50 protein-coding genes, 2 tRNA genes, 2 pseudogenes and 2 riboswitches (2 of these 56 running past the window's edge) are annotated in these 56891 nt (G+C 66.5%); of the genes and pseudogenes, 37 read left to right on the forward strand and 17 right to left on the reverse strand.

The features are described from left to right. The 4 genes from J2S97_RS11865 to J2S97_RS11880 form a co-directional block, all read left to right on the forward strand. Window positions 1-1521: the 3' portion of an FtsK/SpoIIIE domain-containing protein gene (locus tag J2S97_RS11865; RefSeq protein ID WP_307049609.1), read on the forward strand. Its footprint begins 2961 nt before the window's first position; only the last 1521 of its 4482 coding nucleotides appear in the window; its start codon lies off the left edge, out of view; it ends in the stop codon at window positions 1519-1521. A 135-nt stretch (window positions 1522-1656) separates the two neighbouring features. Next, the gene (locus J2S97_RS11870; RefSeq protein WP_104172623.1) at window positions 1657-1920 is read left to right on the forward strand and encodes a hypothetical protein; all 264 of its coding nucleotides are present in this window, start codon (window positions 1657-1659) and stop codon (window positions 1918-1920) included. A 208-nt stretch (window positions 1921-2128) separates the two neighbouring features. Further along, window positions 2129-4393 carry an NAD-dependent DNA ligase LigA gene (gene ligA, locus J2S97_RS11875; RefSeq protein WP_307049994.1) on the forward strand — a complete coding sequence of 755 codons (2265 nt, stop codon included), beginning with the start codon at window positions 2129-2131 and terminating at the stop codon, window positions 4391-4393. Further along, the gene (locus tag J2S97_RS11880; protein ID WP_307049616.1) at window positions 4390-5202 is read left to right on the forward strand and encodes an inositol monophosphatase family protein; all 813 of its coding nucleotides are present in this window, start codon (window positions 4390-4392) and stop codon (window positions 5200-5202) included. Before ligA ends, J2S97_RS11880 begins: the two co-directional genes overlap by 4 nt. A gap of 24 nt (window positions 5203-5226) precedes the next feature. Here J2S97_RS11880 and J2S97_RS11885 read toward each other — a convergent pair whose 3' ends face one another. Further along, window positions 5227-6582 carry an LLM class flavin-dependent oxidoreductase gene (locus J2S97_RS11885; RefSeq protein WP_307049618.1) on the reverse strand — a complete coding sequence of 452 codons (1356 nt, stop codon included), beginning with the start codon at window positions 6580-6582 and terminating at the stop codon, window positions 5227-5229. A 297-nt stretch (window positions 6583-6879) separates the two neighbouring features. Between J2S97_RS11885 and J2S97_RS11890 the strand changes: the two genes are divergently transcribed. Together J2S97_RS11890 and J2S97_RS11895 are read left to right on the forward strand one after the other, a co-directional pair. Further along, complete coding sequence (locus J2S97_RS11890) at window positions 6880-7383, forward strand: GNAT family N-acetyltransferase (RefSeq protein ID WP_307049619.1); 504 nt, start codon at window positions 6880-6882, stop codon at window positions 7381-7383. A gap of 46 nt (window positions 7384-7429) precedes the next feature. Then, on the forward strand, window positions 7430-7813 hold the full coding sequence (locus J2S97_RS11895) for a RidA family protein (RefSeq protein ID WP_307049621.1): 384 nt from the start codon (window positions 7430-7432) through the stop codon (window positions 7811-7813). Here J2S97_RS11895 and J2S97_RS11900 read toward each other — a convergent pair. Both J2S97_RS11900 and J2S97_RS11905 read right to left on the reverse strand, forming a co-directional pair. Continuing rightward, window positions 7810-8472: a response regulator gene (locus J2S97_RS11900; protein ID WP_307049623.1), complete on the reverse strand. Its 663-nt coding sequence runs from the start codon at window positions 8470-8472 to the stop codon at window positions 7810-7812. The genes J2S97_RS11895 and J2S97_RS11900 overlap by 4 nt on opposite strands. Beyond that, a complete protein-coding gene (locus tag J2S97_RS11905; protein ID WP_307049625.1) occupies window positions 8465-10243 on the reverse strand; it encodes a sensor histidine kinase in 1779 nt (592 codons plus the stop codon). The genes J2S97_RS11900 and J2S97_RS11905 overlap by 8 nt, the downstream gene beginning before the upstream one ends. A gap of 222 nt (window positions 10244-10465) precedes the next feature. Between J2S97_RS11905 and J2S97_RS11910 the strand changes: the two genes are divergently transcribed. From J2S97_RS11910 to gatB, 4 genes are all read left to right on the forward strand, one after another. After that, the gene (locus J2S97_RS11910) at window positions 10466-11947 is read left to right on the forward strand and encodes a CitMHS family transporter (RefSeq protein ID WP_307049627.1); all 1482 of its coding nucleotides are present in this window, start codon (window positions 10466-10468) and stop codon (window positions 11945-11947) included. Between the two features lie 129 nt (window positions 11948-12076). Further along, complete coding sequence (gatC, locus tag J2S97_RS11915; protein ID WP_028272567.1) at window positions 12077-12373, forward strand: Asp-tRNA(Asn)/Glu-tRNA(Gln) amidotransferase subunit GatC; 297 nt, start codon at window positions 12077-12079, stop codon at window positions 12371-12373. 3 nt (window positions 12374-12376) lie between these two features. Next, window positions 12377-13999 (forward strand): Asp-tRNA(Asn)/Glu-tRNA(Gln) amidotransferase subunit GatA, encoded by a 1623-nt coding sequence (gene gatA / locus J2S97_RS11920; RefSeq protein WP_307049630.1) that lies wholly within the window; start codon window positions 12377-12379, stop codon window positions 13997-13999. Continuing rightward, the gene (gene gatB, locus J2S97_RS11925; protein WP_307049632.1) at window positions 13999-15504 is read left to right on the forward strand and encodes an Asp-tRNA(Asn)/Glu-tRNA(Gln) amidotransferase subunit GatB; all 1506 of its coding nucleotides are present in this window, start codon (window positions 13999-14001) and stop codon (window positions 15502-15504) included. The genes gatA and gatB overlap by 1 nt, the downstream gene beginning before the upstream one ends. 80 nt (window positions 15505-15584) lie before the next feature. Here the strand turns inward: gatB and J2S97_RS11930 are convergent, their stop codons facing one another. Continuing rightward, window positions 15585-16493 (reverse strand): LysR family transcriptional regulator, encoded by a 909-nt coding sequence (locus J2S97_RS11930; RefSeq protein ID WP_307049634.1) that lies wholly within the window; start codon window positions 16491-16493, stop codon window positions 15585-15587. A 157-nt stretch (window positions 16494-16650) separates the two neighbouring features. Between J2S97_RS11930 and tdh the strand changes: the two genes are divergently transcribed. The 4 genes from tdh to hutI all read left to right on the forward strand — a co-directional run bounded on the left by tdh (window position 16651) and on the right by hutI (window position 21393). Next, entirely contained in the window at window positions 16651-17697 is a 1047-nt protein-coding gene (gene tdh, locus J2S97_RS11935; protein WP_307049636.1) for an L-threonine 3-dehydrogenase, read from the forward strand. Between the two features lie 105 nt (window positions 17698-17802). Then, window positions 17803-19011: a glycine C-acetyltransferase gene (locus J2S97_RS11940; RefSeq protein WP_307049638.1), complete on the forward strand. Its 1209-nt coding sequence runs from the start codon at window positions 17803-17805 to the stop codon at window positions 19009-19011. A gap of 40 nt (window positions 19012-19051) precedes the next feature. Beyond that, window positions 19052-20179 carry an NAD(P)/FAD-dependent oxidoreductase gene (locus J2S97_RS11945; protein WP_307049640.1) on the forward strand — a complete coding sequence of 376 codons (1128 nt, stop codon included), beginning with the start codon at window positions 19052-19054 and terminating at the stop codon, window positions 20177-20179. A gap of 11 nt (window positions 20180-20190) precedes the next feature. Then, window positions 20191-21393 carry an imidazolonepropionase gene (hutI, locus tag J2S97_RS11950; RefSeq protein ID WP_307049642.1) on the forward strand — a complete coding sequence of 401 codons (1203 nt, stop codon included), beginning with the start codon at window positions 20191-20193 and terminating at the stop codon, window positions 21391-21393. A 7-nt stretch (window positions 21394-21400) separates the two neighbouring features. On the opposite strand, the gene J2S97_RS11955 is transcribed toward hutI, so the two are convergent. Further along, on the reverse strand, window positions 21401-22081 hold the full coding sequence (locus J2S97_RS11955) for a histidine phosphatase family protein (RefSeq protein WP_307049644.1): 681 nt from the start codon (window positions 22079-22081) through the stop codon (window positions 21401-21403). A gap of 94 nt (window positions 22082-22175) precedes the next feature. On the opposite strand from J2S97_RS11955, the gene J2S97_RS11960 reads away from it, so the two are divergent. Continuing rightward, on the forward strand, window positions 22176-22943 hold the full coding sequence (locus J2S97_RS11960; RefSeq protein ID WP_307049646.1) for a CPBP family intramembrane glutamic endopeptidase: 768 nt from the start codon (window positions 22176-22178) through the stop codon (window positions 22941-22943). A 144-nt stretch (window positions 22944-23087) separates the two neighbouring features. On the opposite strand, the gene J2S97_RS11965 is transcribed toward J2S97_RS11960, so the two are convergent. Then, complete coding sequence (locus J2S97_RS11965; protein WP_307049648.1) at window positions 23088-23726, reverse strand: VOC family protein; 639 nt, start codon at window positions 23724-23726, stop codon at window positions 23088-23090. Between the two features lie 160 nt (window positions 23727-23886). Further along, window positions 23887-24002, forward strand: a riboswitch (SAM riboswitch). Between the two features lie 64 nt (window positions 24003-24066). On the opposite strand from J2S97_RS11965, the pseudogene J2S97_RS11970 reads away from it, so the two are divergent. The 4 genes and pseudogenes from J2S97_RS11970 to J2S97_RS11985 all read left to right on the forward strand — a co-directional run bounded on the left by J2S97_RS11970 (window position 24067) and on the right by J2S97_RS11985 (window position 29517). After that, window positions 24067-25383, forward strand: a pseudogene (locus J2S97_RS11970) (bifunctional o-acetylhomoserine/o-acetylserine sulfhydrylase). A 137-nt stretch (window positions 25384-25520) separates the two neighbouring features. Then, a riboswitch (SAM riboswitch) is annotated at window positions 25521-25636 on the forward strand. Window positions 25637-25648: 12 nt separating this feature from the next. Further along, window positions 25649-26836 (forward strand): homoserine O-acetyltransferase MetX, encoded by a 1188-nt coding sequence (gene metX, locus J2S97_RS11975; RefSeq protein ID WP_307049649.1) that lies wholly within the window; start codon window positions 25649-25651, stop codon window positions 26834-26836. Window positions 26837-27009: 173 nt separating this feature from the next. Next, window positions 27010-28392 carry an MFS transporter gene (locus tag J2S97_RS11980; protein ID WP_307049651.1) on the forward strand — a complete coding sequence of 461 codons (1383 nt, stop codon included), beginning with the start codon at window positions 27010-27012 and terminating at the stop codon, window positions 28390-28392. A 6-nt stretch (window positions 28393-28398) separates the two neighbouring features. Next, window positions 28399-29517, forward strand: a complete 1119-nt coding sequence (locus J2S97_RS11985) for a zinc-dependent alcohol dehydrogenase family protein (RefSeq protein WP_307049653.1) — start codon at window positions 28399-28401, stop codon at window positions 29515-29517. Window positions 29518-29592: 75 nt separating this feature from the next. Here J2S97_RS11985 and J2S97_RS11990 read toward each other — a convergent pair whose 3' ends face one another. After that, window positions 29593-30498, reverse strand: coding sequence for a LysR family transcriptional regulator (locus tag J2S97_RS11990; protein ID WP_307049655.1), 906 nt, complete (start codon window positions 30496-30498; stop codon window positions 29593-29595). Between the two features lie 142 nt (window positions 30499-30640). Here J2S97_RS11990 and mmsB point away from each other — a divergent pair, with 142 nt between their 5' ends. The 3 genes and pseudogenes from mmsB (at window position 30641) to J2S97_RS12005 (ending at window position 34048) form a co-directional block, all read left to right on the forward strand. Then, a complete protein-coding gene (mmsB, locus tag J2S97_RS11995; protein WP_307049657.1) occupies window positions 30641-31543 on the forward strand; it encodes a 3-hydroxyisobutyrate dehydrogenase in 903 nt (300 codons plus the stop codon). A 32-nt stretch (window positions 31544-31575) separates the two neighbouring features. After that, a complete protein-coding gene (locus J2S97_RS12000; protein WP_307049659.1) occupies window positions 31576-33060 on the forward strand; it encodes a CoA-acylating methylmalonate-semialdehyde dehydrogenase in 1485 nt (494 codons plus the stop codon). A 74-nt stretch (window positions 33061-33134) separates the two neighbouring features. After that, window positions 33135-34048, forward strand: a pseudogene (locus tag J2S97_RS12005) (hypothetical protein). A 38-nt stretch (window positions 34049-34086) separates the two neighbouring features. On the opposite strand, the gene J2S97_RS12010 reads toward J2S97_RS12005, so the two are convergent. The 3 genes from J2S97_RS12010 to J2S97_RS12020 form a co-directional block, all read right to left on the reverse strand. Then, the gene (locus tag J2S97_RS12010) at window positions 34087-34635 is read right to left on the reverse strand and encodes a hypothetical protein (RefSeq protein ID WP_307049996.1); all 549 of its coding nucleotides are present in this window, start codon (window positions 34633-34635) and stop codon (window positions 34087-34089) included. An 84-nt stretch (window positions 34636-34719) separates the two neighbouring features. After that, on the reverse strand, window positions 34720-35868 hold the full coding sequence (locus tag J2S97_RS12015) for a winged helix DNA-binding domain-containing protein (RefSeq protein WP_307049661.1): 1149 nt from the start codon (window positions 35866-35868) through the stop codon (window positions 34720-34722). A 7-nt stretch (window positions 35869-35875) separates the two neighbouring features. Continuing rightward, window positions 35876-36667 (reverse strand): SGNH/GDSL hydrolase family protein, encoded by a 792-nt coding sequence (locus J2S97_RS12020; protein WP_307049998.1) that lies wholly within the window; start codon window positions 36665-36667, stop codon window positions 35876-35878. Window positions 36668-36815: 148 nt separating this feature from the next. Between J2S97_RS12020 and J2S97_RS12025 the strand changes: the two genes are divergently transcribed. After that, window positions 36816-37466, forward strand: a complete 651-nt coding sequence (locus J2S97_RS12025; RefSeq protein ID WP_307049663.1) for an alpha/beta hydrolase — start codon at window positions 36816-36818, stop codon at window positions 37464-37466. Between the two features lies 1 nt (window position 37467). Here J2S97_RS12025 and J2S97_RS12030 read toward each other — a convergent pair whose 3' ends face one another. After that, window positions 37468-37704: an RNA-binding S4 domain-containing protein gene (locus J2S97_RS12030; RefSeq protein ID WP_307049665.1), complete on the reverse strand. Its 237-nt coding sequence runs from the start codon at window positions 37702-37704 to the stop codon at window positions 37468-37470. Window positions 37705-37737: 33 nt separating this feature from the next. Here J2S97_RS12030 and J2S97_RS12035 point away from each other — a divergent pair, with 33 nt between their 5' ends. The 3 genes from J2S97_RS12035 (at window position 37738) to J2S97_RS12045 (ending at window position 41261) form a co-directional block, all read left to right on the forward strand. Continuing rightward, window positions 37738-38742 (forward strand): DMT family transporter, encoded by a 1005-nt coding sequence (locus tag J2S97_RS12035; RefSeq protein WP_307049667.1) that lies wholly within the window; start codon window positions 37738-37740, stop codon window positions 38740-38742. Window positions 38743-38865: 123 nt separating this feature from the next. Continuing rightward, a complete protein-coding gene (locus J2S97_RS12040; RefSeq protein ID WP_307049670.1) occupies window positions 38866-40251 on the forward strand; it encodes a glycine--tRNA ligase in 1386 nt (461 codons plus the stop codon). 2 nt (window positions 40252-40253) lie between these two features. Then, window positions 40254-41261 (forward strand): GNAT family N-acetyltransferase, encoded by a 1008-nt coding sequence (locus J2S97_RS12045; RefSeq protein WP_307049672.1) that lies wholly within the window; start codon window positions 40254-40256, stop codon window positions 41259-41261. A gap of 71 nt (window positions 41262-41332) precedes the next feature. Here J2S97_RS12045 and J2S97_RS12050 read toward each other — a convergent pair whose 3' ends face one another. The 3 genes from J2S97_RS12050 to J2S97_RS12060 all read right to left on the reverse strand — a co-directional run bounded on the left by J2S97_RS12050 (window position 41333) and on the right by J2S97_RS12060 (window position 43739). Next, a complete protein-coding gene (locus tag J2S97_RS12050) occupies window positions 41333-42067 on the reverse strand; it encodes a TIGR00366 family protein (protein WP_307049674.1) in 735 nt (244 codons plus the stop codon). 125 nt (window positions 42068-42192) lie between these two features. Continuing rightward, on the reverse strand, window positions 42193-43005 hold the full coding sequence (locus J2S97_RS12055; RefSeq protein WP_307049676.1) for a DUF1295 domain-containing protein: 813 nt from the start codon (window positions 43003-43005) through the stop codon (window positions 42193-42195). A gap of 2 nt (window positions 43006-43007) precedes the next feature. Beyond that, complete coding sequence (locus tag J2S97_RS12060) at window positions 43008-43739, reverse strand: alpha/beta hydrolase (protein ID WP_307049678.1); 732 nt, start codon at window positions 43737-43739, stop codon at window positions 43008-43010. Window positions 43740-44021: 282 nt separating this feature from the next. Here J2S97_RS12060 and J2S97_RS12065 point away from each other — a divergent pair, with 282 nt between their 5' ends. From J2S97_RS12065 to J2S97_RS12095, 7 genes are all read left to right on the forward strand, one after another. Beyond that, window positions 44022-45395 (forward strand): FAD-binding oxidoreductase, encoded by a 1374-nt coding sequence (locus J2S97_RS12065; RefSeq protein ID WP_307049680.1) that lies wholly within the window; start codon window positions 44022-44024, stop codon window positions 45393-45395. 26 nt (window positions 45396-45421) lie between these two features. Then, window positions 45422-46978 (forward strand): YibE/F family protein, encoded by a 1557-nt coding sequence (locus J2S97_RS12070; protein ID WP_307049682.1) that lies wholly within the window; start codon window positions 45422-45424, stop codon window positions 46976-46978. 77 nt (window positions 46979-47055) lie between these two features. Next, window positions 47056-48237: a tRNA dihydrouridine synthase DusB gene (gene dusB, locus J2S97_RS12075; protein ID WP_307049684.1), complete on the forward strand. Its 1182-nt coding sequence runs from the start codon at window positions 47056-47058 to the stop codon at window positions 48235-48237. Further along, window positions 48230-49519: a deoxyguanosinetriphosphate triphosphohydrolase gene (locus J2S97_RS12080; protein ID WP_307049686.1), complete on the forward strand. Its 1290-nt coding sequence runs from the start codon at window positions 48230-48232 to the stop codon at window positions 49517-49519. Before dusB ends, J2S97_RS12080 begins: the two co-directional genes overlap by 8 nt. Window positions 49520-49592: 73 nt before the next feature. Next, window positions 49593-51512 (forward strand): DNA primase, encoded by a 1920-nt coding sequence (dnaG, locus tag J2S97_RS12085; RefSeq protein ID WP_307049688.1) that lies wholly within the window; start codon window positions 49593-49595, stop codon window positions 51510-51512. Between the two features lie 55 nt (window positions 51513-51567). Continuing rightward, window positions 51568-51640 (forward strand) — tRNA-Asn (locus J2S97_RS12090). 125 nt (window positions 51641-51765) lie between these two features. Then, window positions 51766-51838, forward strand: a tRNA-Asn gene (locus J2S97_RS12095). A 72-nt stretch (window positions 51839-51910) separates the two neighbouring features. Here J2S97_RS12095 and J2S97_RS12100 read toward each other — a convergent pair. The 3 genes from J2S97_RS12100 to J2S97_RS12110 are packed head-to-tail and all read right to left on the reverse strand — an operon-like array spanning window position 51911 to window position 53812. Then, on the reverse strand, window positions 51911-52318 hold the full coding sequence (locus J2S97_RS12100; RefSeq protein ID WP_307049689.1) for a hypothetical protein: 408 nt from the start codon (window positions 52316-52318) through the stop codon (window positions 51911-51913). 41 nt (window positions 52319-52359) lie between these two features. Beyond that, window positions 52360-52539 carry a hypothetical protein gene (locus J2S97_RS12105; RefSeq protein WP_307049691.1) on the reverse strand — a complete coding sequence of 60 codons (180 nt, stop codon included), beginning with the start codon at window positions 52537-52539 and terminating at the stop codon, window positions 52360-52362. Between the two features lie 49 nt (window positions 52540-52588). Further along, on the reverse strand, window positions 52589-53812 hold the full coding sequence (locus J2S97_RS12110) for a multidrug effflux MFS transporter (RefSeq protein WP_307049693.1): 1224 nt from the start codon (window positions 53810-53812) through the stop codon (window positions 52589-52591). Between the two features lie 184 nt (window positions 53813-53996). Between J2S97_RS12110 and J2S97_RS12115 the strand changes: the two genes are divergently transcribed. The 4 genes from J2S97_RS12115 to J2S97_RS12130 all read left to right on the forward strand — a co-directional run. Then, the gene (locus tag J2S97_RS12115; RefSeq protein WP_307049695.1) at window positions 53997-54854 is read left to right on the forward strand and encodes a phage holin family protein; all 858 of its coding nucleotides are present in this window, start codon (window positions 53997-53999) and stop codon (window positions 54852-54854) included. Between the two features lie 127 nt (window positions 54855-54981). Further along, entirely contained in the window at window positions 54982-55605 is a 624-nt protein-coding gene (locus J2S97_RS12120; protein WP_307049697.1) for a CDP-alcohol phosphatidyltransferase family protein, read from the forward strand. Then, window positions 55605-56510, forward strand: coding sequence for a DMT family transporter (locus tag J2S97_RS12125; RefSeq protein WP_307049699.1), 906 nt, complete (start codon window positions 55605-55607; stop codon window positions 56508-56510). Before J2S97_RS12120 ends, J2S97_RS12125 begins: the two co-directional genes overlap by 1 nt. Window positions 56511-56624: 114 nt before the next feature. Then, window positions 56625-56891: the 5' portion of a glycosyltransferase gene (locus J2S97_RS12130; protein WP_373460555.1), read on the forward strand. 924 nt of this gene lie beyond the right edge of the window; 267 of the gene's 1191 nt are visible here — the first part of the coding sequence; the start codon lies at window positions 56625-56627; the stop codon falls past the right edge of the window.

Below are 56891 nucleotides of genomic sequence, written 5' to 3' on the forward strand. Positions count from 1 at the left end.
AGGACGGACGAACGCCTCCTCCTGGGCGTGGCCGACGACCCGGCCCACCAGGACCAGCCCACCGTCTTCTACGAGCCGGACAAAGATGGCAACATGGCCATCTACGGAACCGGCGGATCGGGCAAGTCTGCCGCATTGCGCGGCATCGCCATCGCTGCGGCAATCACCCCGCGCGGAGGTCCGGTCCATGTCTACGGCATCGACTGCGGATCCTCCGGACTGAAGATGCTCGACGGACTGCCGCACGTGGGCGAGATCATCAACGGCGACGACGTCGAACGCGTGGGCAGGCTGCTGCGGTGGCTGCGCGACGTGGCCGACGACCGCGCCGCCCGCTATTCGGAAGTCCGGGCCTCCACCATCGTGGAATACCGCAAGCTGGCCAACGAACCGGACGAGAAGCGGATCTTCATCCTGGTGGACGGCATGTCCAGCTTCCGCGAAGCGTACGAATACAGCCGGCTGTCCGCGCTGTGGGACATCTTCCTGCAGCTGGCCACGGACGGACGGCCGTTGGGCATCCACCTCGTTGTCAGCGGTGACCGGACCAACTCCGTCCCCGCCTCGCTGCTGGCTTCCATCCAGCGGCGCCTGGTACTGCGGCTCTCCTCCGAGGACGACTACATTTCGCTGGATGTGCCGAAGGACGTCCTGAGCCAGTCGTCGCCCCCGGGCCGCGGCCTGCTGGGTGCACATGAGGTCCAGCTTGCCGTGCTTGGCGGCGACTCGAACCTGGCGCTGCAGGCCCGCGAAGTGCGCAAGCTCAGCGAGGCCATGCTGCGCCAGGGCATGGAGAAGGCACCGCAGATCGAACGGCTGCCCGAGCAGGTGGACCTCGACATCCTCCCGGCGGGAAGCCCGGACCTGCCGGTTATCGGTGTGGACGACGAAACACTCCAGCCGGCCGAGATCATGGCCAAGGGCCCGCTGCTCGTGGCCGGTCCGCCGGGCGCTGGCCGGACGGTAGCCCTGGTTACCATGGCCTACGCCCTGCGCCGGTCCAACCCCGGCACGGAACTGATCTACATCGGCTCCCGCCGGTCCGCCGTGGCGTCGCTGAAGGTATGGAACCGGTCACTCGTGGGTGCTGATGACGTCGAAGAGGCAATTGACGGGCTGGTGGACCACTCCTCGGAGAACCCCGGCAGGCTTGCCATTTTCATCGAGGGTCTCACCGAGTTCACGGACACCGGCGCCGAGTCCGGCATCGAGCGGCTTGTCACCACGTCCATCAAGTCCGATCAGTGGGTGGTGGGGGAGTCTGAGACCTCCACCTGGTCCTCCGCCTGGTCCTTGTCGCAGCCGTTCAAATCGGGCCGGCGGGGACTGCTGATCAACCCCGGCGACATCGAAGGTGACAGTCTCCTCAGCACCTCACTGGGCAAGATCAGTTCAGATTTCATCCCGGGCCGCGGGTACATTGTGGGCCGGGGCAAGGTCCGCAAGCTGCAAATTGCGATGCCCCCTGAGAACCGCAACCAGACCGAACCGGACCTGGGCCGCGTGGGAGCGGCACGGTGAGTGCTGCATGGGGAGCGGTGCCCATCGACGGTGGGTTGGGCCGCGGGATAGGTTCTAGGTAATGGATCTTCCGGATGAGCCGGGGGCCGCTGGGGAGCCGATCGGATCGGGTCCGTTGACTAAAGGAGATAACTAATGGCTATTTGGGGTGCAGACATTGCTCAGCTCAAGGCGCTCGGAACCAAGCTTCAGGCTGGTTCGTCCGAGATTGAGAAGCAGAAGTCGCAGCTGTCGAAGGCTCTTGACGGCACTGACTGGAAGGGTCCGGACGCGGACAAGTTCCGCAGCGAGTGGTCCGGTTCGCACGTGACGGCCCTGGCCAAGGTGGCACAGGCGCTGCAGGAAGCCGGCAAGCAGGCTACCAAGAACGCTTCCCAGCAGGAAGAGGCTTCCCGCTAGGAAGCCAGCTCCCGCTAGGGATGGATTCAGCGGAAGTACCGTTTACATACCGATGCCCCGGACGCAACACAGCGTCCGGGGCATCGGCATGTAACGGAGGCATCCGGCTTTGCGGGAGCCAGACAATGTCGGGGATCTAAGGCAGGATAGGTCTGTGAGCACAGGGAACACCGCACAAGACACAGCAACAGACAGCACAAGCTCAGAAGTGGGCACCGGCCAGGTGCCCTCCGGCGCCGTGCGCGAGGAATACGAAATCCTGGTGGAAGAGGTGCGCAAACACCGCTTTGCCTACTACCAGGAGGACGCACCGATCATTTCGGACGCCGAGTTCGACGAACTCTTCCGGCGCCTCGAAACCATCGAAGCGATGCACCCCGAACTGGTGTCCAACGATTCGCCCACCCAGGAGGTGGGCGGCGAGGTGTCCGCCGCCTTTGCCGCCGTCGAACATCTCCAACGGATGTACAGCCTCGAGGACGTCTTTTCCCTTGAGGAACTCGAAGCCTGGATCGCGAAGGCCGAAGCCAGCGTCGCCAAGCTCGGCAACGGCACCGCCGGTCCCACGTGGCTCACGGAACTCAAGATCGATGGCCTTGCGGTCAACCTCCTCTACCGCGACGGCAAACTGGTCCGCGCCGCCACCCGCGGGGACGGCTACACCGGCGAGGACATCACCCACAACGTCCTGACGATCAAGGAAATCCCGCAGCAGCTGGCCGGCGATAGCTTCCCGGCCGAAATGGAGGTCCGCGGCGAGGTCTTCATTCCATCCCAGGCCTTCGCTGAATTCAACGAGGCACTCATCGCGGCCGGCAAGGCGCCGCTGGCCAACCCCCGCAACGCGGCGGCCGGCTCGCTCCGCCAGAAGGACCCGGCGGAAACCGCCAAGCGCCCGCTGCGCATGTACGTGCACGGCATCGGTGCCCGCGAAGGGTTGGAAACGGCCAGCCAGTCGGACACCTACCGCCAGCTCGCCGCCTGGGGTTTGCCCACGAGTCCGTACTTTGAGCTCCTCGGCAGCCTCAAGGACGTGCTCGGCTTCATCCAGCGCTACGGCGACAAGCGGCACAGCCTCGCCCATGAGATCGACGGCATCGTGGTGAAAGTGGACGACTTCGCCACGCAGCGAGCCCTCGGGTACACCTCGCGGGTGCCGCGCTGGGCCGTCGCCTACAAGTACCCGCCGGAGGAAGTCCACACCAAGCTGCTGGACATCGCCGTGAACGTGGGGCGCACCGGCCGGGTCACCCCGTTCGGCATCATGGATCCGGTGAAGGTGGCGGGCTCCACTGTGGGCATGGCAACCCTGCACAACCAGGACGTCGTCAAGGCCAAGGGCGTCAAAATCGGCGACATCGTTATTCTCCGCAAGGCCGGGGATGTGATCCCGGAGATCGTGGGCCCGGTGCTTGCGCTTCGGGACCAGCAGGACCCGCCGGTGCGGGATTTCGTCATGCCCACGGAATGCCCGTCCTGCGGGACGCCGCTTGCTCCCGGGAAGGAAGGGGACGTGGATATCCGCTGCCCCAATTCACGCTCCTGCCCGGCGCAGCTGCGTGAACGCGTCTTCCACGTGGCCAGCCGCGGCGCCTTCGATATCGAAGCCCTGGGCTGGGAAGCCGCCATCGCCCTGACCCAGCCGGCCGAACCCGAAACCCCGCCCCTGACCAGCGAGGCCGCTCTGTTCCGGCTCACGCGCGAGGACCTTGCAGGGGTCCGCATCCGCCGCGAAAAGCGGTCCAAAGGCGTGGGCACCGGCGAATTCGAACTCGTGCCGTATTTCTACAGCAAGGGCACGGCCAAATCGCCGTCCAAGCCGACGGCCACTACCGAAAAGCTCTTCAGTGAACTGGAGAAGGCCAAGACCCAGCCGTTGTGGCGCGTCCTGGTGGCGCTGTCCATTCGGCATGTCGGCCCCCGGGCGTCTCGGGCGCTTGCCACGGCCTTCGGCTCGATGGCCGCTATCCGGCAGGCCTCCGAGGAGGAACTGGCCCACGTCGACGGCGTGGGCCCCGTGATTGCCGCGGCGCTGAAGGAATGGTTCGCAGAGGACTGGCACCGCGAAATCGTGGACAGCTGGGCAGCAGACGGCGTCCGGATGGAGGACGAGCGGGACGAATCCACCCCGAGGACCCTGGAAGGGCTCACCATCGTGGTCACCGGAAGCCTCGAAGGATTCAGCCGGGACGAGGCCAAGGAAGCCATCCTCATCCGCGGCGGCAAGGCTGCCGGGTCCGTCTCCAAGAACACCAGCTACGTCGTGGCCGGCGAGAACGCCGGCACAAAAATGGACAAAGCCGAACAGCTGGGCGTTCCGGTGCTGGACGAGGACGGGTTCCGGGAGCTCCTGGCCAACGGCCCCGCCGGCGCTTCCGGCAGGGCTCCCACCGATGCTTCGGACGGAGCCGCCACCGGAGCCGCTAATGACGGCGACGGTGCCGAAGACCACCAGGAAGAGCTGCCGGAATGAGCGTGGCACCGGCTGACCTGCTTGAGGTCGCCAAGGAAGCAGCCGCAGCCGGGGCCGCGGTGCTCGCCACCCGGGACGCCGCCGAACTGGACATCAGCAACAAGGGAGCCTCGGGGGATTGGGTCACGGCTTTCGACGTAGCCGCCGAGAACGCCGTGCGTGCGGTCATCGCCCGCGCCCGGCCGCAGGACACCGTGACCGGCGAGGAACACGGCACGCTCAGCCGGAACAATCCCAGCGGGTACCGCTGGTCAATCGACCCGCTGGACGGCACCACCAACTTCATCCGGAACATCGTCTACTACGGCACGTCCGTGGCAGTGGCGGATCCCGACGGCGCCTGGCTGGCCGGCGTCGTCAATGCCCCTGCGCTGGGCCGGGTCTACTACGCATCGCGCGGGCACGGCGCGTGGCTGGAGGAGCGCGGGCAGCGGACCCAGCTCACCGGTCCTGTTCCGGGCCGGGCCGGGCAGATCCTGGCCACCGGCTTCAGCTACGATCCCGATATCCGCGCCGAGCAGGCTGAGGCCCTTCGCGGTTTCATGGACGGTTTCGCCGATATGCGCCGGCTGGGGTCCGCTGCCCTGGACCTTTGCCTGGTGGCGGACGGCACCCATGACGCCTTCGGCGAACGCGGACTCAATGAGCACGATTTCTCAGCCGGCGCCCTCATCGCCGAGGAGGCTGGATGCTGGGTCCGCCGCCCCCGCCTCACGAGCCCGCTCGACGGCGGACCCTCGGACGAGGAACGCCTCGCCGCGTGGACATGCGCCGGGACCCTTGAGCTGTCGGGGAAGTTCCCGCTCTGACAGGCGGCAGGGGCTCAGGGAAACTCAGGCGTTCGCGGCCGCCAGCCCGGCGGCACCTGAGTACCGGTTGAGAGGCCGCTCCAGCCCGTAGTGCCCGCGCAGCGTATCTGCCGTGTACTCCGCGCGGAACAGCCCCCGCCGCCGAAGGACCGGCACCACGTGGTCCACGAAGGCCTCCAGCCCCGAGGGGAGAACCGCGGGCATGATGTTGAAGCCGTCGGCGGCGCCGTTCTCAAACCAGAGCTGAATGGCATCGGCCACCTGCTCCGGCGTTCCCGAGAAGGTGCGGTGTCCGCGCCCGCCGCCGAGGCGTCCGATCAGTTGGCGCACCGTGAGCCGTTCGCGGCGCGCTAGCTCCACGATCAGGGTGTAGCGGCTCTTCGCACCCTGGACGGAGTCCTCGTCCGGGAGGTCTGATGGCAGTTGCCTGTCCAAGGGCAGGTCGTCCGGGCTGACGCCCAGGGTCTTCGCCAGTTCGATGCGTGCATACTCGGGCCGGATCAGCTCGTCGAGTTCGCGTTCAAGATTCTTGGCCTCGGCTTCCGTTCCGGCCAGAACGGGCACTATGCCGGGCAGGATCTTAATGCCTTCCGGGTCGCGCCCGGCAGCTGCGGTGCGGGCCTTGAGGTCAGTGTAGAAAGCCTGGGCGTCTTCGAGCGTCTGCTGAGCAGTGAACACGGCCTCGGCGTAGAGCGCCGCCAGGCCCTTGCCGTCTTCGGAGGAACCGGCCTGGACAATCAGCGGGTAGCCCTGCGGCGACCGCGGCACGTTCAGCGGGCCGCGCACCCTGAAGTGCTTGCCAACGTGGTCGATCGGCCTGACTTTGTCCGCATCGGCCCAGACGCCTGCCTCCTTGTCCGCCACCACGGCGTCGTCATCCCAGCTGTCCCAGAGCTTGCCGGCGACGTCCAGGAACTCCGCCGCCCGTTCATAACGGGTGGCGTGCGCCGGCTGGTCATCGACGCCGAAGTTCCGCGCGGCGTCGGGCCCTGCAGTGGTGACCACGTTCCATCCCGCACGGCCGCCGCTGACGAAATCGACGGAGGCGAAACGCCGGGCGAGGTTGAACGGATCGTTGTAGGTGGTGGAGGCCGTGGCAATCAGGCCGATCTTCTCGGTGGCTGCTGCGATGGCGGTCAGCAGAACCGTGGGCTCGAGCTTTCCGGCCGGCCGGCGGCCGACGTTGCCGAAGATCACGGGCGAGTCTGCGAAGAAGATGGAATCGAAAGTGCCGCGCTCGGCGATCTGTGCGAGGTTCCGGTAATGGCTGATGTCGGTGCTGGCCAGGGGATTGCTCTCGGGCAGCCGCCACGAGGCTTCATGGTGGCCGGTGCTCATGAGGAAGGCGTTGAGGTGCAGGGTGCGCTGGGAGGGTGCCATGGTGTGATCCTGTCGGGTGGGGTTGCGGGGCGGGGTTGCGGGGTGGGGTTGTTGTTCGGAAGGCGTTGGTGGTGCAAATCAACCACAGCCGCTCCGGCCGCTGCCAACCCTGCCGACCACTGGCGAAACGGCGCGAAACAGCGGGAAATGCCCGGACACAAGGGGCAATGCCCGGACACACAGTGCAATGCCCGGACACAAGGGGCAACACTCAGAAACCCGCGGCCCAGTGATAGTTCAGTCACGGAAACAGCCGTTTGGCCGGGGGCGGAATCCGGGCGCAACTAACATGGATAAGTGCATCCGCAGATCCTGATTCGCCCCGCCATCCCGGCAGATTACGACGCCGTGGCACGCATTACGCGCGACGCCTACCTTGCCGCGGGCTACTTCGCGGATGCCGACCACCCGTACATGCTGCAGATCCAGGATGTGGCCAAGCGCGCCGCCCAGGCCACCATCTGGGTTGCCGAGCGGGCCGGACACATCGTCGGTTCCGTGACACTCGCCGTCGCCGGTGAGCCTTTCGCGGATATCGCACTGGCGGACGAACTCGAATTCCGCATGCTCGTGGTGGACCCGGCGGTGCAGCGCAGCGGCGCCGGCAAGGCCATGGTCGAGGCGATCATTGCCCACGCCAAGTCCCTGGACGGCATCAAAGCCGTGGCCCTTACCACCGGCCTCACGTGGGAAAGCGCGCACGGGCTGTACCGCAAGATTGGCTTCCAACGCGTCCCGGAGCGCGACTGGTTCGTGCCGGATACCGACATAAAGCTGCTGGTTTACCGGCTGGACGTTTAGCCGCCCTAAAGTGGTGCCGACTCAAGGCACCATCGAAAGGCACACCATGCGCAAGACATTCGGCTCCGGCTCCACGTGGGAGCAGACCCTCGGCTATTCCCGGGCAGTGCAGGTGGACAGCACCCTGTACATCTCCGCCACGGCGGCCAGCGGTGAAGACGGAATCGTGGGCGAGGATTGCTATGCCCAGACCAAGTACATCCTGGAAAAGCTGGGCGCCGTCCTGGCCGAGGCGGGCTTCGAATACGGCGATGTGGTGCAGTCGAAGCTGTACCTGACGGACATCAGCAAGTGGGAAGACGCCGGCCGCGCCCACGGCGAAGTGTTCGGCGAGATCCGTCCCACCCTGTCACTGGTTCACGTGCTGCCGTTCCTCGACCCCAAGATGCTGGTGGAGATCGAACTCGTGGCCCAGAAGAGCGCCAGCTAGCTAGCCGGGAGGCCGTAGCGGTGTTCCGGGCGGCCCGTGGTTCCGTAGCGGAGCTGGATGTCGACGGCGCCGTCGTCCGCCAGTGCTGACAGGTACCGCTGGGCTGTGGCCCGGGAAACCCCAACCCGCCCGGCCACTTCGGCCGCCGAATACTGCTCGCCGGGTTCCAAGGACTCCAGCACGGCCGCCTCGGTGGCCGAGCGCGGCTTGGCGGTCGCCGCGATGTCGCCGGGGACCAGCGAGCGCTTGGCCCGCTCCACCGTGTCCTGGTCCAGTGCACCCGGCTGGGCCAGGATCCGCCGGTATCGGGCATAGGAACGGAGCTGCTGCGACAGGGACTCGGACGTGAACGGCTTCAGCAGGTAGCCCAGGGCGCCGCGGCGGAAGGCCACCCGCAGCGAAAGGGCGTCCGACGCCGCGCTCAGGATCATGGTGTCGACGTCCAGCTGGCCTAGCAGGTCAAGGCCCGAGCCGTCAGGCAGGTACACATCCAGCAGTACAAGGTCCGGGCGCAGGCTGTGAATGGCCTGCAGCGCCTGGGACGCCGATCCCGCGGGTGGCAGTGCCAGGAAGCCGGCCACCGAATCCACATAGGCCGCGTGCAGCTTGGCGACGTGGAAATCGTCGTCCACGATCAGCACCCTGAAATCCTCAGACATCATTGTCCTTTCCGATGAAACTGTCCTTCCCGACAAAACTGTCGTTTCCGGCAAAACTGTCCTTCCCGATGGGCTTGTCCTTCCCGGGCAGGTCGGCTGTGGTCCGCGGCAATGTTGCCATAAAGACGGCACCCGGACCGCCGGGGGTGCCGGGCTCAAGTACCCGGACGTCGCCGCCGCGGCGCCGCGCAAGCTGCCGGGCCAGAGCCAGCCCCAGACCCTGGCCGCCGCCGGCACGGGCCGGCCGCGCCGCCGTCGTGAATCCTTCCGCGAAAACGGCCTCCGCCCCGCCGGCGGCCGTTTCGGGAGCCAGGCCGTCGCCGGAGTCCGCGACAACGACGTGCAGCGTCCCGCCGTCGGGTCCCGGTTCGTCCAGCAACTCCACTTCCACCCAGCGGTCCGCCGCGGAGCCGGCGACGGCGGCGTTCACGGCGTTGTCGATCAGGTTCCCCAGCACCGTGGTGACGTCCTGCGGCTCGGTGACCTGGCCGCGCACCAGCGTTTCCGGGCCGATGCGCAGTGTCACGCCGCGTTCGTCCGCCTCGACGCCCTTGGCCCCGATGAAAGCCTGCAGGTAAGGGTCCTGCAGGAGCTCGGCCTGGTCCACCGGGAACTTCAGCGGGCCGGTGGCGGCCAGGCGGGCCAGGTAGTCGCGGGCCTGCTGGTGCTGCCCGATGCTCATGAAGCCGGCGATGGTATGCAGCTGGTTGGCGAACTCGTGGCGCTGGGCGCGCAGGGCGGTGGACATAGTGCCCACGGCGTCCAGCTGGCGCGTGAGGTGCTGCAGTTCGGTGCGGTCGCGGAGCATCACCACCCACCCCAGGTCCTCCCGCCGGTGCAGCGCTTTGCGGGCGCTGGCCACCAGCACGCGGGCACCGGCAATGACCTCGACGGCGTCCGCCTCAGCTGCATCCGGCCGGGTCAGCACCTTTAGCTGTTCGGGGACCGGTGCCTCCTCCCACGGTGTGCCTGTGAGGTCAGGCTGGCCGAGGAGCCTCTGCGCGGCGGCATTGAAGACGCTGATCCGGCCGTCGGCCGAGACCCCGATCACGCCGTCGTCAACGCCCTGGAGGACAGCCACCTGGTCATGGACCAGGGTGCTGATCTCCTCCGGTTCCAGGCCCAGCGTCAGCCGCTGCAGGCGACGGCGCAGGAGGAACGAGGCCAGGGCTCCGGCCAGCAGCGAACCGGCTGCGGTCAGCGCGATGGGCATGATGTCCCGGGCCAGGCTCTGGACGATGCTCTCAGTGGAATAGCCCACGCTGACCTCGCCCACCACCGTGTCCGAATCCGGCGCGAAGACGGGCACCTTCGCTCCCGCGGAGGGTCCCAGCGTGCCGGTGTTCCGGGTGGTTACTTCCTTGCCCGCGAGCGCTTCGGAGGGATCCGTGCTGACTTTCTCGCCCAGCCGTTCGGCGTCAGGGTGCGCCAGCCGCAGCCCGGTTTCATCCGTGATCACCACGAACAGGGCTCCGGTGCGGGTGCGGGCACCCTCCGCCACCGCCATCAGCGGGCCTGCCAGCAGCACCGACGCCGGGGGAGTGCCCGCCTCGCGGCTGATGGCCAGGACTTCCCGGCGGACCGCGGGGTCCGAGGCCACGGTGCGGGCCAGCGTGAGTGCCTGGTTTTCCGCTTCCCGGCCAAGCCGTTCGTAGGTCAGCCAGGCATGCACGGCGCCGCTGAGCAGCACAACGAGCAGAACCACTCCGAGCTGGAGCAGCAGGGTCTGCGTGGAAAATCGCAGGGGCGGCCTCGGTGCCGGACGCTTCATTGCCCTCCTGACGGGGTATAGGCCGCTGTGACGGGGATTCCCGCCGAATGGCGGAATGGCCGGAACGTGCAAACCGACCTGCTGAGCTAAATGCGCAAAATGCTCCCAACAAGCAGTATGCCAATCAATTGAACCAAAGGCACTGCCGTGACGCGGGCCACTCTAACGTCTGTAGTGCGCATCACACCGGAGTGGTGCCACTGACTGACAAAGGAGCCGGCCGTGCTGGTATTACTTGGATTCGCCATGATCGCGGTATTCATGGTGCTGATCATGACGAAGAAGTTGACGCCAGTACTGGCGCTGATCATTGTGCCCACCGTCTTCGGGCTGTTCGCCGGGGCGGGACTGGGCATCGGGGACATGGTGCTGGACTCGATGAAGTCCATGACCTCCACCGCGGCCCTGCTGATGTTCGCCATCATCTACTTCGGCCTGATGATCGACGTCGGGCTGTTCGACCCGCTGGTGCGGTTCATCCTCCGCAAGCTGGGTAACGACCCCGCCAAGGTGGTGCTCGGTACCGCCATCCTGGCCGCCGCAGTGTCCCTGGACGGCGACGGCTCCACCACCTTCATCCTCACCACGGCCGCCATGCTGCCGGTCTACCTGCGGCTCAAGATGAGCCCCGTCGTCCTGACCTGCGTTGCCGGCCTTGCCAACGGCACCATGAACATCCTGCCCTGGGGCGGCCCCACCGCCCGCGCCGCCACCGCACTGAAGATCGATGTCAACGACGTCTTCGTCCCGATGATCCCCTCCCTGATCGCCGGCCTCGTTGTGGTCTTCGCCTTCGCCTGGCTGCTCGGCCTGCAGGAACGCAACCGCCTCCGCGCCATCGCACCGGAAATCTGGGGAATGCCGGATACTGCAGAGCAGTTCACTCCTGAAGAGTTCGACGGCGGCAGCACTGCCGGCGGCAGCGGCAGCGGCACCGCACCTGTTCCCGCGACGGGCGGCCCCGCCGTCGGCGGCTCCTCCGTTGCAGTGCTCGAGCGCAACGAAATCCTGGCCGACGCCACCCTGGTTGATGACCGCGACTCCGCGATGGCGGACACCGCCCTCGATCCCAACCGCAAGACCCTGCGCCCCAAGCTGCTCTGGTTCAACCTCGGCCTCACCGTCGCCGTAATGGTCATGCTCGTCGCCGACCTGGTGCCGCTGCCGTTCGTCTTCATGGTGGGTTCCGCGATCGCCCTGCTGGTCAACTTCCCCAACGTCAAGGACCAGGGCGCCCAGCTCATTGCCCACGCGCCGTCCATCGTGGCCGTCGTCAGCATGGTCATGGCCGCTGCCGTCCTGACCGGCGTCCTGACCGGCACCGGCATGGTCGAGGCGATGTCCGCCTGGCTCGTGCAGATTATCCCCACGAGCATGGGCCCATTCATGGCCATCATCACCGGCGTCCTCAGCATCCCGATGACCTTCTTCATGAGCAACGACGCCTTCTACTTCGGTGTCCTCCCCGTGCTGAGCGAGACGGCCGCCCACTACGGCATCAGCGCCGCCGAGATGGCCCGGGCCTCCATCACCGGCCAGCCGTTCCACCTGCAGAGCCCGCTGGTGCCCGCCATCCTGCTGCTCGTTTCGCTGGCCAAGGTGGACCTCGGCGACCACCACAAAAAGGTGCTGTGGCGCACGGCAGTCATCTCGCTCGTCATGCTGGGTGTTGGAGTGCTGACGGGAGCCATCGGGATCGGCTAGGGTAAAGCTGCCTGCGGCTGTGCCGCGGGTCGGTGTTGCCCGTCTGACGCCCGCTGGGGGTCGTCAGGCGGGCACACTGTTGCAACGTAGACTATTGGGGAAACCAAAACTACATTGCAGGGGAGATCCATGGCTGCGATCAACCGCGACGACGTCGCGCATCTCGCGCGTCTCGCGCACATCGAGATGAGTGCTGAAGAGCTGGACCGTATGGCCGGCGAACTGGCCGTCATCGTCGATTCAGTGAAGTCCGTAAGTGAAGCCGCCGGTGATGATGTCCCGGCCACGTCCCACCCGATCCCGTTGACGAATGTGTTCCGCGAGGACGTCGTGGGCCACACCTTCACGGCCGAGCAGTCCCTGAGCGGTGCACCCGACGCATACGAAGGCCGCTTCAAGGTTCCGGCCATCCTGGATGAGGACTGATAAATGACTGAACTGAACAGCACCGACTCCAGCTCCGCCCTGATCCGCCTCTCCGCGGCCCGGCTCGCCCAGAAGCTCGCAGCAGGCGAGGTCACCTCCGTCGAGGTCACCCAGGCCTTCCTGGACCGCATCGCGGCGGTTGACGGCGGCCACCGGGGAGTGCACGCCTTCCTGCACGTCAACACCGAGGAGGCGCTCGCCGTCGCCGCGGAGGTGGACGCCATCCGCGCCGCCGGCGGCGCCGCTGCCGAGGAACTCCACGAACTCGCCGGCGTTCCCATCGCCGTCAAGGACCTCATCGTCACCATCGGCCAGCCCACCACGGCCGGCTCCAAGATCCTCGAGGGCTGGCACAGCCCGTACGACGCCACGGTGGTCAAGCGCCTGCGCGACGCCAAGATGCCCATCCTGGGCAAGACCAACCTGGACGAATTCGCCATGGGCTCCTCCACGGAGCACTCCGCCTACGGCCCCACGCGCAACCCGTGGGACCTCGACCGGATCCCGGGCGGCTCCGGCGGCGGCTCGGCTGCAGCCGTTGCCGCCTTCGAAGCGCCCCTTGCCTTGGGCACGGACACCGGCGGGTCCATCCGCCAGCCCGGCGCCGTCACCGGCACCGTGGGCGTCAAGCCCACCTACGGCAGCGTTTCCCGCTACGGCGCCATTGCGATGGCCTCCTCGCTGGACCAGATCGGTCCCGTCTCCCGCACGGTGCTGGACTCGGCACTCCTGCACCAGGTCATCGGCGGCCACGACCCGTTCGATTCCACGTCCCTGCCCGATCCTCTGGAGGACCTCGTGGCGGCCGCACGCCTGGGCAACGTGAACGGCATGAAGATCGGCATCATCAAGGAACTTCACGGTGAGGGCTACCAGGCCGGCGTCGAGAACCGCTTCAACGAATCGCTGGAGCTGCTCAAGCAGGCCGGCGCGGAAATCGTTGAGGTGTCCTGCCCCAACTTCAAGTACGCGCTTGGCGCTTACTACCTGATCATGCCCTCGGAGGCTTCCTCCAACCTGGCCAAGTTCGACGGCGTCCGGTACGGCCTGCGGGTCCTGCCCGAAGAGGGTCCGCTGACCATCGAACGCGTCATGGGCTCCACCCGCGCCGCAGGCTTCGGCGACGAAGTGAAGCGCCGCATCATCCTGGGCACCTACGCGCTCAGCGCCGGCTACTACGACGCTTACTACGGCTCCGCCCAGAAGGTCCGTACGCTGATCCAGCGTGACTTCGAGGCCGCATTCGCCCAGGCCGACGTGCTCATTTCTCCGACGGCCCCCACCACGGCCTTCAAGCTGGGCGAGAAGCTGAACGACCCCCTGGCCATGTACCTGAACGACGTCGCCACCATTCCGGCCAACATGGCCGGAGTTCCGGGCCTGTCCCTGCCGGGCGGCCTGGCGGATGAGGACGGCCTGCCCGTCGGCATCCAGCTCCTGGCCCCGGCCCGCCAGGATGCGCGCCTGTACCGCGTGGGTGCCGTGCTTGAATCGCTGCTGGAAGCCCAGTGGGGCGGCCCGCTGCTGGACCGTGCCCCTGAGCTGACGGACACCTCGCTGGAGGCCCCTTCCCTCACTGACGCTGCTTCGATTGAGGCTGTTCCGAGCCACGGAGGTTCACACTAATGACTGACGCAACCCTGAGCTTCGAAGAGGCCATGGAGAAGTACGATCCCGTGCTGGGGTTCGAGGTCCACGTGGAACTCAACACCAAGACCAAGATGTTCTCCTCCGCCCCGAACGTCTTCGGCGACGAGCCGAACACCAACGTCAACGAGGTGGACCTTGGCATGCCGGGTGTGCTGCCCGTGGTGAACAAGACCGCGATCGAATCCTCCATCAAGATCGGCCTCGCGCTGAACTGCAAGATCGCCGAGACCTGCCGTTTTGCCCGGAAGAACTACTTCTACCCGGACACCCCGAAGAACTTCCAGACCTCGCAGTATGACGAACCCATCGCGTACGACGGCTACCTGGACATCGAACTTTCGGACGGCACCATGTTCCGTGTTGAAATCGAGCGCGCCCACATGGAAGAGGACGCCGGCAAGCTGACACACATGGGTGGTGCCGCAGGCCGCATCCAGGGTGCCGACTACTCGCTGGTGGACTACAACCGTTCCGGTGTTCCGCTGGTGGAAATCGTCACCAAGCCGATCCAGGGCGCCGGCAGCCGCGCACCGGAACTGGCCAAGGCCTACGTCGCCGCCGTGCGTGAAATCGTGAAGAACCTTGGCGTCTCGGACGCGAAGATGGAACGCGGCAACGTGCGCTGCGACGCCAACGTTTCGCTGCGCCCGCACGGCCGCGAACGCTTCGGCATCCGCTCGGAAACGAAGAACGTCAACTCGCTGCGCGCCGTCGAACACGCCGTCCGCTACGAGATCCAGCGCCACGCCGCCGTCCTGGATTCCGGCGAGCCGGTCATCCAGGAAACCCGCCACTGGCACGAGGACACCCGCTCGACGACGTCGGGCCGGGCCAAGTCCGACGCCGATGACTACCGCTACTTCCCTGAGCCGGACCTGGTGCCGATCGTCGCTTCCCGCGAATGGGTGGAGGAACTGCGAGCCACCCTGCCCGAGCCGCCGGCCGAGCGCCGCAAGCGACTGCAGGCCGACTGGGGCTATTCGGACCTGGAATTCCGAGATGTGGTCAACGCCGGAGTCATGGATGAGATCGAGGAAACCATTGCCGCCGGCGCCACCGCAACCGTGGCCCGCAAGTGGTGGATGGGCGAGATCGTCGGCCGCGCCAAGAACGCCGACGTCGACCCCGGCCAGCTGGGCGTCAAGCCGGAAACCATCGTTGAACTGAACAAGATGGTGGAAGGCGGCAAGATCAACAACAAGATGGCCGCCGAAGTGCTGGACGGCGTCCTCGCCGGCGAAGGCACACCGGCCGAGATCGTGGAGAAGCGCGGCCTCGCCGTGGTCTCCGACGACGGCCCCCTGCTGGAAGCCATTGACGCTGCCCTAGCCGCCCAGCCCGACGTCGCGGACAAGATCCGCGGCGGCAAGGTGCAGGCCATCGGCGCGATCGTGGGCGGTGTCATGAAAGCCACCCGCGGGCAGGCCGACGCCGGCCGCGTGCGCGAGCTGATCCTGCAGAAACTCGGCGTCGAAGGCTGAGCCACCTGTTTTAACCCAACTGGGTCGCAGTTAATGTTGTTTAGAACGTTCATAACGACATTAACTGCGACCCAGTTGGGTTAAGGGGAAACGAGTCCGGCCATGATGTCCTCCAGGGCCTCGCAGACCATCATCACCGAGGTCCGCTTGAGGTTTTCGGGGCGGGCCAGGATGTCGATGCGACGGCGGGTGCTGATGCCCTGCAGCGGCCGCAGCACAATCTCCGGGTTCAGCACCGGCCGCGCGGTATGCCGCGGCAGCAGCCCGATCACGCTGCCGGTTGCCACCAGCCCCGCAACCGTGGAGTAGTCGTTGATCCGGTGGACGATGTTCAGTTCCCTGCTGGACACGGCCGCGACGGCGGACAGCACGTCCGCGGGGGAGTAGCCGGTGTGGCTGGTCACCCACGGTTCGCCGACGACGTCGTGCGCCGTCAGGGTTTCCTTGCCCGCCAGCCGGTGCCCGGCGGACAACGCCACGTCCAGCGGCTCGTGCGCCAGCGGGATGACGGCCACCCGTTCTTCCGGCCACCGCGGGCTGTGGTCCATGCGGTGGGCCAGCACCAGGTCGTACCGCGCGGTCAGCGCCGGGAAGTCCTGCTGGGCCACGTCCTCGTCCGAGAGCAGGACCCGGGGCTTGTTGGGCGAGTCCAGCAGCCGCGCCAGCGGCGCGAACAGCGCCTGCCCGGCGCTGTGGAAGCCGCTCACTGTCACGGGGGCCACCGTGGAGCCGTGGTACGCACCAATCGCCATCCGGGCATCCGCCATGGCGCTGACGACGGCGGCACCGGCGTCGGCCAGCGCCTGGCCGGCCTCGGTCAGCACCAGGTTCCGGCCCTCCTTGCGCGTCAGTGGCACCTCGACGCTGCGCTGCAGCGCCGCAAGCTGCTGGGACACGGCGGAGGGGGTAACCAGGAGCGTTTCCGCGACGGCTTTGACGCTGCCCAGGGCGCCGAGTTCCCGAAGCATTTCCAGCTGATGGATTTCCATCCACCGATTCTATTGCTTAGAAATTTCTAAATCGTCGATTGAGAAGAATTCGGTTGTGCTAATGCTTTTTTGTGGCTGTAATGAAAGGAGTCAGCCCCGCCACACGATGGCGGGACACGCATGACCCAGCACCGCAACACCGAGAGTAAGGAAGCCAATGAAGGCTCTGTACAAGGCCGGCGCACACGCCGGATTTGAGCTGGTGGACCGTCCCGAGCCGGAAACCGGCCCCGGCGACGTGAAGATCCGCGTGATGACCACCGGAATCTGCGGCACCGACCTCCATATCCAGTCCTGGGACGCGTGGGCCCAGGGCATCATCCAGGCACCTCTGATTGCAGGCCACGAATTCTACGGTGAAGTGGTGGAAACCGGCGAGGACGTCATGGACGTCAAAGTGGGTGACCGCGTCTCCGGCGAAGGGCACATCGTCTGCGGCATCTGCCGCAACTGCCGCGCCGGACGCAAGCAGATGTGCATCCATACCGTCAGTGTCGGCGTCCAGCGCGACGGCGCGTTCGCCGAGTACGTGGTCATTCCCGAGACCAACGTCTGGGTGCACCAGGATCCGTCAGTCACTCCCGAACTCGGTGCGATCTTCGATCCGTTCGGCAACGCCGTCCACACCGCGCTGAGCTTCCCCCTGGTGGGCGAGGACGTGCTGATCACCGGAGCCGGTCCCATCGGACTCATGGCAATTGCCGTGGCCCGCCACGCCGGCGCCCGGAAGATCGCCATCACGGACGTCTCGGCGCCCCGGCTGGCCCTGGCCCGCCAACTCGGCGTGGACCTCGCCATCGACGTGTCGAAAATGCGCGTCCGGGATGCCCAGCGCGAACTGGGCATGCGCGAAGGGTTCGACATCGGCATGGAAATGTCCGGCCACCCCACCGCCCTGCCGGAAATGATCGACAACATGAACCACGGCGGCCGGATCGCGATGCTTGGCCTGCCGAGCCAGTCCATCGACATCGACTGGGGCAAGGTGGTCACGCATATGCTGACCATGAAGGGCATCTACGGCCGCGAAATGTTCGAGACCTGGTACGCGATGAGCGCCATGCTGTCCTCCAATCCCGTGCTGCACGCCAACATCTCGGCGGTGGTTACGGACACACTGCCCGCCACGGACTGGGAAAAGGGCTTCGAAGTTGCCCGCGCCGGCGTGGGCGGCAAGGTTGTCCTCGACTGGACCGTCTTCTAGCACGCGCCCCGCGGCGGGGGTTCCGCCCGCGGCGGGGGTTCCGCCCGCGGCGGCTGCGCCGCCACCACCACCCACACCCTTCCACTTCCGCTGAGGAGCGCACCAATGTATTCAGCCATCAAGGACCAGCTGCAGAACGAGCTGGATGAGATCCGCACCGCGGGCCTGTTCAAGACCGAACGCCACATCGACTCGCCCCAGGCCAGCCACATCACCGCCGGCCAGATCGGCGAGGCGGGGGCCACCGTGCTGAACTTCTGCGCCAACAACTACCTGGGCCTGGCGGATCACCCGGACATCATTGCCGCCGCTAAGGAAGCCATGGATGAGCGCGGCTTCGGCATGGCCAGCGTCCGCTTCATCTGCGGCACGCAGGACCTGCACCTGGCACTGGAGGCGCGTGTCTCCAAGTTCCTGGGCACGGAGGACACCATCCTGTTCTCCAGCTGCTTCGATGCCAACGGCGGCGTGTTCGAATCCCTCTTCGGTCCCGGGGACGCCATCATCTCCGACGCCCTGAACCATGCGTCGATCATCGACGGCATCCGGCTCTGCAAGGCCCAGCGGTTCCGCTACGCCAACCGCGACATGGCGGACCTTGAAGCGAAACTGATCGAGGCCACCACACAGGAGAAGCCGGCCCGCCGGAAGATCATCGTGACGGACGGTGTCTTCTCCATGGACGGCTACCTGGCTCCGCTGGAAGCGATCTGCAACCTGGCCGAGAAGTACGATGCCCTGGTGATGGTGGACGACTCACACGCCGTGGGCTTCATGGGAGCCACCGGCGCGGGCACCCCCGAGCACGCCGGAGTGGGCCAGCGGGTGGACATCTACACCGGCACGTTCGGCAAGGCGCTCGGCGGCGCCTCCGGCGGCTACGTCTCCGGCCGCGCCGAAGTGGTGGCCATGCTCCGCCAGAAGGCACGTCCCTACCTGTTCTCCAACTCGCTGGCACCGGCCATCGTGGCGGCAACGCTGAAGGCCCTGGACCTCGTGGAGAACTCCGCCGAGCTGCGTTCCAAACTCTTCGCCAACGCCGAGCTGTTCCGGAGCCGCATGGCGGCGGAGGGCTTTGACCTTCTCGACGGCGAGCACGCCATTGTGCCGGTGATGTTCGGCGACGCCGTGATGGCCGCCAAGGTGGCCGACCGGATGCTCCACCACGGCGTGTTCGTGACCGCGTTCAGCTACCCGGTGGTGCCCAAGGGTGCCGCCAGGATCCGCGTCCAGCTTTCCGCGGCGCACAGCGCGGACGACGTCGAAGCGTGCGTTCAGGCGTTCGTCGCCAGCCGCAACGCGGTGGGGTCCTAAGGTACTGACGTGACGTCCTGACGGGTGCAAGGATGGAGGCATGTCAGCAAATTACGATGTGGTGATTGTGGGCGGCGGCATTGCCGGGCTGTCCCTCGCCTCCGCCCTCGCCGGTAAATGCAGTGTGGCGCTTGTCGAGGCCGAGCAGTCCCTCGCCTACCACACCTCCGCCCGGTCGGCCCGGCAACTGATCCCCAGCTACGGCCCCGTGGTGGTGCAGGAGCTGACCCTCCGCACGCTCGGGCTGATCGCAGCACGGGACGCGGAGCTGCCGGAGCCTGTGCTGTCGCCGCGCAGCTTCATGCTGATCGGGGATGAGGACACCGTCCGGGAGGAAGCCAGCGGGCACATGCACCGGATCTCCCATGCCGAGGCCCTGGAGCTGTGCCCGGTGCTGGACCCCGGGTTCTTCACCGCCGCCGGCCTGGACACCGGTTCGTTCGCCTGCAACGCCCCCGTGCTGCTGGAGGACCACCGGCAGCGCGCCGAGGCGGACGGGGTGGACATCATCACCGGGGCCAAGGTCCATTCCGCCCAGCGTCTCGGATCCGGCTGGGAGCTCGGGGCCGGCCAGGAGGCGTTCCAGGCAGGCGTCGTGGTCAACGCGGCCGGCGCCTGGGCCGATGAACTTGCCGTGATCAGCGGCGTGGAGAAGCTCGGCCTGCAGCCGTACCGCCGCACGGCGGCGATTGTCGACGTCGAACGTTCCCTTCCTGAGTCATGCCCCATGGTGGCGGCCGCCGACGAGTCGTTCTATTTCCGCAAGGAAGGAAACGACGTGCTGATTTCGCCGTCGGAATCGGTGCCGAGCGGCCCGGAGGACGCGAAACCCTATCCCGGCGACGTTGAGGCCCTGGTGGCGCGGCTCAACGCGGTGACCACCATGGGCATCCGGAGCGTCAAGTCTGCGTGGACCGGCCTCCGCACGGAAGCCGCCGACGGCGTTCCGGTAGTGGGGTACGACGCCGAAGCCACCGGATTCTTCTGGCTCGCCGGGCAGGGCGGTTACGGTTTCCAGACCTCGTCCGGCATTGCGGAACTGGCTGCGGAACTGATCCTGGCCGGCCCGTCCGTGGGGCAGCGTGCCTGGGACGAGGAAACCGGGCTAAGTCCGGCATCCCGGACAGCGGCGGCCCTTGCCGCGACCCGCTGGTCCATCCGGCACTGAAGAATGGACTCATGAGCACCCTCATCACCAACATTGCCGAGCTGATGACCCAGGACGCGGAGCACCGCGTCCTCAACGATGCCGCCGTGGTGATCGAAGGCGAACGCATCTCCTGGATCGGGCCTGCCGCCGACGCGCCGGCAGCCGACGACGCCGTGGACGCCGGCGGCCGGGCGCTGCTCCCGGGCTGGGTGGATTCGCACACGCACCTGATCTTCGCCGGCGACAGGACCGCGGAGTTCGAGGCCCGGATGGCGGGGGAGAGCTACAGCGCCGGAGGCATTGCCGTGACCACGGGAGCCACCCGAAGCACCAGCGACTTCGACCTCACCCGGCTGGCCCTGGGCCGCGTGGCCGAGGCCGTCTCGCAGGGAACCACCTACCTGGAAACCAAGACCGGCTACGGCCTGGACCTGGAGAATGAAACGCGCAGCGCGCGCATCGCCTCCACGGTGGCTGACGAAGTGACCTACCTCGGCGCGCACCTGGTCCCCGCCGGCGCCGATGCCGACGAATACACGGACCTGGTCTGCGGACCCATGCTGGCGGCCGTCCGGCCCTATGTCGGCTGGGCGGATGTGTTCTGCGAGCAGGGCGCTTTCAACGAGGGACAGTCACGCCGAGTGCTGCAGGCCTGCAAGGAGGCCGGCCTGGGCCTGCGCGTCCACGGCAACCAGCTCGGTGAAGGCCCCGGCGTGCAGCTGGCCGTGGAGTTCGGTGCGGCAAGCGTGGACCATGTGAACTATCTGTCCGCCGCCGACATTGATGCACTGGCCTCCAGCTGGGCCGGGTGGCAGGCGTCCGGACCGCGGGGAACCGTGGCCACGTGCCTGCCGGCCTGCGACCTCTCCACGCGCCAGCCGCTGGCTCCCGGCCGCGAACTGCTCGACGCCGGGGTGCCGATAGCCCTGGCCTCCAACTGCAACCCCGGCACCTCCTACACCAGCTCCATGGCCTTCTGCGTCACCACCGCCGTGCTGCAGATGCGGCTCAGCGTCCACGAAGCCGTCCGGGCCGCGACGTACGGCGGCGCGCTGGCGCTGCGGCGCGAAGTGGGGAACGACGTCGACGGCGAACGGGCCGTGGGTTCGGTCGCCGTCGGCCACCGCGCGGACCTGCACCTGCTCAACGCACCCTCCGCCACGCACCTCGCGTACCGGCCGGGCATCCCGCTGACCCACGCCGTCTGGCGGGCGGGAGTCCGCGCCCGTTGACCGCGCGCTAGAAGATCACGGGCGGGGCGTTCAGGACCGTCTCGTCCACGCGGCGGTCCACCCACTGGCTGAACGGCTTGTCCAGCTCATACTTGCCCATGTCGGTACGCACCAGGGTCCGGACCTCGGCGTTGTCCGGGTTGTTGAGGGATTCGAAATACTCCACGGACCAGTGGAACCAGCGCATGCAGAACAGCCGCATCGTGAGCCCGTGCGTCACGAACAGCGCGTTAGGGGCGTAAGTGGGTTTGGACCAGTGCCGGTGCAGGGTCTCCATGAAGGAGGAGATCCGGTCGTAGACGTCCGAGCCGGACTCACCCTCGCGGAACCGGTAAAAGAAATGGCCGTAGGCGTTCCGGAGTTCCTTCTGGTCCTCGATCTCCCCGGCGATCTGGAAGTTCGCCCAGTCCTGTTCGCGGAGCCGGGGCTCTTCGATCACCCGCTCCACGAGGGATCCCAGGTTCAGCGCTTCGAGGGTCTGGTACGCGCGAAGGTAGGGCGAGACGTAAACGCACACCTGCCGCCCGTCCAGTTCCCGCCGGATTTGCTCACCGGCGGCCTTCGCCTGTTCCACGCCGAGCTCCGTCAGCGGTATCCGGTAATCGGGCACCCGGTTATAGATGGAAGTATCGGCATTGGCGGCGGACTGGCCATGCCGGATCATGATGATTTTTCCGGGCGCGCTCATAAATTCCAAGCATAGGCCCGGGCGGGGGAGCCTCCTCGGAGGGTCGGCTCGCCGCGGACAGGAAAGAACCAGAAAGTGGAGGCAAGATAGGAACATGCTGGTTCCCTCCCGCCGTCGTCTGCGGATCGAAGTCTGGATTGTCCTGGGTCTGTCACTGGGGCAGTCCGCCGTGTACTCGGTCGTGCAGCTGCTGGACAAGATGACGCGTGCACCCCTGGCGGAGGGCACCTCCACACTGAACCGCTCGCAGAGCACCCGCGAATACTTCGACCTGACGTACCAGCTGCTGGACATTGTGTTCGCGCTGGTGCCGGTGCTGCTGGTGATCTACTTCCTCACCGAGCACCGGCCGGCAGGGGAGTCCGGCGCCTCGGCCTTCCGCAAACTTGGTTTCAACTTTGCCCGTCCGGGCAAAGACCTCCTGCAGGGGCTGGGCCTCGCAGCGCTGATCGGCATTCCGTCCCTGGGGCTCTACGCGGCCGGCCGGGCGCTGGGCATCACCACCGCCATCATTCCCAGCGCACTGGACGCCTACTGGTGGACCATTCCTGTGCTGATCCTCTCCGCCGTACGCCACGGGATCGTTGAGGAAGTCATCGTGGTGGGGTACCTGCTGGACCGGCTCGGCAAATTCGGGTGGAGCATGCCGCTGGCCATCTTCGCCAGCTCCATGCTCCGGGGCAGCTACCACCTCTACCAGGGCTTCGGCCCGTTCATCGGCAACGCCGTGATGGGCGCGGTGTTTGCCTGGATCTACACGAAGACCCGCCGGGTTATGCCGTTGGTGATCGCCCACGCGCTGCTGGACATCGTGGCTTTCGTCGGCTTCAGCCTCTTCGGCAAGGCCATGGGGCTGGGCTAGCGGCAGGCCGCCGACCAGGGCGATCGGCTTAAAAGGATTCGGCCGCTATCGGTGGGTGACGTCGTTGGCACCCGCTGATAGCGGCCGAAGTTCAGGGGCAGCAGGCTGCCCGTGGTCCAAGGCGGACCACATAGCGGATCAGGATCAGATGGTTACTGCCCCGGCGGCGGTTTCGAAAGTGACGGAAAGGATTCCCGGCGTCCCGTGAGGGGCGATCCAGTTCACCGCAACGTCTTCCAGCGGCCGTTCCACCGGTTCGCCCAGCCACTCCGTGACCCGCTCCGCGGAGCCGGCAATGGTGAGGCTGGACATCTTGACGTTGCTTGCGTAGGCGTTGGACGGGTGAAGGTCCGGGTCGCCTTCCCACTTGAGCATGTAGGGCACCTGCGGGTCCGCGATGAGGCCCAGGATGCCGATCTGCTTCCAGACGAGTTCGCGGCCGTCGGGGAACTTGCGGTTGCCGTTGACGGCGGAGCGGCCGAGGCGTTCTTCGAACGGTGCCAGGTCGTCCACTTCGACGCACCAGCCCATCCAGCCGCCACCGGCTGCGGAGCGTGCCCGAACGGCTTGGCCGAACGGAGCCTTGTCGGATGCCGGGTGGTCCAGGACCTCCACGACCTCCAGGTATTTGTGCCCGGCGAGCGGGATGATCATATTGCGGGTGCCGAAACGGGGGTGCACCCCGCCCTTTACGGCTTCGACGCCGAGGGCGGACGAAATACGTTCGGTGGTGGCTGCCAAGCCATCCTGTTCACAGGCGTAAGAGACGTGATCCATGCGCATGCCATCATCTTGGCACTTTGTGATGGAGCTCTCAGCTAAGGTTCCCCTAACTGTGATGGGATGTCCTTGGAGACCCGCCTGAAGACCACGAAATCACACGCCTGACGTCCTTCGTCACAAAGCTGTTCACGCGCAACTTCCCATTCCTAGACTGGGCCCAGGTCATGAGCGCCAGCACTGAGCCCCGGCTTGCTGGCCGGCAACCCTCGTTCCGCGGTGGGGTGCCCCGGGTGAAGACCTGGCCCTCCGGCAACCGCCGGGCGGCAAGCGCGGCACCGGTCCTGCCACGGCATATATCCTGCCTCCGGCACAGGTGCCCTTCCCAAGAAGGAGCTTCCCGATGTCCAACGCATGGTAATTCGAAACCCGCCAGATCCACGCCGGCCAGGAGCCGGACAGCGCCACCGGTGCCAGGGCGCTGCCGATCTACCAGACGACGTCGTTCGTGTTCCCGAGCGCGGAGAGCGCAGCCAACCGTTTTGCGCTGGCCGAGCTTGCGCCCATCTACACGCGGATCGGCAACCCCACCCAGGACGCGGTGGAACAGCGCGTGGCCAGCCTCGAAGGCGGCCTGGCAGCGCTCCTGCTCAGCTCGGGCCAGACTGCCGAGACGTTCGCCATCCTCAATGTCGCCGAAGCCGGCGACCACGTGGTGGCCAGCCCCAGCCTCTACGGCGGCACGTACAACTTGCTGGCCCACACCCTGAAGAAGTTCGGCATCTCGGTGACGTTCGTGGAGGATCCGGACAACCTGCAGCAGTGGCAGGACGCCGTCCGGCCCAACACCAAGCTCTTCTTCGCCGAGGTGGTGTCCAACCCGCGCCAGGACGTTCTGGACATCGAGGGTGTCTCGCGCACCGCCCACGAGGCAGGCGTGCCGCTGATTGTGGACAATACGCTGTCAACGCCGTACCTCATCCGGCCATTGGAGTGGGGCGCGGACATCGTGGTTCACTCGGCAACGAAGTACCTTGGCGGCCACGGCAGTGCCATCGCCGGAGTAATCGTGGACTCGGGCAACTTCGACTTCGGCAAGGACCCCGGGAAGTTCCCGGGCTTCAACACCCCGGACCCAACGTACAACGGACTCGTGTACGCACGGGACCTCGGGGCGGAGGGTGCCTTGGGGGCCAACCTCTCCTACATCCTCAAGGCCAGGGTCCAGCTGCTTCGCGACCTGGGCTCGGCAGTTTCCCCGTTCAACGCCTTCCTCATCGCCCAGGGACTGGAAACCCTGAGCCTGCGCGTTGAGCGCCACGTTGCCAATGCGCTGAGCGTTGCCGAATGGCTGGAAGCCCGGTCCGACGTCGAATCCGTTGCCTATGCAGGGCTTCCGTCCAGCCCCTGGTACGAGCGGGGCCGTAAGTACGGGCCAAAGGGCACCGGCGCTATCGTGTCGTTCAACATTGCCGGCGGGGCCGAGGCCGGTAAGCGGTTCGTGGATGCCTTGGAACTTCACTCCCATGTGGCGAACATCGGCGACGTGCGCTCCCTGGTCATCCACCCGGCGTCGACCACGCACAGCCAGCTGACAGCCGAACAGCAGGCCGTGGCGGGCGTGACGCCGGGACTGGTCCGGCTCTCGGTGGGGCTGGAACATATCGATGACATCATCGCCGACCTTGACGCCGGATTCCGCGCCGCCAAAGGCGACTGAGGGACCGGAAGGGGCTGCCCGGACGGACCTGCCGCCGCAGTGCTGACCCCGTATGACTCCCGGTGCCACGACGCCGGGAGTCATATTGGTGTCACAATCTTCGCCATTGCCGGGACGCATTTCGTAGACTCACTACAGGTCATGAGTGCCAGCGACAGCCCCGGCTTGCTGGCCGGCAACCCTCCTTACGCGGCGGGGTGCCCCGGGTGAAGACCTGGCCTGCCGGCCAGTTGGCGGCAGGCAAGCGCGAAGAAGAGGTCCTCAGATGACGATTGCCGTCACCCGCAGCGGTGTACCCGAAACAAACATTCACGCAGCGAGCAACACAGTGAATACCAACACCACAGGCACCGCCCCTCAGGGCACCTTCCCTGACGGCGCCGTCAGGTTCCTGAGCATCGGAGGCCTTGACCTTGAAGCCGGCGGTCATCTGCCCGACGTCACGCTCGGCTACGAAACCTGGGGAACGCTGAACGCGGACCGTTCCAACGCCGTGCTGGTGCAGCATGCACTCACCGGCAGCACCCATGTGACCAGGGGGGCAAGCGACGAAGAAGGCTGGTGGGAGCAGCTTGCCGGCCCGGGCGCCCCCGTTGATACCGACAAGTACTTCGTGGTCTCCATCAACATCGTGGGCGGCTGTTACGGTTCCACCGGCCCGTCCACCCCCGCCCCGGACGGGAAGCCCTGGGGCTCGCGGTTCCCCTTGGTCACCCTGCGGGACACCACCGCGGCAGAGGCCCGGCTGGCGGATGCACTGGGCATCGGGAGCTGGTACGCGGTGCTGGGCGGATCCATGGGCGGAGCCCGCGCCCTGGAATGGGCCGTGAGCTACCCGGACCGGGTCCGGCGCTGCGGCGTGATTTCCATTGGCGCCAGCAGCACCGCCGAGCAGATCGCCTTCGCCCAGGCGCAAACCCTCGCCATCCGCCAGGACGTCAACTTCAATGGCGGCGACTACTACGGCGGCCCCGAGCCTGAAGCCGGGCTGGCCCTTGCCCGCAGGATTGCACACATCACGTACCGCTCCGCGGGCGAGTTCGAGACCCGCTTCGGCCGCAGCGCCCAGGGCGGTGAAGCGCCGCTCCAGGCAGTCTCGCTGGGCGACCGCGGCCGCTACCAGGTGGAGAGCTACCTCGACCACCAGGGCACCAAACTGGTCCGGCGTTTCGATGCCAACAGCTACATCGCGATCACCGAGGCACTCATGAGCCACGACGTCGGCCGGGGCCGCGGTCCGCTCAAGGAAGCCCTGGCACAGACCAAGGCCGAATTCTTCATTGCCGCTGTGGACACTGACCGGCTGTATTTCCCTGCCCAGTCGCACGAACTCGCCGCTGCGCTCCCGGGTGAGGTGCCGGTGCACGTGATCGAGGCGCCCATCGGCCACGACGGATTCCTGACCGAGATCGGCCAGCTCAACAAGCAGCTTCGGCAGAACTTCTTCGCGTAGTACGCCCCGCTCAATGTGCATTTTTGCAGAGCAGTCCTGCAGAAAATGGCGTTGAGCCTGCGGCAATGTGAGTCCATACTCTAGGGGACCGGCGCGTTGGTGGTGCACATCACACGCGTCCGCTACGGAATGGTCCACATGGTGTCGACGGAGACGCCGAAGGAGTTCACAAAATGAGCACACAAAACTCTGCCGCAAGGCGCACGGACGAGACTGACGTCAAAGCCTCAGGGCTGAGGAAAGTGGTAACGGCCTCAATGGCCGGCACCGTTGTGGAATGGTATGAGTTCTTCCTCTACGCCTCCGCGGCCACCTTGGTCTTCGGCAAGATGTTCTTTCCCAATTCCGGTACGGAGCTGGACGGGATCATTGCCGCCTTCGTCACGTATGCGGTGGGCTTCGTCGCCCGCCCCATCGGCGGCATCGTCTTCGGCCACTTCGGCGACAAGTTCGGCCGCAAGCAGCTGCTCCAGCTGAGCATCATCCTGGTGGGCGTCTCCACCTTCCTGATGGGCTGCCTGCCCACCTTCGCGCAGATCGGCTACTGGGCTCCGGCACTGCTGGTGTTCCTGCGCTTCGTGCAGGGTTTCGCCGTCGGCGGTGAATGGGGCGGCGCCGTGCTGCTCGTAGCCGAACACAGCCCCAGCAAGTCGCGCGGATTCTGGTCCAGCTGGCCTCAGTCCGCCGTCCCCATGGGCAACCTCCTGGCCACCGGCGTGCTGTTCACGCTGTCCTCCACGCTGTCCTCCGCGGACTTCCTCGGCTGGGGCTGGCGCGTGGCGTTCTGGCTGTCCGCGGTGATCGTGATCGTCGGCTACTACATCCGCACCAAGGTCCAGGATGCCCCCATCTTCCTCGAGGCCCGCAAGGAAGTCACCGTGGAAAAGAAGGGTTACGGCGTCGCCGAAGTCTTCCGCCGCTACCCGCGCGGTGTCTTCACCGCCATGGGCCTGCGGTTCGCGGAAAACATCCTCTACTACCTCGTGGTCACGTTCTCCATCACGTACCTGAAGGTCGTGGTCCAGACCGACACCTCCAGGATCCTGCTGCTCCTGCTTGTGGCACACTTCATCCACTTCTGCGCAGTGCCGCTGGTGGGAAAGATGTCCGACGCCTTCGGCCGCCGCCCCGTGTACATGGCCGGCGCGATCCTCGGCGGCACGTGGGGCTTCTTCGCCTTCCCCATGATGGACACCGCCAACGACCTCGTCATCCTCGCCGCCATCACCATCGGGCTCCTTTTCCACGCGCTGATGTACGCCGGGCAGCCGTCCATCATGGCCGAGATGTTCCCCACCCGGATGCGCTATTCGGGCGTATCGCTGGGCTACCAGGTCACCTCGATCGTCGCCGGTTCCCTGGCGCCGATCATCGCCACCGCCCTGCTGAGCACCTTCAAGTCCTCCACCCCGGTGGCGCTGTACCTGCTGGGCGCCTGCATCGTGACGGCGGTTTCCGTGTACTTCCTCAAGGAGACGCGCGGCATTTCCCTGCACGACGTCGACGCGGCAGACGCGCAGGGCACGGCGGACCTCCTTGCCGCAGGCAAGAAGTAGTCCCTTATGCGAGCAGCAGTCCTCTACTCCACGGTTCCCGCAGGAACCGGCTACACCGAAGCCCGTCCGCTGCAGATCCAGGAACTGGACCGGCCCGAACCGCGGTCCGGCGAGCTCGGCGTCGCTATCACCTACTCAAGCCTGTGCCACTCGGACCTTTCGGTGGTGGACGGCTCCCGCGTCAGGCCGCTGCCTATGGCGCTCGGACACGAAGCCGTGGGCAGGGTGGTGGCTGTCGGCGAGGGCGTGGACGACGTCTCGACCGGCGACCACGTGGTGCTGGTCTTCGTCCCCAGCTGCGGAAACTGCCGCGCATGCCGGGCAGGCCGCCCGGCCCTGTGCCACCGCGCCGCGGAGGTCAACGGCTCGGGGGACCTCCTGCACGGCGAGGCGCTGCTGCGGACGCCGGCGGGGGAGCGGATCAACCACCACCTTGGAGTCTCGGCCTTTGCGGACTATGCCGTGGTGGCCCGGGAATCCGTCGTCGTGATCGGCGACGACGTCCCGGACACTGTGGCGGCCATGTTCGGCTGCGCCGTGCTCACCGGAATGGGCGCCGTGCTGAACACGGCGGAGGTCACCGCCGGCCAGTCGGTGGCCGTGTTCGGGCTCGGCGCGGTGGGCCTGTCCGCCGTGATGGCGGCGTCCCTGGCCAGTGCCGCTGCCGTCATCGCCATCGATCCCAACCAAGGCAAGCACCAGCTCGCCCGGGACTGCGGCGCCACGGCAGTGGGAACACCCGACGACGCCGCCCGGCTGGTCGCTGAGGCGACCGGCGACGGCGTGGACATCGCCGTCGAGGCTGTGGGATCCGCCGGGGTGATCGCCTCCTGCCTGGACCTCGTGACGCGCGGCGGCGCCGTCGTCTCCGTCGGACTGCCGAACCCCACCGCGGAACTGACGGTGGGGGCCCTGCAGTTCGCCGGCGCCGGGAAACGGCTGCTCGGTTCCTACATGGGGGATGCCGTGCCGGAGCGGGACATTCCGCTGTACCTTGACCACTGGCGGGCAGGGCGGCTTCCCGTGGAGCTGCTGCACACGGACACCAGGCCGCTGGCGGAAATCAATGAAGGCCTCGATGCCCTGGCCGCCGGCGACGTGGTGCGCCGGCTGTTCCAGGCGTAGCTGCGCTTCAGCAGGCGTAGGTGCACTCCAGTCGGGCGCTTTAGCGGGCGCGCTTTGGCGCGGAAGGCCCCAGTGTCAGGCCGCCAGGATTTCCTGGCGGCCTGACACTTCCGCCTTGAGCGCATCCACTACGGCCCGGACGGACGCCGAGCGGAGCGACTCCGGACGCGCCACCGCCCAGATGGGCAGCTGGCGCTGGAACAGCTCGGGCAGCACCGGCACGAACTCCGGCTTGTCCGCAACCATGAAATTCGGCAGCAGGCCGATGCCCGCGCCGCAGCGGACAGCCTCCACCTGGGCGAACACGCTGGTTGCCTGGAAGCTGGATTTGGGGGCGGGCAGCTGTGAGGAGCGGTGTCCCAGTTCGGTGACCTGCAGCGCCGACTCCACGTAGGAGACAAAGCCGTGATCGCGGACGTCGTCCAGTGCGGCAGGCAGCCCGCGGGACCGGACATACTGCGGGCTGGCGTAGAGCCGCAGGAAATAGTTGGTGAGGAAGATGGGCTGCGCGTTGGTGACTTCCATCCGGCCCACCACTACTTCCAGGTCCACGCCTGACCGGTTCTGGCTGGCTTTGCGGGTGGCGCTGAGCATCTCGACGTTCAGCAGCGGATTGTCCTGTTGCAGGCGGACCAGCGCCGGTGCGACGAATTCGGCGCCGAATCCGTCGGACGTGCTGATCCGGACCATGCCCGAGAGCGAAGCGTCGCCGTTCCCCATGGCTCCGGCGAGTGACCCCAGCGTCGCCTCGATCGCCTCGGCTGCGGCAACGGCCTGGCTGCCCAGTTCGGTCAGTTCCCAGCCGTGCGGGGTGCGCTCCAAGGTCCGTCCGCCCAGCTGCTTGTCCAGCGCCAGGATGCGGCGGGAGATGGTGGTGTGGGTGGTGCCAAGCGTCTCCGCGACGGCGTTGAACCTGCCCAGCCGGGCAACGGTCAGCAGGATCAGCAGGTCGTCCGGACTCGGCAGCCGGTTCAAATCCATGGTTCAGCCTTTTCGGATCAGTGTGCATCAATGCACATACCCTCTGTAATTTCTCCCCTTGATTGCACTGTAACAGGGTGTGATGGTGGATAAGGAACTTCCGGCCGCATCGGCCGGTACACGAAGCAAAGGAGCTTTCGCCATGGCAGTAGTCGGCTGGATCGGTCTGGGGAACATGGGTGGGTCCATGTCAGCAAACCTGGCAAAAGCCGGGCATGAGGTCCGGGGATTCGACCTCAACCCCGAGGCGGTGGCAGCTGCCGAAGCCGGCGGTGTGAAGCCCGTGGCGAGCATTGCCGATGCGGTGGACGGGGCCGACGTCGTGTTCACGATGCTGCCGAAGGGCGAGCACGCCCGTGCCGTGTACCTGGGCGAGGACGGGGTCCTGGCCCACGCCGATACCCGTACGCTCCTGGTGGATTCCTCCACCATCGATATCGCCTCCGCCCAGGCGCTGCACGACGCCGCCGCTGCCGCCGGCTTCCGCTTCGTGGACGCCCCGGTCTCAGGCGGCATGAGCGGTGCGAAGGCCGGAACACTCACCTTCATGATCGGCGGCGAGGCGGGGGCCGTGGCCGAGGCCACCGACTACATCCGTCCCATGGCTGGCAATGTCATTCCCACCGGCGGCGCCACTACGGGGCAGGCAGCGAAAATCTGCAACAACCTGATGCTCTTCATCAACCTTGCCTCCACCGCCGAGGGAGCCGTGCTCGCCGATCGCCTGGGCCTGGACAAGCAGGTCTTCTGGGACATCGCCTCGGTGTCCTCGGGAGACAGCTGGGCGCTGCGGACCTGGTATCCGGTGGGCGGCGTGGTTCCCACCGCCGCCTCCAACAATGACTTCGCCCCTACCTTCACCACCGAGCTCGCCAACAAGGACATCGGCCTGGCGATCAGTGCTGCCCGCGACACGGGCACGCCGCTGGAAATCGGCGAGCACGTGCAAACCCTCTTCCAGCGGCTCATCGATTCGGGCCAGTCCGGCAAGGACTGCTCGATGATCATCAAACTCGTCGACGGCTCGCTCGAGACCGCCAACTAGCTTCAGCCGGCATCACGAAAAGGACTTTCCCCATGCAACGCATTCCGCACTTCATCAACGGCGCCCTGATCAGCGACGCCGACCGCTTCGGCCCCGTCTTCAACCCCGCCACCGGCGCCCAGGAAAAGGAAGTGGCCCTGGCCTCCGCCGCCCGGGTGGAGGAAGCCATCGCCGCCGCCCAGGCCGCCCTGCCGGGCTGGCGGGCCACCAGCCTGGCCAGGCGCACCAACATCTTCTTCCGCGTCCGGGAACTCCTGACGCAGCGCAAGTCCGAGCTGGCCGCCATCCTGACCAGTGAGCACGGCAAAGTACTTTCCGATGCCGAGGGCGAAATCTCCCGCGGCCTGGAAAACATCGAGTTCGCCACCGGGCTTTCCCACATGCTCAAGGGCGAGCGTTCGGAGCAGGTTTCCAGCGGCGTGGACGTCCACTCGGTCCGCCAGCCCGTGGGCGTGGTCGCCTGCATCACGCCGTTCAACTTCCCCGCCATGGTGCCGCTGTGGATGATCGGCAGTGCGCTGGCATGCGGAAATACGGTGCTCCTGAAGCCCAGCGAGAAGGACCCGTCGTCGGCCGTTTTTATTGCTGAAGTCTTCGCCGAGGCGGGCCTGCCGCCGGGGGTCCTGAACGTGGTCCACGGCGACAAGGAGGCTGTGGACGTCCTGCTGGAACACCCCGGTGTGAAGGCCGTCAGTTTCGTGGGATCCACGCCCATTGCGCAGTCCATCTACAAGCGGGCGGCCGACCATGGCAAGCGCGTCCAGGCGCTCGGCGGTGCCAAGAACCACATGGTGGTCCTGCCGGACGCAGACCTGAATATGGCGGCAGACGCGGCCGTGTCGGCCGCGTACGGCTCGGCGGGGGAACGGTGCATGGCCGTGTCCGTGCTGGTGGCGGTGGGCAACATTGCCGACGACCTCGTATCGGCGATCAGCAGCCGCATGGCGACCCTGAAGATCGGCCCCGGCACGGACCCCTCCTCGCAGATGGGGCCACTGATCACCAAGGAACACCGGGACAGGGTCGCTTCCTACGTTGCCGGCGCTGAAGACGAAGGTGCCACCGTCGTCGTGGATGGCCGTTCGCAGCAGTTCGACTCCGACGGCTTCTTCATCGGGGTCAGCCTGGTGGACCACGTGAAGCCGGGCATGAAGGTGTACGACGACGAAATCTTCGGCCCCGTGCTGTCGGTGGTCCGCGCGGACAGCTACAGCGACGCCGTCAGGCTGGTGAACGACAACGAATTCGGCAACGGCGTGGCGATCTTCACACGCGACGGCGGGGCAGCCCGCCAGTTCGAGTTCGACGTCGAGGCCGGCATGGTGGGCGTCAACGTGCCGATCCCGGTTCCGGTGGGGACGTTCTCCTTCGGCGGCTGGAAGAACTCGCTGTTCGGCGACACCCACATGTACGGCCCGGACAGTATCCGCTTCTACACCCGCGGCAAGGTGGTGACCACGCGCTGGCCGGATCCGTCCACCTCAGTGATTGACCTCGGCTTCCCGCAGGTCGACTAGGCGTCACGCTGGGCAGGCCATCTGCCTGCAGCAAACAGCCCGTGCCCCGACCGCCAAAGCAGTCGGGTCGCGGGCTGTTTCAGGAACTTATCCGGTCCTTGGCCTCGGTGCGCCCCTGCAGCGGGAGTGCTGCCCTCATTGACCAGCTGCGGGACTTGGAGGATCTGAAGTCGGCCGCGGCGGGGCTGCAGGCCAGCTTCTCGGTGGCGTTCCGTCCAGCAGCGCTGCGCTCAAGCCGAAGCAGGGCTTCCCGAGGATGAGTTGGGCAAAGGTGTTGCCGCCCAGATCGCTCTGGCCCGGCGTGAATCCCCGGCCCGCGGCGGATGGCTTCCGGGACTAGCCAAAGCCCTCGTAAAGGAGATGCCCCGCACGTTGGCTGCCCTGCACAACGGACAGCTCAATGAATGGCGTGCCACGCTGCTGGTCAAGGAAACAGCCTGCCTGTCCGCTGCCGACCGGTGTGCCGTCGACGAACAGCTCGCCGCGGACACCGGGACGTTGGCCGGCGCCGGCCGGCTCTACACCGCCCCCGGGGACCGGTGAGCTGGTAGCAATGGATTCCCGGGCCCGGCTCTTCCCGGCCGGACTGCGCCGCTTCATCCAGGCCCGGGACGACACGTGCCGCAGACCCTACTGCGATGCGCCGATCCGCCACCACGACCACATCCTCGCGTGGCATCACGGAGGGCCCACCAGCCACAGCAACGGCAGCGGACTCTGCGAATCCTGCAACCACCAAGGAATCACCCGGCTGGCGCTCCGAACCACGCCCCGGCCCCGGCACACCCTGCAAATCCGCACCGCGACCGGGCACACCTACCAATCCACCGCGCCGCCACTGCCGGGGACACCGGCACTTGGGATGGAACCGGCGGGCTCGCGGGTGCCCGGATCGATGCTGCCCGTCAACCGTCGCAGGAGACGCGAATTACTCCACCGTGCCAAAGTCCTGAAACGCACCCGCTTCAGCAACTCGCTGGCGGCCTGACGAGAAACTGTCCTGAGGAGAAACGGGAGATTGGGCGTCTAGCCCTTCATGATCTCGTCGCGCCGGGCCATGTATTCCTCCATGGCGATCTCGCCGTTGCTGTACTGCTGGTCCAGCTCGGCCAGTTTCCGCGCGCGGAAACCCTGGGGAGCCGACGGCGGCGGGGGAGTTGCCGGGGCGGACGGCTGCTGCTGTTGCTGGCGTGACTGGTTGGCCGGGTATTCCGGGCTGTCCTCGTACGGCACCTGGCCGGGGCCGCCCGGAGCCGGGTACCCGCCAGTCGGGTGGCCGGGGTTTTGGTAGCCCGGATTCTGGTAGTCAGCGGTCGGGTGACCCGGGTTCTGGTAGGGCTGGTCCAGCGGGGGCTGCTGAGGCCCGCCGAGCTGCCGGAAGCCGCCGCCGAAGTAGTCCTGCTGGGTGTAGCCGTCCCGGGGCTGGTTGTTCGGGCGGCCCGGCTGCTGGCCGGGGAACTGGCCGGGGTACTGTCCGTTGAAACCCTGGTTTTGGTTCCTGCCCCGGACGGACTTCCGGTACATGCGCATGGCGAAGGGAATCAGGAACGACAGGATGATGATCCAGAAGAACATGTTACTCACGGTGGAGGGCCTCTCAGAAGTGTCCCTTAAGTTTAACCCCGGCAGCCAAGCCCGGCGTTTGGCCGTTCTGGCCACCTATTTCCGGACCACCGGCATTTCCAGGAACTTCCCGTAGGCCTCAACCGCCTCATCGATAGCGCGGTTGGTCGCTCGGTTGCCGCCATTGCCGGGGTCCGGTCCGGTGCGGATGTCCAGCTCGCAGTTTCCGCCGGCCAGGACATGGCGCCAGGATCCGATCATGCGGCCATCCCGGAGCACAACGTGCATGGGGGCGTCCCGCTCGGGCATTGCCGGGGCCGTGCCGCCCAGGAAGTGCCGTGTGCGGGAATAGCCCATCACGTATTCGTCGTAGCACTGGATCAGGTCGATCCGGGGCTGGCCACCTTCCGCAGGCTCCGGCTGCGGGTTCAGCTGGGAATGAAGCGGGCTGAAAGGAACCGGGCTGAAATGAACCTCCATACCGTCCAGCGCGGCGGTCTCGAGCGAGTCGGGGTCGCTTTCCAGCGCCTGTGCCAGCCCGAGCCTGACGTCCGTGACGGTGAGCCCGGACCAGTCGGCGCAGTCTTTGGCGGTGGCGGGCCCGCGGCTTTGGAAATAGCGCCGGACGAGTTCAGCCAACGCCGCGGGACGGTCGGCGGGCGCGCCGGGTGCCGCCGGGACACGTTCGTCGAACAGGGCGTAGGTCTGCCGGAGCGCACCGCCCTTGCTGCGGACTGGCGTTCCGCTGGTCAGGACCCCGCTGATCTCCGCGTGCATGATCAGGTACGCCAGCTCCAGGCCCTTGCCCGCAAAACCGCTGCGCTGCAGTTCCGCCGCCAGCTGCTCCCGGGTCTTGTGGGCGCCGCCGGCCACGGCAGCGGCCAGGACTCCAGCACTCCGCGACGCCCTCTCGGCGTCAATGCCGGTCTGCCGGTACATGCCCTGGTTTCCCCGATGCAGCCGCGGTGCGGACAGCGCCAGGAGCCAGCGGAGGTCGTCGCGGTGCACAAAGTGCCAGGTGGGCCGCAGGATGTGCGTCCTGAGGATCCGGCCGTCGGCCACCGCCTGTTCGACGTCGGCAGCGGAGGCTCCTGCAGTGCGTTGCGCCAAGGACCAGCGCGCATAGGGGAATTCCTGGGACTGCACGGCCAGGAGGTTCTTCAGCGCGGCTTCCGGCGAGGATGCGTGGGGCGGGCGCAGCTGCTGCCGTCTTAGCCTCAGCCTGACGACGTCGTCGGAGTCCACCTGTGCGCTACTTCCGCCCGGGCTCTAGTCCCGGGACCTCGCCCGACCCCAGCGGCATCCCGGGACCGAAAGCCGGCCCCGGCGTGGGCCGCTTGGCAGTGATGCCGTCCCCGGAGGACTGGTGGCGCAGCCGGCGGACAACCCACGGAACAAAGTATTCGCGTGCCCACACCAGGTCGCCGGACCGCGCCTCGCGCCAGGTGCGCTGGGGGAGTGGCTTAGGGGAGAGCGGCTCCAGGGTGTGTTGGATGTTGAGGGAATCCAGCACCATGGCCGCGATGGTGTGGTGGCCCAACGGCGAGAAGTGCAGGCGGTCCTGATCCCACATCTGCGGATCGCCGAGCTGGCGCAGCGACCACATGTCGGCGATGACGGCGTCGTGCCGTGCCGCAACGGTTCGCAGGTTCTCGTTGTAGATGGCGATCTTGCTGCGGAGCCTGCCGAGGACGGAGGATCCGGTGTCCGGGCCGTTGAACAGGACAACGGTGGCGCCGCCGAGGCTGAGGATATGCACCACCGAATCGAGCTTTTCAGCCAGCGCATCGGGGTCGCCGCCGGGCCGGATGAGGTCGTTGCCGCCCGCGGACAGCGTCACCAGATCCGGTTTGAGGGCAAGGCACGGTGCAAGCTGCTGATCCACGATCTGCTCCAGGAGCCGTCCGCGCACGGCCAGGTTCGCGTAGGCGAAATCAGCGTGGCCACGGCTCAGTTCCTCGGCCACCCGGTCGGCCCAGCCGCGGTGCCCGCCGGGGCTTCCGGGCTCAGGATCCCCGATGCCTTCCGTGAAGGAATCGCCCATGGCCACGTACCGGCCCCAGGGGTGCGCGTCGACAGTGTCCTGCGGGTTCGGAATGGCTTCAGTTTCGCTCACGTGTCCATCCTGCCTCGTTAGTGCAAAGCTACGCCACCGTAGGTTGTTACCCGAGGGTAACTGTAAGAATGGACCCATGACTGAAGCCGACGTTTCCACTGCCCCTGTTGTCCTGTGGTCCACTCCTGACGAAGCGCGCTCGGGAAAGCCCCTACTGGTCCTGTTGCACGGTTACGGTGCGAACGAACAGGACCTGCTCAGCCTGGCCGATCTGCTGCCCGGCGATTTCGCGGTAGCGTCCGTGCGTGCCCCCATCGCCATGGGTCCGGGCTTCACCTGGTTCCCATTGACGGACTCCGCGGACTATTCCCTGGACGCGGTCAAGACTGCCGCCGGCTTCGTGCTGGACTGGCTCGACGGCGTCAAGGGCAACCACTCCTCCGTCACGCTCCTCGGGTTCTCCATGGGCATGGCGATGGCCACCACGCTGCTGAGGCAGCGCCCGGCCGACTTCGCCGCCGTCGTCGGACTCTCCGGGTTTGTGGTGAATGCCGGAGCGGACCCGAGCTTCCACGACGACGAACTGGACGGCAACGTGCCGCTGTTCTGGGGCCGTGACCAGCAGGACCCCGTCATCACCCAGGACAAGATCGAATACACCATGGGCTGGGTGCGGAACCACGTGAAGCTGACGAAGGTCCTCTACACGGGGATGTGGCACGGGATCAACCAGCAGGAGATTGGCCACGTCTCGGAGTTCCTCACCCACGAGGTGCTGAAAAAGTAGTTCAGGAACCGGCAGGCGTTGAAATACGCACGGTCCGGCCGTTCACTGTGACGGTGTCGCCGTGGTGGAGCTGCCTGCCACGGCGGTCGTCTATCTCGCCGTTGACCTTGACCAGCCCGTTCCTGATCAGCTCCGCAGCCTCGACGCCGTCCTCTACGAGGCTGGCCAGTTTCAGGAGCTGGCCCAGGCGGATCATGTCGTCGCGGATGGGGATCTCTTCGATTTCCGGGTTGCTCATACAAGCAATGATGCCTGACGTAAGGTGAATCCAGTGACCCACGCACCCCGTCTCCCACTCATTGCAGGACTACCGCTGGCTGTAGCCGCCGGACTCGCCATCCCCGTCCAGGGCCGGATCAACGGGGCCCTGGGCGCCCGCTTGAACGATGGCATAGCCGCCGCCGTGGTGAGTTTCACCACGGGACTGGTCGTGATGACCGCGGTCTCGCTGGTCCTGCCGAGGGGACGCCGAGGACTGGCCCAGATCCTGCCCGCACTCCGGGAACGGCGGTTTCCGCCGGTGTACGTCATGGCCGGCGGCATCGGCGCCTTCTTCGTTTTTGCCCAGTCCTTCACTGTTGGCCTGCTTGGTGTTGCCCTCTTTACTGTTGCCACGGTCACGGGGCAGACGCTGAGCGGGCTGCTGGTGGACCGGCTAGGTATCGGCCCCGCCGGCAAGAAGTCCGTCACCGGCATCCGAGTCCTGGGCACCGTGCTCACGATCGCCGCCGTCGCCTGGGCCGTGTCCCCGCGGTTCGGCGGGGCTGGCGGTTCCGGCGCCGGGGGAGACGGCGCGGACCCGGCCAAGCTGCTGCTGCCGGTGCTCCTGCCCGTCATCGCGGGCTTCCTGATGAGTTTCCAGCAGGCAATGAACGGGACGGCCACAGTGCATTACGGCACACCCATCGCCGCAACCCTGGTGAACTTCATCTCGGGCGCCACCGTGCTGTGGCTCGCCTGGCTGATCAAGCTCGCTGTCGCGGGAGCCGGCAACGGACTGCCCGCTGAATGGTGGTACTATCTGGGCGGTCCCATGGGGTGCGCGTTCATCGGCCTGGGCGCACTGCTGGTCCGGAGCCTGGGCGTGCTGGTCACCGGGCTGGGCATGATTGCCGGCCAGCTGTTGGGCTCGCTGGGCCTGGATCTGGCCTTTCCCGCACCCGGCACGGTGGTTGCCCTGCCCACCGTCCTCGGCACCGTCCTGACCCTCGGCGCAATTGTCCTGGCCACCCTGCCGTGGCCCCGCGGCGCCCTCAAGCGGCAGCCGGGCCGGTAGGCTAGGACACGCAGCTTCCTGCACATCTTTCCTTCGTACCGCCCCGCCCGGCAACCAGCCGGGTACAGGGGCCTAGAAACCGCGCGGACCGCACCCAGCGGCCCAGTAGAAATTGGAGTTCCCATGGCAGCAAAATCCGTTCTCGACCAGGTCATCTCCCTCTCCAAGAGGAGGGGCTTTGTTTTCCAGGCCGGTGAAATCTATGGTGGCTCCCGTTCTGCCTGGGACTACGGGCCCCTCGGCGCCGAGCTGAAGGAAAACATCAAGCGCCAGTGGTGGCAGTCGGTTGTCCGGGGCCGCGAGGACGTGGTGGGCCTGGATTCCTCGGTGATCCTTCCCCGGCAGGTCTGGGAAGCTTCCGGCCACGTGGAGGTCTTCTCCGATCCCCTGGTGGAGTGCCTCTCCTGCCACAAGCGCTACCGCGCCGACCACCTCGAAGAAGAGTACGAGGAAAAGAAGGGCCGTCCGGCCGAAAACGGCCTGAAGGACATCGCCTGCGCCAACTGCGGCACCCGTGGCGAATGGACCGAGCCGCAGGAATTCTCCGGCCTGCTCAAGACCTTCCTCGGCCCGGTGGCCAACGAGGAAGGCATGCACTACCTGCGCCCGGAAACCGCGCAGGGCATCTTCGTGAACTTCAACAACGTGCTCACCACCTCGCGCAAGAAGCCGCCGTTCGGCATCGGCCAGATCGGCAAGTCTTTCCGCAACGAGATCACGCCCGGAAACTTCATCTTCCGCACCCGTGAGTTCGAGCAGATGGAAATGGAATTCTTCGTCGAGCCGGGCACGGACGAGCAGTGGCACCAGTACTGGATGAAGGAACGCATGGACTGGTACACCTCCCTGGGCCTCAAGGCTGAAAACCTTCGTTTCTTCGAGCACCCGCTGGAGAAGCTGAGCCACTACTCCAAGGGCACCACGGACATCGAATACCGCTTCGGTTTCCAGGGGTCCGAGTGGGGCGAGCTGGAAGGCATTGCCAACCGCACGGACTTCGACCTCTCCACGCACTCCAAGGCCTCCGGCCAGGACCTGAGCTACTTCAACCAGGCCACCAACGAGCGCTACACCCCGTACGTGATCGAGCCCGCCGCCGGCCTGACCCGTTCCTTCATGGCGTTCCTCATCGACGCGTACACCGAGGACGAGGCCCCCAACGCCAAGGGCGGCGTAGACGTCCGTACAGTGCTGAAGCTGGACCCGCGCCTGGCTCCCGTCAAGGCCGCCGTGCTGCCGCTGAGCCGCAACGAGGACCTGTCCCCGAAGGCCAAGGCCTTGGGCACGCAGCTGCGCAAGAACTGGAACATCGACTTCGACGATGCCGGCGCGATCGGCCGCCGCTACCGCCGGCAGGACGAGATCGGTACGCCGTTCTGCATCACCGTGGACTTCGACACCCTCGAGGACCAGGCCGTCACCATCCGCGAACGCGACACCATGAGCCAGGAACGTGTCTCCCTGGACAAGGTGGAGGGCTACCTGGCCGCACGGCTGATCGGCGCCTGAGCATGGCCATCGAATACCGCGAATGGCGCGAGGGCGACGACCTGGCGCTTCTGGAACTCTGGGGAGGCCCGGAGACTGAGCAGGCACGGCAGTTCCGCGGCACCTTGGCGCCTTCGGGCAACTCTCCGTGGCGACGCTGCATCGTGGCCGAGGATGTCGTGGACGGTGTGGCCATCCCGATCGGAGCGGCCGTGGTCCACGAGGCCTCCCTCCACCCGGAGCGGCTCTGGGCCTACATCGAGGTGGCGCGGGACCACCGCCGTGCCGGCGTCGGCTCCACCCTGCTGACGATGCTGCGGCACGAAGCCGGCCAGGCGCCGTCGGGCGTTGCCAAGCTGCGGACCAAGGTGGAACCGGGCACGCCCGGAGCCGCTTTCGCCGAAGCTGCCGGCCTGGCTCCGATCCAGCGCTCACGCCTCGTTGTCATCGAGCCGGCGGCGCTCAAGCTGCCGGTCTTCGGCGACGGTTCCGAGGCCGCGGCGTCGGAACAAATCGAGGACCTTGCCACCGGCTCGGTTGAGCTGAGCGACGTCGTCGGCCGGTACTACACGGCCGTTCACGGCTGGGACAGCCCGGGCGAGCTGAGCATCGGCACGGTGCAGCGTTTGTTCCTCGACGAGCTCAGCGGGGCCCACGGCGCGATCGTGCTGCGGGCCCCGAAAGCCAGCGCGTTCGGCCAGGGTGTACCGGCCAGCAGGAAGGGCAGGCTCGAGGCGTTTGCCATAAGCTACGCGGAGCTTGCCCCCGGCGGCGGGAACCCGGGTGGCGGCGACGGGTCCGCGTCGGGCCAGCCCACGGACGTGTTCGTCGGCCATGAGCCGAAGCTGTCCGAGGAGGAAGCCCGCGCCGCCGTCCGCGACTTGTTGGCGCTGATCGCGTTCCAGCACCCCGTGGTGCTGGAACTGGACGACTCGATGGCTGCGCTGCGCGCCGTCGTCGAACCTTTGCTGGAGAGCGGTAAGGCACGCCTCCGGGGAAGCGAAACCCAGGTGGTTTCCGACCCCGCCTAGCGACTAAAACCTGATGACCCGCAGCGGATGCCGTTCAACGGCGCCTGCTGCGGGTCATCGTGGTTTGAGGACTACTTCCCTGCGGGGAGCACCGGGGGAACGAAATCGAACGTCATTCCCAGCAACCACACGAGCAGGAGCACTACGGGAAGGTGGAATACGAACTGCAGGAACGTGAAGCCCACAAGGTCCCGGGCCTGCAGCCTGAGCACCGCAAGCAGTGGCAGCATAATGAACGGGTTGATCAGGTTGGGCAGGGCCTCGGCGATGTTGTAGATCTGGACGGTCCAGCCCAGGTTCATGTTCACGTCCGTGGCTGCCTGCATCACGTACGGCGCCTCCACCAGCCATTTCCCCCCGCCGGAGGGAACGAACAGCCCCAGCACGGCGGTATAGAGGGCAATGACGACGGCGAACGCGCCGCCGCCGCCGATGTCCGAGAAGAATTCGGCCAGGTGTGCCGACAGGGACACGCCGCCGTGGCCTGTCGCCTTCGTGAGGATGGCGGCCATGGCCGCATAGAGCGGAAACTGCACGAGGATGCCCGCGGTCGCCGGCACGGCCTTGGTCACGGCCTGCAGGAAGTTCCGGGGTGTCCGATGCAGAACGAGTCCCAGGACGAGGAACACCAGCAGGTATCCGTTAAGGCTGCTCACTACTGTCAGGAACGGCTTGGTGACGAACTGCGACACCAGCCAACCCAAGGTCAGGACCCCGGCGAGGACCGGCAGGATCATGCTGTATTCCAGCCATTCGCCGGGACGGGACCGCGGCGCCGGTTCGCTGGGTTCGTCGTCGAGGTCCACGCCGAGGTCCTCGGCGGTGCGCAGGCGGCACCGCGCGGCGCCGAGAAATGGGCGATGACCGTGGTGAGCGCCATGAGGATGAGCAAGGTGAGCCCGGGTGTCAGCGGGAAGCCGGCAATGCCAATTCAGCGCCTGCCTGCCGGCCGGCGCGGCGGCCAGGGGATAAAGCCCGACGTCGACTCCACGTATTCCTTGTAGCCCGGCCTGGCGGACATCGCCTTCTCCGTCAGCGGCTTCCCGGTTTTGCCTGCAAGGGCCCAGACCATCAGCGCGGGGGACAGGACGGTGAGGATTCCCGGCCAGGAGTCTGCGGAAATCAGGAACAGGCCGGCCCACACGGCGGCGTCGCCAAAGTAGTTGGGGTGCCTGGTGTAACGCCACAGCCCCGTGTTCAGCACGGTTCCCTTGTTGGCCGGGTCCTTCTTGAACTGTGCGAGCTGCCAGTCACCCACGGATTCGAACACGAAGCCGATGACCCACAGCAGCACTCCGAGGACCGCCACCCAGCCCAAGGCACCGGTGGCGAACATCCCCACCTGCACCGTCAGCGAAACGAAGAACATCACCATGCCCTGGGGCAGGTAGACGCGGCGCAGGGCATAGGCATTGCGTGAGCCGGGTGCCGTCCTGAGCATTGCCTCGTAGCGGGGGTCCTCATGGCCGCCGCGGGCCCGCCAGCCGATGTGGGTACCGAGGCGAAGGCCCCACACGCCCGTCAGCAGCAGGAGCAGGAGGCGCCTGCCGTCGTCGCCCGTTCCGGCGGACAGCAGCCAGGACACAGCGGCGACGGCCACGAAGCCGGGTCCCCACGCCACGTCCATCACCGAATGCCGCCGCTGGGCGACGGCCACGGCGAACGTGACGGCCAGGGCGACGGCCACGGCCAGGACTGTCCACGGCAGGCTTGCCATGAATTCGTTGATCGGAAACGCGGCCATGGTCACAGCACCACCGGCGTGCCGGGTTCTGTTGCGGGCAGCAGGGCATCAAACCGTGCCGGGCCGGCGCCGATTTCCACGCCTGCGGCTTCACCGAAGGCTTTGAGGACAAAGCCGGTGGCCAGGGTGTGCCACAGCCGGATCCGGCGGATCATGAAGTGACCGGCGCCGGCCAGGGAGACGTAGCGAAGCTCATCAGCCACGGCGGCGGCGCGCTGGGCAAATTTCAGCGACTCGGCCGGGCTCGTCCAGCGGTCTGCGGAGCCGTGCACAATGAGCACTTTGCGTCCGGCTACCGGGTCGGCGGGCGTGCCGGCATTCAGCCAAGGGGCCAGGGACACCACGGCATCCACCAGGGGATCGTCGGCCACGCAAATGGCGGTGAGTCCTCCCATCGAGTGGCCCAGCAGGTACACGGGCACGCCAGGGTGCTGATCATGGATCCGGGCGAGCGCCCACCGGGCATCCTGCAGCGGTGACATGTCCGGGCCGTTCCAGCCGCGGACGCTGTTCCGAAGGGTCCAGACCGCAAGCCCGTGCTTACGGCCGGCGCGGTGGAGATGCTTCGCGAAGGGCACCATGCGGGCGGGGCTCAGGTGGCGCGCCTCCACCGGCTCGTAGCTGTGCGAGCGCCCGCCGTGGAGCACCAGGGCCACGCCGAGGGTGGCACCCGCCGCATCCCGAACGGTCAGCACGGGCTTGGTGATAACTTCGTCATTCCTGCGATTACCCACGCGGGCCTCCAGACTCCTCGTCCTACAGTTATAAACCCCGGGATGCAGGCGTTTAGTTCCGGGCGGAGCCGGACTGTTGAGGGCCTGTGGTCTCCCGGGGTCTTACAAGGTGTTCGGAGCAGCGGCGCCCGGAGATTGCTGCTCCGTTGCCGCTCCGAAATTCCCTTGACGGTGCCCGCGGAGGGGGTGTATCCCTGTCCAGTAAGCTCCGGTCGTTAAATCTGATGGGAAGCGAACACAACGGTCCGGATCCGATGTCGAAGAGGATCGGCGGTATTGCAAATGAACGCAAAAACGCTCGACGCCCTGCGGGAACAGGTGCGCGGGCAAGTGATCACCCCGGACGACGCGGACTATGACTCTGCACGAGCCGTCCACAACGGAATGATCGACAAGCGGCCCGCAGCCGTATTGCGGGTGTCCCAAGTGGCGGACGTCATCGCCGCCGTCAACTACGCCAGGGACAACGCCGTGGACCTCGCGATCCGGGGAGGCGGACACAGCGGGCCGGGGTTTGGCACGGCGGATAATGCGCTGGTCATCGACTTTGCCAACACCCGGGGGGTCCGGGTCGATCCGGTCAGCAAAACAGCCAGGAGTGAGGCCGGCGCAACGTGGGCCGACTTCAATCACGCCACGCACGCTTTCGGGCTGGCGACCACCGGCGGCATCGTCGGTTCGACCGGTGTTTCGGGGCTGACCCTCGGCGGAGGAATAGGCTACCTGGACCGGAAATACGGACTCAGCTGCGACAACCTGCTCTCGGCGGACGTCGTCACCGCGGACGGGAACTTCCTCACGGCCAGCGAAAACGAGAACGAGGATCTGTTTTGGGCGCTGCGCGGCGGTGGCGGGAACTTCGGCGTCGTGACCTCGCTGGAATACCGCTTGCATCCCGTGGACATGGTCCACGCCGGCATCATCATCTACCCGCTGGAGCACGCAGAGACCGTCGCGAAGTTCTACCGCGAGCACCTGGCTGCAGCTCCCGAGGAGCTGGGCGCTTTCCTCGCCTTCCACCAGGGGCCGCCGGTTCCGTTTCTTCCGGAGGAATGGCATGGGAAACCGGTCTGCATTGTGGTCGGCATGTGGACAGGCGACCCGGCCGAAGGGCCGGCCCGCTGGCAGCCGTTCCTCGACGCCGCGCCAGTGGCAGGGTCCATGGTGGCGCCGATGCCCTATCCGGCCTTGAATTCGGCCTTCGACGGGATGTATCCCAAGGGGCTCCTGGCCTACTGGAAGGCGGCCTTCCTGTCCGAGCTCAGCGACGGTGCCATCAACGCGCACCTCGAGTACGGGAAGCTGGTGCCGAGCATCTCGACCGCCGTGCACATCTACCCGATCGACGGCGCAGTGCACCGTGTGGGCGTCACGGACACGGCGTTCCCCAACCGGAACGCCAAATTCTCCCCGGTCATTGCATGCCATTGGGAGGATCCCGGGGATTCCGAGGCTAACATCGCCTGGGTACGGGATTACGCGGCGGCGCTGCAGCCTTACTCGGAGACCGCGGGCTACATCAACTTCCAGGACAGCGATGACATGCCCCGGGTCGCGGAGAACTACGGACCGAACTTTGCACGGCTCGCCTCAATCAAGGGCAAGTACGATCCGGGGAACCTGTTCCATGTGAATCAGAACATCAAGCCCCAGTAAAGTGCAGGCATGAGGTTTTACTGCTGATGGGTGCCGGACACTCCCACGGTCACACAGATCATTCGGAGCCGACACCACGGGCTCTTGCCGCGCGCAAACGGGCCAACTGGCTACTGGCGGCGGTGTTGATTCCGCTGACCCTCCTGACCCTGGCGTCCATGGCCATGATGTGGCCGTCCGGGGACAAGGAGGACCTGAAGCTGGCCAGCCCGTATGCGGCGGCACCGGGTGTGACTTTCGACACCGGCAAGATCCAGCGCGTGGTGGTGGAAAGCTGCACCCAGGGCGCCACACCACAACAGGGCGCGCAGCCCGGCACCGGCCAGGACGGCGCTGCCCAGCCCGGCGCCGGCCAGGAAGGCGCTGCCCAGCAGGGGAGTAACTGCACCTTCGCCTTCACGGAGCCGGACAAGGGCGGCAACCCCGTCAAAGTGGTGATCAACCCGGACGTGGTGAAGTCCCACGGCGTCAAGGTTGGGGACAACATCCGCTACCTGAACCTCTCCAACGCCCAAGGCGCATCCGCAGGCCAGGGCGCCCCGGGCTACATCTTCGTGGACTTCGTCCGCACCATGCCCATCATCCTGCTGGCTGTCCTCTACGCCGTGGTGGTGATCGCCGTTGCACGTTGGCGCGGACTGCGGGCGCTCATCGGACTCCTCGGCGCCTACGCGGTGCTGGTGTCCTTCATGCTGCCGGGCCTGGTGGAAGGAAAACCGCCCCTGCTGCTGGCGCTGGTGGGATCCACGGTGATCATGATCGGCGTCCTCTACTTCGCCCATGGATTCTCGGCACGCACCTCCACGGCGCTGCTGGGCACAATGTTCGGCCTGGGCATCACAGCGCTCCTGGCGGCGTGGGCCACCGACGCGGCAAACCTGGCCGGTGTGGGCAGCCACGACGCCGCCACCCTGGCCAATATCTCGGACAACATCTCCATTTCCGGCATCATCCTCTGCGGCCTGATCATTTCCGGACTCGGCGTACTGAACGACGTCACCATCACGCAGTCCTCCGCCGTGTGGGAACTGTACGAGCTTGCACCGGAGACCAGCGCCCGCCAGCTCTTCTCCTCGGCGATGCGGATCGGCCGGGACCACATCGCGTCCACCGTCTACACCATCGCCTTCGCCTACGCGGGCGCCGCGCTGCCCATCCTCATCATCGTGATGTTGTACGACCGTCCCCTCGGCGAGGCACTGACCAGTGCGGAACTGTCCGAGGAAGTCATCAGGACGCTCGTCGGTTCCGTGGGGCTGGTGCTGGCCATCCCCGTCACCACTCTGATCGCGGTGCTGGTGGTCAAGGCCACCGGGATCAAACCGGCCGCCGGCCTGCAGGCGGAGGGCAGTGCTTCCGGCGACACCGTTTCCGGGCGTCCGCCTGTAACGCCCGACGACGTCGCGGACACCGGCGCGCTCGCGGCGGCAGCGGCGGTTTCGCGCGCTGGGCGGACGCGGGCGGCCGGTTCCCGCGCCTCCCGTGAAGACGCGAGCGAAGCAGGAACGGAAGGTGCCCGGGACGGCGGGCGGGAGGCATTGCCCGGCGGTAGGCGCGCACGGCGGGCGGCAGAACGGGAGTAGCGGGGGGACTCGCCGCCGTCGGAGCGGCGTTCCGGCACGCGGCTCGCCGATTTGCCCGGCTTTGAGACAATGAACGGGTGACTGTTGTAGCAATGCCTCCCGCCCCCAAGCTGGAACTCCCGCCCCTGAAGCTCGGCCCCATCACGGTGGACACCCCCGTGGTGTTGGCACCCATGGCCGGAATCACCAACACCGCATTCCGCAGGCTGTGCCGGGAATACGGCGGCGGCCTGTACGTTGCGGAGATGGTCACCTCCCGGGCGCTCGTGGAGCGCACCCCCGAATCCCTGCGGATCATCTCCCACGACCCGGATGAAAAGGTGCGGTCCGTCCAGCTCTACGGCGTGGATCCCGTGACCGTGGGCCAGGCTGTCCGGATGCTGGTCGACGAGGACCGGGCGGACCACATCGACCTTAACTTCGGCTGCCCGGTGCCCAAGGTGACCCGCCGGGGCGGCGGCTCCGCGCTGCCGTGGAAGATCGACCTCTTCACGTCCATCGTGCAGACGGCCGTCCGCGAGGCCTCCAAGGGCGGCATCCCGCTGACCATCAAGATGCGCAAGGGCATCGACGAGGACCACCTGACGTACCTCGACGCCGGCCGGATCGCCCGCGATTCCGGCGTTGCCGCCGTCGCACTCCACGGCCGCACGGCCTCGCAGTTCTACTCCGGCCAGGCCGACTGGTCCGCGATCGCGCGGCTGCGTGAAGCGCTGCCGGATGTACCGGTGCTGGGCAACGGCGATATCTGGTCCGCGGAGGACGCCGTGCGGATGGTCCGCGAAACCGGAGTGGACGGCGTGGTGATCGGCCGCGGCTGCCAGGGCCGCCCCTGGCTTTTCGGTGACCTGCAGGCCGCCTTCGAAGGCAGCGAGCACCGCCACCGTCCGGGCCTTCGCGAGGTGGCCGACGGCGTCTATCGCCACGCCCAGCTCATGATCGAAACCTTCGGCAATGACGAATACAAGGCCCTGCGGGAGATCCGCAAGCACATGGCCTGGTACTTCAAGGGCTACGTGGTGGGCGGCGAACTCCGCGCCAAACTCGCCACCGTTCCCACCCTGGAGGTCCTGCGCGAACTCCTGGACCAGCTGGACATGGACCTGCCCTACCCGGGCATCGATTCCGAAGGTCCGCGCGGCCGGGCAGGTTCTCCCAAGAAGCCCGCGCTGCCCAAGGACTGGCTGCTCAGCCGGCAGATGGACGCTGACCAGACCCGCGACATCGCCGCCGCCGAACTGGACGTGTCAGGTGGCTGAAACCCGGACTGCCGCACCCGTGCTGCCGGGCTATGAGGCCCACGATTCCGCCCGCTGGGTGGAGGAACCGCCCAAGACCACGTACCGCTCCGACTTCGAGCGGGACCGGGCACGGGTCCTGCACTCGTCCGCGCTGCGCCGGCTCGGCGCCAAAACCCAGGTGGTGGCGCCCGACACCGACGACTTCGTCCGGACCCGGCTCACGCACAGCCTTGAAGTGGCCCAGGTCGGCCGCGAACTGGGACGGACGCTCGGCTGCGACCCCGACGTCGTGGACACCGCCTGCCTCAGCCACGACCTCGGCCACCCGCCGTTCGGGCACAACGGCGAATCCGCGCTGAACGAGATGGCGCACGGCATCGGCGGGTTCGAGGGCAATGCCCAGACTCTCCGGCTGCTGACCCGGCTCGAGCCCAAGGTCCTGGCTCCGGACGGAACACCTGCGGGGCTGAACCTCACCCGCGCCAGCCTGGACGCCGCCGCCAAATACCCGTGGTCAGCGCTGAATGCCCCCGTGATCCACGGCCAGCGCACCAGTAAATTCGGCGCCTACGAGGACGATCTGCCGATCTTCGACTGGCTCCGCCAGGGTGCACCCGAACGGCGGTCCTGCCTGGAAGCCCAGGTCATGGACCTCGCCGACGATATCTCCTACTCGGTCCACGACGTTGAGGACGCCATCGTGGCAGGCCACTTCCAGCTGCGCTGGATGGACAACCCGGACCACCGTGCCCGCGTGGTGGGGTACGCCAAGCAGTGGTACCTGCCCCACAATGACCCCGCCGCCATCGACGCCGCCCTGGCCCGGCTCGAGGCCACCGACGTCTGGGTCCGCGAAGCCGACGGCAGCCGCAAGGCGATGGCCGCGCTGAAAGACATGACCAGCCAGCTGATCGGCAGGTTCTGCCAGAGTGCACTGGAAACCACGCGCACCGTCTACGGCCCCGAAAACCTGACCCGGTACAACGCCGAGCTGATGGTGCCGGACGAGACCGTGATGGAAATCGCGGTCATGAAGGGCCTGGCCACCACGTTTGTGATGACCACCGAGCACCGCCAGCCGATTTATGAACGCCAGAGGGAGGTCCTGCACGCCCTGGTGACAGCGCTGAACGCCACCGGGGACCGCCACCTGGAGCCGATGTTCGCCGCCGACTGGAGGGATGCGGCCGACGACGGCGCCCGCCTGCGCGTGGTCATCGACCAGGTCGCGTCACTCACCGACGGTTCCGCGCTGGCCATGTACGAGCGGTTGGTCGGCAGCCTGCCCTCGCTTTGGTGACTTTGGACGCAACTGCCCACATACGGCCGATGGCGCTTGGGCCGGCCTTGGACCCGGGGACTAGGATGGCTCTGTGGCTGGGCTGATCAAACGCGAAGATATTGACGAAGTACGCCAGCGCACGGACATCAAGGAAGTCATCGACGGCTACGTGACGCTCAAGGGCGCCGGCCTGGGCTCGTTCAAGGGCCTGTGCCCCTTCCATGACGAGCGCTCGCCGTCATTTACCGTCCGCCCCCAGGTGGGCCGGTACCACTGCTTCGGCTGCGGCGAGGACGGCGACGTCATCTCCTTTGTCCAGAAGCTGGACCACACCTCATTCCATGAAGCCGTGGAAAAACTGGCGGCAAGGATCGGCTTCGAACTGCGGTATGAGGACGGCGGCACGGGTCCGAACCGGGAAGACGTGGGCAAGCGCCAGCGACTCCTGGATGCCCACAAAGTGGCTGACGAGTTCTTCCGTGCCCAGCTGCTGACCCCCGCCGCCGCCGAGGGACGCAACTTCCTCCATGGACGCGGCTTTGACCGCGCCGCCGCCGAGCAGTTCGGTGTCGGCTACGCCCCGCAGGGCTGGGATGCGCTACTCAAACACCTCCGCGGCCGCGGCTACACGGACGCCGAGCTCAAACTCACGGGGATGTTCTCTGAAGGCAATAGGGGGATCTACGACCGCTTCCGCGGGCGCCTGATCTGGCCCATCCGGGACATCGCCGGTGACACCATCGGCTTTGGCGCGCGCAAACTCTACGAGGACGACCAGGGCCCCAAATACCTCAATACCCCCGAAACCACGCTCTACAAGAAGTCCCAGGTTCTCTACGGCATCGACCTCGCGAAGCGGAACATCGCCAAGGACCGCCAGCTGGTGGTGGTGGAGGGCTACACCGACGTGATGGCCTGCCATCTGGCAGGGGTTCCGACGGCGGTGGCCACCTGCGGCACCGCCTTCGGCGCCGACCACATCAAGATTGCCCGGCGGCTGCTGTCCGACGACGGCACCGGGGGAGAGGTCATCTTCACTTTCGACGGCGACGCCGCCGGTCAGAAGGCTGCCCTGCGGGCCTTTGAAGAGGACCAGAGATTCGTGGCGCAGACTTACGTCGCGGTGGAACCGACCGGCGCGGACCCGTGTGAGCTGCGCCAGGCCAAGGGGGACGCTGCCGTCCGGGACCTGATAGGCACCCGTCGGCCGCTGTTCGAATTCGCCATCAGGGCCTCCCTGAAGAGGCACAACCTGGACACGGTGGAGGGCCGCATCGCCGCGTTGCGCGAATCCGCGCCGGTGGTGGCCCAGATCCGCGATGCCGGCATCCGGCCCGCCTACGCTCGCGAGCTTGCCGGCTGGCTGGGCATGCCTGTCGAGGAGGTCAGCCGCGCAATGGCTGTCGCCGCCAAACGTGCCGCCCAGGGTGAAACGCCCGCAGGCCAGGGCACAGGCCAAGGCGCAGCACATCAGCGGACAGGCGCGGCTCCCGGCATTGCCGAGTTGCCGGCGTCGGGCGTGGTGCCCTCCTTCAACAGGCCGGACCCCAGGGACCCGGTGGCGTCCATGGAGCGGCAGGCACTGGAAGTGGCGCTGCAGGAGCCTGCCACGCTCGCCGGAGGGATCTGGGACCGGTTCAGTGCGGCCGGATTCAAGACCCCTGCCTACCAGGCAGTCCACGAGGCCATGCGCGCCTCGGGGCCCGGCCTGACGGGTGATCCGGTGCGGTGGGTGGAACAGGTGATGCACGAGGTACCGGAGCCGCTCCGCCCGCTGGTCTCGGAGCTTGCCGTCGTGCCGCTGCCGGCGAGCAACGCAGAAGGTGTGCTCAAGTACTGCCGCGACATCCTGGCCCGGCTGTTTGAACTGCAGATCACCAGGGTCAAAGCGGACAAGATGGGGCAGTTGCAGCGGCTGGACGCCTCGGCCCAGCCGGAAGAGTTCCAGCGGCTGAACCGTGAGCTGATGATGCTGGAAATGGAACGCCGTTCGCTGCGTTCCGATGCCTAGGTTCAGCTCGATTTCACTTCCTGACGGGGGCTTGCTAGGCTAGTACCCGCTTCATTCCTCCTTAGCTCAATTGGCAGAGCATTCGACTGTTAATCGAAGGGTTGCTGGTTCAAGTCCAGCAGGAGGAGCGCGCAGTCCCCGTTCCGGGTCACCGGGACGGGGACTTTTTATACCCAGGCAGGGTATTTCGGGTCGCTGCGACAGCCGATTTCCCATTGGGGCAAAACCTTTGCTAATGTCATACCTGCTTCATTCCTCCTTAGCTCAATTGGCAGAGCATTCGACTGTTAATCGAAGGGTTGCTGGTTCAAGTCCAGCAGGAGGAGCGGACAGGCCCCGTGGCCGGCGAGTAGCCGGCCACGGGGCCTTTTTTCTTGGGGCGCGTTAGTTTGCACGCGTTAAACGAAGTCCATCTCCACCTGCAGGAAGCGTTCGGCCTCGGCAATGGCCGCCTGGAACGCCTCGTCCTCGGTGGGGGATTTCCGCGGCTCCCGCGGGTGCCATTCATGCGGCGCGGAATGCACCCTCGTGAAGCCCTCGTTCGGTGGGGCATAGAAGATTCCAAACCGCTGCACGGGCCACTCAGGGGATGTCTCCGGGGCCACCAGGAGCGCTGCGTTGAACGCGGGATTGAACCACTGGGCGATCGGGCGCCGCCGGTCCTCGGTGAAAAGGCCGGCCGCGTAGAGGGCAGCTGATTGGGCGCTGGTCTGGGAGCACAGGCGTTCCCACCACAGGGGCAGGATGCCGGCGTCGCATCGCTGCCACGTGGCCGGTAAGGGCTGATGGTGCTGCCGGTCGGGCACAGAATAACTTTATCGCGCGCTGAATTCCGCGAACAGGGGCGTTAGGGCCTGTTCCAGGGGCCGGGATTGACCCGGTACAGGAGGGCGGAGCCGGCGATCGCGCCCAGGATGATGCCCATGGCCGGGTTCCCCATCGCGCGTCCGGCGAAGTACCCGGCGACGGCGCCAATCACCGCTCCGAGGAACAGCCCCCTGCGGTTTCGGTGCGGTTTTTTGGCCATGGTGTTAGCGTACCGGGACGTTGCGGGCGCCCTAGTGGATCGAGCCGCCCTAGTGGATCGAGGGGACAGTGCGCGGCCGGACCACGAGCCATAGTGCGGCCGCTGCCAGCAGGATGCTCGAGGCCTGGACGCCGCCCATGACGGTGGCCGAGATGTCGCCGAACCAGCCCACCACGGGGGACACAATGCCGGCCATCATGAAGGTTGCCGCTCCCAGCAGCGACGCGGCCGTTCCTGCCTGTGCTCCGTGCTTGGACAGCGCAAGGACCTGGACGCAGGGGAACATAAAGCCGGTGCCGAGGATGTAGAACCAGAGCGGCACCATCACGCCCCAGAGCCCGAAGCCAAGCTGGTCGAACACGACGATCAGCACGGCCATCAGGAACATCCACGCGGTGGAGCATGCCAGGATCCACTGCGGCGGGACCCGCCTGATCACCCGGGCGCTGGTTTGCACGCCGGCCACGATGCCCAGTGAGTTAATGCCGAAGAGCAGGCCGTACTGCTGGGGCGTGAACCCGTACACGTCCTGGAAGAGGAAGGGGGAAGCTGAGAGGTACGCGAAGAGCCCGGCGAAATTCATGCCGCCAACGAGCAGCAGGCCAACGAAGATCCGGTCCGAAAACAGGAGCTTGTAGCGCTGCCCCGCAGTGAGGCCCGACTTGCCGCGGAGTTCGCGGGGGAGGGTTTCGCGCACCAGGAGGGTGGCGGCAATGATCACCAGCGTGCCGTAGCCGGCCAGGAAGTAGAAGATGCCCGGCCAGGGCATGATCAGCAAAAGTTGCGAGCCAATGACCGGCGCCAGGATCGGGGCCAGGCCGTTCACCAGTGCCATCCGGGAGAACATCCGCACCATGGCGTACCCGCTGAAGAGGTCCCGCACCATGGCCATTGCCACCACGCCGCCTCCGGCCGCGCCGATGCCCATCAGCACACGGAAGAGTCCCAGCGTGGCAAGGTCCGTGGAGAGCGCTGCGCCCACCGAGGCGGTGATGTGCAGCGCGGTGGCAAGGATCAACGGAAGCCGCCGGCCGAACTTGTCGCTCAGCGGCCCCACCACCAGCTGGCCCAGGGCGAAGCCCACGGTAGTGCCGGTCAGCGTGAGCTGGACTTCCGCTTCGGACACTCCAAGGCTTGCCTCCAGGGCGGGAAAGGCCGGGAGATAAAGGTCGATCGTAAAGGGGCCGAGCGCCGTTAGGGCGCCAAGGAGGAGGATGTACAGGAGTTTCCGTTTGCGGCTCAAGGAGTCGCCCGGATTGGCGGGGATGCTCACAGAGAACCATCCTATGGCCCTCAGATCATACTTTTACAGCGTTGCAGGGCGCGCCACGCGTTATTACCCGAAGGAGGGTCTGAACCTGAATGATAGTTTTGACAGCGGGGAGTGTGTGAAGCGCCGCAGGCCCCCGGAATCCAGCGGAATCCGAATCAAAGATGGAACCAGTTAGGCGGGATCGATGAGCGGACGACACAGCGGCCGGACCAACGGCGGACTGAGTATTGGGGCGTTGCCCAAAACGCTGAGGCTGGTTGCCAAGCTGGCGCCAAGGCAGCTTAACGACGAGATTGCCCTCGCGAAGATCGAGATCCAGCGCAAGGGCATCCAGGTCGGGACGGCGGCAGCGTTTTTCGCCGTCGCACTCCTGTTCGTGGCCTTCCTCGTCACCGGACTCATCGTTGCCGCGATCATGGGTCTTGCCACCATCATGCCCGCCTGGCTGGCGGCCCTCCTGGTGTGTGCCGTCTTCCTCATTATCGCCCTCATCGGCGCGCTGGTCGGCCTGCGGAAATTCAAGAAGGCCATGCCCCTGGTTCCCGAGGAAACGATCCGCGGACTCAAGCACGATCTCGGCATCGTGAAGGAGGGCTCGGACTTCAACCCGGCCGTCCTGGATCCGTCTTCCGAAGAGGCCAAGGCAGCCAAGGCGGCCAAGGAAGCGCAGAAGGCAAAGGACAAGGCGGAGAAGGAAGCCAAGGAAGCGGCCAAGCCGGACCTGGGGCCCGCCCCCACGGAAGCCGAGCTGCGTAGCCGCCTCGACAAGCGCCGCCGCCACCTGACCGGCGTCCGCGATGAGCTCGGCGAGGAGCTCGACGTCAAGACCCAGGCCCAGATCCTGCTGGGCGCCACCCAGGCCCAGCTGAAGACCGGCAAGGAACGCGCCGGCCACCAGTTCGAATCCTTCGGCCGCTCTGCGTCCAGTTTCCTGAACCGGGCCAACGAGGGACAGACCGGAGTGCGCTGGAAGCCGCTGGCGGCCCTGGCCGCATCCGCCGCCGTCTTCGTCGTCCTGCTCCGAAAGCTCCTCAAGGGTTAAGCCCAGGCACTGGCAAGAAAGCCACTGGCAAGACTGCCACTGCCAGGACAGGCCACCACAAGGATAGGCAACTGCGAGGTCAAGGCACTACCCACGCAGCCATGGCGGAAACGGAAGGAGGTTAGGGATGAAGTTCATCAACGCCGGCGCGCGTCCGGGCCAGAGGCATGTGGACAGCGACGCCGTCTTCACCATCCCCAACGTCCTGACGGTCCTCCGGTTCATGGGTGTACCGCTTTTCATCTGGCTGGTTTTGGGGCAGCACGAGTACGCACTGGCCGCACTCGTCCTGGTCATCATGGGCAGCACGGACTGGGTGGACGGATACATTGCCCGCCGCTTCAACCAGACGTCCCGGCTGGGCCGGATCATGGATCCGGTAGCAGACCGGCTGGCGCTCATTGCCGTGGCGGTCACCCTGGTGATTGCCGGCGTCGTGGAGTGGTGGTACCTGACCGCCCTGGTAGTCCCGGATGCCATCCTGCTGGCCGCTTCGCTTTTCTACTTCCGCAGCCACCCCGATCTCCCCGTCAGCCGCATCGGCAAGATCCGTACCGCTCTCCTCCTCGTGGGCACCCCGCTGCTGGTGCTCGCCAAACTGCCTATCCCGCTGACCGAGGTCTATTTCGTTGCGGCGTGGATCTTCCTTGGGCTCGGACTGCTGGGCCACTGGGTGGCCGGCTACAACTACTTTGTGGCCATCATCCGTAAGGGCAGGCTCAAGGCCGCGGGCGACGGCGGACCCGGCTGATGGTGTGGCTTGCCGTCTTCCTGGCGGTGTTGGGTGCCTTTTGCCTGGCCATTGGCGCGCAGCGCCAGGGCAGTGCAGTCAAAGCGGACACCGGCGGCCTTTCGCTCAGCACTCATGGCTTCCTTCGGCTGCTCCGGAACCCGCGCTGGGTATTCGGGCTGCTGCTGCTTTGCGCCGGCATGGCGATGAACGCCGTGGCCCTCGTATCGGCACCGCTGACGGTGGTGCAGCCGATCGGTGCAATCGCGTTGGTCATCACCACTGTGGTCAATGCCAAGGACCAGGGCCTGAGCATTAACCGTGCCACCGTGGTGGCCATCTCAGCCTGCGTCACAGGTTCGGCGATGTTCGTCCTGCTGGCAGTGAACGTGACGCAGGAAAACCATCACGTGAGTTTCGACGACGAACTCACCATCGTGCTGCTGCTTAGTCTGGCCGTGGGCCTCTTCGGTACCCTGGCGCTGGTGTTCAAACACCGGATGAGCGCCTTCATCTACATCCTGGGGGCCGGCGTCCTGTTCGGCTTCGTTGCGGTGCTGACCCGGATCATCGGCAAACACCTGCTCGATCCGAACGGACTGGCCCTGCTCAACGTGCAATGGTATTCCGTGGTGGCCATTGTGGCTGCCGGCGGCCTGGGCTCGTGGTTCGTGCAGTCGGCTTACTCCGGCGGGCCGCCGGACCTTGTCATCGCCGGGCTGACGGTCATCGACCCCATCGTGGGCATCGCCATCGGCATTGCCATCCTCGGCGAACTCCGGCCGGATGTCCACGCCGTATTGGCGATTGCCATGGGGACAGCCGCTTCCCTTGCTATCGTGGGGGTAATCGCCCTCTCGCGGCACCATCCCGAAGTGACCAAGCGCAAGAAGGACGCGCGCACGGCCGCTGGACGGGTGTCGTAGGGCGAGCGATATCCAGACTTCACCAGAAGTCCCGGCGCCACCGCGCCGAGGGACAGCTGGCCGCTACAGCCAGTGCTGACCGCACCGTGACCACCAGGAGCTCTCCACGTGACCATGCCCGACAGCAAGCAATCACTCACCATCCTGATTGCTGCGGACACCTACCCGCCCCACGTCAACGGAGCCGCTCAATTCGGATACCGGCTGGCCAAGGGCATGACCGCACGCGGACACGACGTCCATGTGCTCGCGTGCCGGCCGGACAAGGGCAAGAGCTTCACAGAGTTTCGCGCGGAGGGCACCGTGCACCGGATCCGCTCCCACTCCGTGCCCACGCACGAGTACTTCCGGATCACGTTCCCCTGGGAAATCAAGAAGGAG

Origin of the sequence: Arthrobacter oryzae (assembly GCF_030812315.1) — a bacterium.
GTDB lineage: Bacteria > Actinomycetota > Actinomycetes > Actinomycetales > Micrococcaceae > Arthrobacter > Arthrobacter oryzae_B.

Excerpts from the sequence above, each read along its gene's own strand:
- J2S97_RS12045 (WP_307049672.1), top strand. The coding sequence starts at position 40,254 with ATGGCCATCGAATACCGCGAATGGCGCGAGGGCGACGACCTGGCGCTT.
- J2S97_RS12065 (WP_307049680.1), top strand. The coding sequence starts at position 44,022 with ATGAACGCAAAAACGCTCGACGCCCTGCGGGAACAGGTGCGCGGGCAA.
- mmsB (WP_307049657.1), top strand. The coding sequence starts at position 30,641 with ATGGCAGTAGTCGGCTGGATCGGTCTGGGGAACATGGGTGGGTCCATG.
- J2S97_RS11870 (WP_104172623.1), top strand. The coding sequence starts at position 1,657 with ATGGCTATTTGGGGTGCAGACATTGCTCAGCTCAAGGCGCTCGGAACC.
- J2S97_RS11965 (WP_307049648.1), bottom strand. The coding sequence starts at position 23,726 with ATGCGCATGGATCACGTCTCTTACGCCTGTGAACAGGATGGCTTGGCA.
- J2S97_RS11885 (WP_307049618.1), bottom strand. The coding sequence starts at position 6,582 with ATGGCACCCTCCCAGCGCACCCTGCACCTCAACGCCTTCCTCATGAGC.
- J2S97_RS11990 (WP_307049655.1), bottom strand. The coding sequence starts at position 30,498 with ATGGATTTGAACCGGCTGCCGAGTCCGGACGACCTGCTGATCCTGCTG.
- J2S97_RS12025 (WP_307049663.1), top strand. The coding sequence starts at position 36,816 with ATGACTGAAGCCGACGTTTCCACTGCCCCTGTTGTCCTGTGGTCCACT.
- gatC (WP_028272567.1), top strand. The coding sequence starts at position 12,077 with ATGGCTGCGATCAACCGCGACGACGTCGCGCATCTCGCGCGTCTCGCG.
- J2S97_RS12020 (WP_307049998.1), bottom strand. The coding sequence starts at position 36,667 with ATGGGCGATTCCTTCACGGAAGGCATCGGGGATCCTGAGCCCGGAAGC.
- J2S97_RS12000 (WP_307049659.1), top strand. The coding sequence starts at position 31,576 with ATGCAACGCATTCCGCACTTCATCAACGGCGCCCTGATCAGCGACGCC.
- metX (WP_307049649.1), top strand. The coding sequence starts at position 25,649 with ATGACGATTGCCGTCACCCGCAGCGGTGTACCCGAAACAAACATTCAC.
- J2S97_RS12070 (WP_307049682.1), top strand. The coding sequence starts at position 45,422 with ATGGGTGCCGGACACTCCCACGGTCACACAGATCATTCGGAGCCGACA.
- gatB (WP_307049632.1), top strand. The coding sequence starts at position 13,999 with ATGACTGACGCAACCCTGAGCTTCGAAGAGGCCATGGAGAAGTACGAT.
- tdh (WP_307049636.1), top strand. The coding sequence starts at position 16,651 with ATGAAGGCTCTGTACAAGGCCGGCGCACACGCCGGATTTGAGCTGGTG.
- J2S97_RS12125 (WP_307049699.1), top strand. The coding sequence starts at position 55,605 with ATGGTGTGGCTTGCCGTCTTCCTGGCGGTGTTGGGTGCCTTTTGCCTG.
- hutI (WP_307049642.1), top strand. The coding sequence starts at position 20,191 with ATGAGCACCCTCATCACCAACATTGCCGAGCTGATGACCCAGGACGCG.
- J2S97_RS11930 (WP_307049634.1), bottom strand. The coding sequence starts at position 16,493 with ATGGAAATCCATCAGCTGGAAATGCTTCGGGAACTCGGCGCCCTGGGC.
- J2S97_RS11940 (WP_307049638.1), top strand. The coding sequence starts at position 17,803 with ATGTATTCAGCCATCAAGGACCAGCTGCAGAACGAGCTGGATGAGATC.
- J2S97_RS11955 (WP_307049644.1), bottom strand. The coding sequence starts at position 22,081 with ATGAGCGCGCCCGGAAAAATCATCATGATCCGGCATGGCCAGTCCGCC.
- J2S97_RS11980 (WP_307049651.1), top strand. The coding sequence starts at position 27,010 with ATGAGCACACAAAACTCTGCCGCAAGGCGCACGGACGAGACTGACGTC.
- J2S97_RS11985 (WP_307049653.1), top strand. The coding sequence starts at position 28,399 with ATGCGAGCAGCAGTCCTCTACTCCACGGTTCCCGCAGGAACCGGCTAC.
- J2S97_RS12040 (WP_307049670.1), top strand. The coding sequence starts at position 38,866 with ATGGCAGCAAAATCCGTTCTCGACCAGGTCATCTCCCTCTCCAAGAGG.
- J2S97_RS11880 (WP_307049616.1), top strand. The coding sequence starts at position 4,390 with ATGAGCGTGGCACCGGCTGACCTGCTTGAGGTCGCCAAGGAAGCAGCC.
- J2S97_RS11945 (WP_307049640.1), top strand. The coding sequence starts at position 19,052 with ATGTCAGCAAATTACGATGTGGTGATTGTGGGCGGCGGCATTGCCGGG.
- J2S97_RS11960 (WP_307049646.1), top strand. The coding sequence starts at position 22,176 with ATGCTGGTTCCCTCCCGCCGTCGTCTGCGGATCGAAGTCTGGATTGTC.
- J2S97_RS12030 (WP_307049665.1), bottom strand. The coding sequence starts at position 37,704 with ATGAGCAACCCGGAAATCGAAGAGATCCCCATCCGCGACGACATGATC.
- J2S97_RS11905 (WP_307049625.1), bottom strand. The coding sequence starts at position 10,243 with ATGAAGCGTCCGGCACCGAGGCCGCCCCTGCGATTTTCCACGCAGACC.
- J2S97_RS11900 (WP_307049623.1), bottom strand. The coding sequence starts at position 8,472 with ATGTCTGAGGATTTCAGGGTGCTGATCGTGGACGACGATTTCCACGTC.
- gatA (WP_307049630.1), top strand. The coding sequence starts at position 12,377 with ATGACTGAACTGAACAGCACCGACTCCAGCTCCGCCCTGATCCGCCTC.
- J2S97_RS12105 (WP_307049691.1), bottom strand. The coding sequence starts at position 52,539 with ATGGCCAAAAAACCGCACCGAAACCGCAGGGGGCTGTTCCTCGGAGCG.
- J2S97_RS12120 (WP_307049697.1), top strand. The coding sequence starts at position 54,982 with ATGAAGTTCATCAACGCCGGCGCGCGTCCGGGCCAGAGGCATGTGGAC.
- J2S97_RS12010 (WP_307049996.1), bottom strand. The coding sequence starts at position 34,635 with ATGTTCTTCTGGATCATCATCCTGTCGTTCCTGATTCCCTTCGCCATG.
- J2S97_RS11895 (WP_307049621.1), top strand. The coding sequence starts at position 7,430 with ATGCGCAAGACATTCGGCTCCGGCTCCACGTGGGAGCAGACCCTCGGC.
- J2S97_RS12055 (WP_307049676.1), bottom strand. The coding sequence starts at position 43,005 with ATGGCCGCGTTTCCGATCAACGAATTCATGGCAAGCCTGCCGTGGACA.
- J2S97_RS12115 (WP_307049695.1), top strand. The coding sequence starts at position 53,997 with ATGAGCGGACGACACAGCGGCCGGACCAACGGCGGACTGAGTATTGGG.